The sequence below is a fragment of the Wolbachia endosymbiont (group B) of Philonthus cognatus genome (assembly GCF_947179345.1).
GTDB lineage: Bacteria > Pseudomonadota > Alphaproteobacteria > Rickettsiales > Anaplasmataceae > Wolbachia.
Genome location: NZ_CAMXBG010000002.1, coordinates 634,388 through 692,058 on the forward strand (window position 1 = coordinate 634,388; position 57,671 = coordinate 692,058).

49 protein-coding genes and 6 pseudogenes (2 of these 55 running past the window's edge) are annotated in these 57,671 nt (G+C 35.5%); 40 read left to right on the forward strand and 15 right to left on the reverse strand.

All coding sequences use genetic code 11. The features are described 5' to 3' along the window. Positions 1-883, forward strand: the 3' portion of a protein-coding gene (locus ONG78_RS04900) for a recombinase family protein (protein WP_264377819.1). 611 nt of this gene lie to the left of the window's left edge; the window shows 883 of its 1,494 coding nt (coding positions 612-1,494); its start codon lies beyond the left edge, outside the window; it ends in the stop codon at positions 881-883. Between the two features lie 64 nt (positions 884-947). Then, a complete protein-coding gene (locus ONG78_RS04905; protein WP_264377820.1) occupies positions 948-2,351 on the forward strand; it encodes a WD_0033/WD_0034 family tandem repeat-containing protein in 1,404 nt (467 codons plus the stop codon). A gap of 109 nt (positions 2,352-2,460) precedes the next feature. Here the strand turns inward: ONG78_RS04905 and ONG78_RS04910 are convergent, their stop codons facing one another. The 5 genes from ONG78_RS04910 to ONG78_RS04930 all read right to left on the reverse strand — a co-directional run bounded on the left by ONG78_RS04910 (position 2,461) and on the right by ONG78_RS04930 (position 12,830). Further along, on the reverse strand, positions 2,461-5,589 hold the full coding sequence (locus ONG78_RS04910) for a host RNA manipulator TomO (RefSeq protein WP_264377821.1): 3,129 nt from the start codon (positions 5,587-5,589) through the stop codon (positions 2,461-2,463). After that, positions 5,565-5,768, reverse strand: coding sequence for a hypothetical protein (locus ONG78_RS04915; RefSeq protein WP_264377822.1), 204 nt, complete (start codon positions 5,766-5,768; stop codon positions 5,565-5,567). Before ONG78_RS04915 ends, ONG78_RS04910 begins: the two co-directional genes overlap by 25 nt. Positions 5,769-6,740: 972 nt before the next feature. Next, the gene (locus ONG78_RS04920) at positions 6,741-10,265 is read right to left on the reverse strand and encodes a cytoplasmic incompatibility factor CifB (RefSeq protein WP_019236548.1); all 3,525 of its coding nucleotides are present in this window, start codon (positions 10,263-10,265) and stop codon (positions 6,741-6,743) included. A 53-nt stretch (positions 10,266-10,318) separates the two neighbouring features. Beyond that, complete coding sequence (locus ONG78_RS04925; RefSeq protein WP_319606848.1) at positions 10,319-11,764, reverse strand: cytoplasmic incompatibility factor CifA; 1,446 nt, start codon at positions 11,762-11,764, stop codon at positions 10,319-10,321. Positions 11,765-11,909: 145 nt separating this feature from the next. After that, positions 11,910-12,830, reverse strand: coding sequence for an Rpn family recombination-promoting nuclease/putative transposase (locus tag ONG78_RS04930; protein ID WP_264337290.1), 921 nt, complete (start codon positions 12,828-12,830; stop codon positions 11,910-11,912). Between the two features lie 120 nt (positions 12,831-12,950). On the opposite strand from ONG78_RS04930, the gene wmk (ONG78_RS04935) reads away from it, so the two are divergent. The 4 genes from wmk (ONG78_RS04935) (at position 12,951) to wmk (ONG78_RS04950) (ending at position 16,927) form a co-directional block, all read left to right on the forward strand. After that, on the forward strand, positions 12,951-13,862 hold the full coding sequence (gene wmk, locus ONG78_RS04935; protein WP_264377823.1) for a WO male-killing family protein Wmk: 912 nt from the start codon (positions 12,951-12,953) through the stop codon (positions 13,860-13,862). A 170-nt stretch (positions 13,863-14,032) separates the two neighbouring features. Continuing rightward, positions 14,033-14,689 (forward strand): JAB domain-containing protein, encoded by a 657-nt coding sequence (locus ONG78_RS04940; protein ID WP_264330402.1) that lies wholly within the window; start codon positions 14,033-14,035, stop codon positions 14,687-14,689. A 99-nt stretch (positions 14,690-14,788) separates the two neighbouring features. Further along, positions 14,789-16,000: a hypothetical protein gene (locus tag ONG78_RS04945; RefSeq protein ID WP_264330458.1), complete on the forward strand. Its 1,212-nt coding sequence runs from the start codon at positions 14,789-14,791 to the stop codon at positions 15,998-16,000. 87 nt (positions 16,001-16,087) lie between these two features. Beyond that, positions 16,088-16,927: a WO male-killing family protein Wmk gene (gene wmk, locus ONG78_RS04950; protein WP_264377824.1), complete on the forward strand. Its 840-nt coding sequence runs from the start codon at positions 16,088-16,090 to the stop codon at positions 16,925-16,927. Here the strand turns inward: wmk (ONG78_RS04950) and ONG78_RS04955 are convergent. The 6 genes from ONG78_RS04955 to ltrA (ONG78_RS04980) are packed head-to-tail and all read right to left on the reverse strand — an operon-like array spanning position 16,831 to position 22,521. Continuing rightward, complete coding sequence (locus ONG78_RS04955) at positions 16,831-17,889, reverse strand: phage tail sheath subtilisin-like domain-containing protein (RefSeq protein ID WP_264377825.1); 1,059 nt, start codon at positions 17,887-17,889, stop codon at positions 16,831-16,833. The two genes, wmk (ONG78_RS04950) and ONG78_RS04955, sit on opposite strands and share 97 nt — an antisense overlap. 9 nt (positions 17,890-17,898) lie before the next feature. After that, positions 17,899-18,456, reverse strand: a complete 558-nt coding sequence (locus ONG78_RS04960) for a hypothetical protein (protein WP_264331029.1) — start codon at positions 18,454-18,456, stop codon at positions 17,899-17,901. A 10-nt stretch (positions 18,457-18,466) separates the two neighbouring features. Next, complete coding sequence (locus ONG78_RS04965; RefSeq protein ID WP_214303305.1) at positions 18,467-19,921, reverse strand: hypothetical protein; 1,455 nt, start codon at positions 19,919-19,921, stop codon at positions 18,467-18,469. Continuing rightward, entirely contained in the window at positions 19,918-20,103 is a 186-nt protein-coding gene (locus ONG78_RS04970; protein ID WP_214303306.1) for a hypothetical protein, read from the reverse strand. Before ONG78_RS04970 ends, ONG78_RS04965 begins: the two co-directional genes overlap by 4 nt. Positions 20,104-20,107: 4 nt before the next feature. Continuing rightward, entirely contained in the window at positions 20,108-21,103 is a 996-nt protein-coding gene (locus tag ONG78_RS04975) for a hypothetical protein (protein ID WP_264377826.1), read from the reverse strand. Positions 21,104-21,111: 8 nt separating this feature from the next. Continuing rightward, positions 21,112-22,521, reverse strand: coding sequence for a group II intron reverse transcriptase/maturase (gene ltrA / locus ONG78_RS04980; RefSeq protein WP_264377598.1), 1,410 nt, complete (start codon positions 22,519-22,521; stop codon positions 21,112-21,114). A gap of 511 nt (positions 22,522-23,032) precedes the next feature. Between ltrA (ONG78_RS04980) and ONG78_RS04985 the strand changes: the two are divergent. The 6 genes and pseudogenes from ONG78_RS04985 to ONG78_RS05010 form a co-directional block, all read left to right on the forward strand. Next, positions 23,033-24,031, forward strand: a pseudogene (locus ONG78_RS04985) (DNA-methyltransferase); the annotation flags it as partial. Then, complete coding sequence (locus ONG78_RS04990) at positions 24,019-24,495, forward strand: hypothetical protein (RefSeq protein ID WP_264377802.1); 477 nt, start codon at positions 24,019-24,021, stop codon at positions 24,493-24,495. The pseudogene ONG78_RS04985 and the gene ONG78_RS04990, both read left to right, overlap by 13 nt. 2 nt (positions 24,496-24,497) lie before the next feature. Beyond that, a complete protein-coding gene (locus ONG78_RS04995) occupies positions 24,498-25,982 on the forward strand; it encodes an ankyrin repeat domain-containing protein (RefSeq protein WP_264377827.1) in 1,485 nt (494 codons plus the stop codon). Then, complete coding sequence (locus tag ONG78_RS05000) at positions 25,979-27,805, forward strand: phage terminase large subunit family protein (RefSeq protein WP_264378071.1); 1,827 nt, start codon at positions 25,979-25,981, stop codon at positions 27,803-27,805. Before ONG78_RS04995 ends, ONG78_RS05000 begins: the two co-directional genes overlap by 4 nt. Before the next feature lies 1 nt (position 27,806). Then, complete coding sequence (locus tag ONG78_RS05005; RefSeq protein ID WP_143688727.1) at positions 27,807-28,031, forward strand: gpW family head-tail joining protein; 225 nt, start codon at positions 27,807-27,809, stop codon at positions 28,029-28,031. Next, complete coding sequence (locus ONG78_RS05010; RefSeq protein ID WP_264377828.1) at positions 28,028-28,537, forward strand: glycoside hydrolase family 25 protein; 510 nt, start codon at positions 28,028-28,030, stop codon at positions 28,535-28,537. The genes ONG78_RS05005 and ONG78_RS05010 overlap by 4 nt, the downstream gene beginning before the upstream one ends. On the opposite strand, the gene ONG78_RS05015 is transcribed toward ONG78_RS05010, so the two are convergent. After that, a complete protein-coding gene (locus ONG78_RS05015; protein ID WP_019078875.1) occupies positions 28,478-29,716 on the reverse strand; it encodes an IS256 family transposase in 1,239 nt (412 codons plus the stop codon). The two genes, ONG78_RS05010 and ONG78_RS05015, sit on opposite strands and share 60 nt — an antisense overlap. A gap of 71 nt (positions 29,717-29,787) precedes the next feature. Here ONG78_RS05015 and ONG78_RS05020 point away from each other — a divergent pair. The 21 genes and pseudogenes from ONG78_RS05020 to ONG78_RS05120 form a co-directional block, all read left to right on the forward strand. Continuing rightward, positions 29,788-30,084: pseudogene (locus ONG78_RS05020) on the forward strand (GH25 family lysozyme); the annotation flags it as partial. Beyond that, a pseudogene (locus ONG78_RS05025) lies at positions 30,081-31,488 on the forward strand (phage portal protein). The pseudogenes ONG78_RS05020 and ONG78_RS05025, both read left to right, overlap by 4 nt. Further along, positions 31,488-32,525, forward strand: a complete 1,038-nt coding sequence (locus ONG78_RS05030) for a S49 family peptidase (RefSeq protein ID WP_214303452.1) — start codon at positions 31,488-31,490, stop codon at positions 32,523-32,525. Before ONG78_RS05025 ends, ONG78_RS05030 begins: the two are co-directional and overlap by 1 nt. 74 nt (positions 32,526-32,599) lie before the next feature. Further along, positions 32,600-32,971: a head decoration protein gene (locus ONG78_RS05035; protein WP_038536951.1), complete on the forward strand. Its 372-nt coding sequence runs from the start codon at positions 32,600-32,602 to the stop codon at positions 32,969-32,971. A 43-nt stretch (positions 32,972-33,014) separates the two neighbouring features. Beyond that, positions 33,015-34,016, forward strand: a complete 1,002-nt coding sequence (locus ONG78_RS05040; protein ID WP_236514954.1) for a major capsid protein — start codon at positions 33,015-33,017, stop codon at positions 34,014-34,016. A gap of 52 nt (positions 34,017-34,068) precedes the next feature. Next, entirely contained in the window at positions 34,069-34,464 is a 396-nt protein-coding gene (locus tag ONG78_RS05045) for a VOC family protein (RefSeq protein WP_007302872.1), read from the forward strand. A gap of 6 nt (positions 34,465-34,470) precedes the next feature. After that, entirely contained in the window at positions 34,471-34,773 is a 303-nt protein-coding gene (locus ONG78_RS05050) for a head-tail joining protein (protein WP_012481824.1), read from the forward strand. A gap of 1 nt (position 34,774) precedes the next feature. Continuing rightward, complete coding sequence (locus ONG78_RS05055) at positions 34,775-35,275, forward strand: phage tail protein (protein WP_264377830.1); 501 nt, start codon at positions 34,775-34,777, stop codon at positions 35,273-35,275. Beyond that, positions 35,272-35,745 (forward strand): hypothetical protein, encoded by a 474-nt coding sequence (locus ONG78_RS05060; protein WP_012481799.1) that lies wholly within the window; start codon positions 35,272-35,274, stop codon positions 35,743-35,745. The genes ONG78_RS05055 and ONG78_RS05060 overlap by 4 nt, the downstream gene beginning before the upstream one ends. Then, on the forward strand, positions 35,732-36,196 hold the full coding sequence (locus tag ONG78_RS05065; protein ID WP_012481798.1) for a phage baseplate assembly protein V: 465 nt from the start codon (positions 35,732-35,734) through the stop codon (positions 36,194-36,196). Before ONG78_RS05060 ends, ONG78_RS05065 begins: the two co-directional genes overlap by 14 nt. Then, on the forward strand, positions 36,193-36,447 hold the full coding sequence (locus ONG78_RS05070) for a PAAR domain-containing protein (protein ID WP_236514961.1): 255 nt from the start codon (positions 36,193-36,195) through the stop codon (positions 36,445-36,447). Before ONG78_RS05065 ends, ONG78_RS05070 begins: the two co-directional genes overlap by 4 nt. Positions 36,448-36,449: 2 nt before the next feature. Beyond that, complete coding sequence (locus ONG78_RS05075; RefSeq protein ID WP_264377831.1) at positions 36,450-36,785, forward strand: GPW/gp25 family protein; 336 nt, start codon at positions 36,450-36,452, stop codon at positions 36,783-36,785. Between the two features lie 2 nt (positions 36,786-36,787). After that, positions 36,788-37,579 carry a baseplate assembly protein gene (locus tag ONG78_RS05080; protein ID WP_264377832.1) on the forward strand — a complete coding sequence of 264 codons (792 nt, stop codon included), beginning with the start codon at positions 36,788-36,790 and terminating at the stop codon, positions 37,577-37,579. A 263-nt stretch (positions 37,580-37,842) separates the two neighbouring features. Beyond that, on the forward strand, positions 37,843-39,009 hold the full coding sequence (locus tag ONG78_RS05085; RefSeq protein ID WP_264377833.1) for a phage tail protein: 1,167 nt from the start codon (positions 37,843-37,845) through the stop codon (positions 39,007-39,009). A 168-nt stretch (positions 39,010-39,177) separates the two neighbouring features. Next, positions 39,178-39,879 carry an ankyrin repeat domain-containing protein gene (locus ONG78_RS05090; RefSeq protein WP_264377834.1) on the forward strand — a complete coding sequence of 234 codons (702 nt, stop codon included), beginning with the start codon at positions 39,178-39,180 and terminating at the stop codon, positions 39,877-39,879. A 38-nt stretch (positions 39,880-39,917) separates the two neighbouring features. Next, positions 39,918-40,403: an ankyrin repeat domain-containing protein gene (locus ONG78_RS05095; RefSeq protein WP_264377835.1), complete on the forward strand. Its 486-nt coding sequence runs from the start codon at positions 39,918-39,920 to the stop codon at positions 40,401-40,403. Between the two features lie 4 nt (positions 40,404-40,407). Next, positions 40,408-40,839, forward strand: a complete 432-nt coding sequence (locus ONG78_RS05100) for a DUF2924 domain-containing protein (protein ID WP_264377836.1) — start codon at positions 40,408-40,410, stop codon at positions 40,837-40,839. Positions 40,840-40,848: 9 nt separating this feature from the next. Next, positions 40,849-42,333 (forward strand): recombinase family protein, encoded by a 1,485-nt coding sequence (locus tag ONG78_RS05105; RefSeq protein WP_264377837.1) that lies wholly within the window; start codon positions 40,849-40,851, stop codon positions 42,331-42,333. Positions 42,334-42,544: 211 nt separating this feature from the next. Beyond that, positions 42,545-44,557, forward strand: coding sequence for a hypothetical protein (locus ONG78_RS05110; protein ID WP_264377838.1), 2,013 nt, complete (start codon positions 42,545-42,547; stop codon positions 44,555-44,557). Continuing rightward, entirely contained in the window at positions 44,557-46,692 is a 2,136-nt protein-coding gene (locus ONG78_RS05115) for a hypothetical protein (protein ID WP_264377839.1), read from the forward strand. Before ONG78_RS05110 ends, ONG78_RS05115 begins: the two co-directional genes overlap by 1 nt. 713 nt (positions 46,693-47,405) lie before the next feature. Beyond that, positions 47,406-49,271, forward strand: a complete 1,866-nt coding sequence (locus tag ONG78_RS05120) for an ankyrin repeat domain-containing protein (RefSeq protein ID WP_264377840.1) — start codon at positions 47,406-47,408, stop codon at positions 49,269-49,271. Between the two features lie 41 nt (positions 49,272-49,312). Here ONG78_RS05120 and ONG78_RS08020 read toward each other — a convergent pair. Both ONG78_RS08020 and ONG78_RS05130 read right to left on the reverse strand, forming a co-directional pair. After that, positions 49,313-49,909 (reverse strand): annotated as a pseudogene (locus ONG78_RS08020) (ankyrin repeat domain-containing protein); the annotation flags it as partial. Between the two features lie 283 nt (positions 49,910-50,192). Continuing rightward, the gene (locus tag ONG78_RS05130; RefSeq protein WP_264377842.1) at positions 50,193-50,888 is read right to left on the reverse strand and encodes an ankyrin repeat domain-containing protein; all 696 of its coding nucleotides are present in this window, start codon (positions 50,886-50,888) and stop codon (positions 50,193-50,195) included. Positions 50,889-51,059: 171 nt separating this feature from the next. Between ONG78_RS05130 and ONG78_RS05135 the strand changes: the two genes are divergently transcribed. The 7 genes and pseudogenes from ONG78_RS05135 to ONG78_RS08135 all read left to right on the forward strand — a co-directional run bounded on the left by ONG78_RS05135 (position 51,060) and on the right by ONG78_RS08135 (position 57,089). Beyond that, entirely contained in the window at positions 51,060-51,533 is a 474-nt protein-coding gene (locus tag ONG78_RS05135) for a hypothetical protein (RefSeq protein ID WP_264377843.1), read from the forward strand. Further along, complete coding sequence (locus tag ONG78_RS05140; protein ID WP_264377844.1) at positions 51,436-52,281, forward strand: lipase family protein; 846 nt, start codon at positions 51,436-51,438, stop codon at positions 52,279-52,281. The genes ONG78_RS05135 and ONG78_RS05140 overlap by 98 nt, the downstream gene beginning before the upstream one ends. 187 nt (positions 52,282-52,468) lie before the next feature. Then, entirely contained in the window at positions 52,469-52,954 is a 486-nt protein-coding gene (locus ONG78_RS05145; protein WP_264377845.1) for a hypothetical protein, read from the forward strand. Beyond that, positions 52,941-53,264, forward strand: a pseudogene (locus ONG78_RS05150) (phage baseplate assembly protein V); the annotation flags it as partial. The gene ONG78_RS05145 and the pseudogene ONG78_RS05150, both read left to right, overlap by 14 nt. Before the next feature lie 546 nt (positions 53,265-53,810). Next, positions 53,811-55,055 (forward strand): group II intron reverse transcriptase/maturase, encoded by a 1,245-nt coding sequence (ltrA, locus tag ONG78_RS05155; protein WP_264377174.1) that lies wholly within the window; start codon positions 53,811-53,813, stop codon positions 55,053-55,055. Positions 55,056-55,406: 351 nt separating this feature from the next. Beyond that, positions 55,407-56,099 carry an ankyrin repeat domain-containing protein gene (locus ONG78_RS05160; RefSeq protein WP_264377846.1) on the forward strand — a complete coding sequence of 231 codons (693 nt, stop codon included), beginning with the start codon at positions 55,407-55,409 and terminating at the stop codon, positions 56,097-56,099. A 74-nt stretch (positions 56,100-56,173) separates the two neighbouring features. After that, positions 56,174-57,089, forward strand: a pseudogene (locus ONG78_RS08135) (IS5 family transposase). A gap of 93 nt (positions 57,090-57,182) precedes the next feature. Here the strand turns inward: ONG78_RS08135 and odhB are convergent. After that, positions 57,183-57,671 carry the final stretch of a 2-oxoglutarate dehydrogenase complex dihydrolipoyllysine-residue succinyltransferase gene (gene odhB, locus ONG78_RS05180; RefSeq protein ID WP_264377847.1) on the reverse strand. It continues 684 nt past the right edge of the window, so only the last 489 of its 1,173 coding nucleotides appear in the window; its start codon lies beyond the right edge, outside the window; its stop codon occupies positions 57,183-57,185.

A 57,671-nucleotide genomic window follows, 5' to 3' on the forward strand; every position in this document is an offset into this window, starting at 1 on the left:
AAACAGAGAAGGATACCGAACAAAATCAGATATCTTTAAAAAGGCAACGGTGAGGAGAATAATAACAAATCCAATATATGTGGGAAAGATAAGACATTATGAGAAAGAGTATGAAGGAAAGCATGAAGCAATAATAGAGGAAGAAAAATGGCAAAAAGCACAAGAATTAATAAGGAATCAGCCATATAGAAAAGCAAAATATGAGGAAGCGCTGCTTAGAGGAATAATTAAGTGCAAGAACTGCGGTGTAAATATGACGCTGACATACTCAAAAAAGGAGAATAAAAGGTACCGATATTATGTGTGCAATAACCATTTAAGGGGGAAGGATTGTGGATCAGTGAACCGAACAATAGTAGCAGGAGAAGTAGAAAAAGAAGTAATGAAGAGAGCGGAGCAGCTATATGAAAATTGGAAAGAAAAGACCGAAGAAAAATGGAAAAATTTAAGTTTTAGAAGACAGAAAGAAGTAGTGAAAAAGTTAATAAAGGGAGTGATGGTAAAAGAAGATGAAATAGAAGTGTGTTTAGAGGATAAGGTGGAATTTATACCAATGTGGTTAAAAAAGAAAGGAAAGAAATGCACAGTAATAGAACCAGAAGGCAAAACAAACAATGCGCTACTGAAAGGAGTGGTAAGAGCCCACCTATGGAAACGGCAACTAGAAGAAGGGAAATATGCAAGTGTAGGAGAACTGAGTGCCAAAATTAATATAGGTACAAGACGTATACAGCAAATTTTAAGGTTAAATTATTTAGCACCAAAGATTAAGGAAGACATAGTGAATGGGAGACAGCCAAGAGATTTGAAGTTGGTTGACTTGAGAGAAATACCAATGCTATGGAGTGAGCAGATGGATAAGTTTTACAAATTGGTGCCTTAATTAAGCAATTAATAAGTTATTAATGTAACTAATTTATAAAATTAAATGTTGTAGAGAAAGAAATATGATGCCAAAGTTCAAAAAGACCAAGAACGAAAAAAATATAACCTATAAGCTGGCAGGTGATCAGGATAATTTTACAAATGAAGATAAAAAAAAGCTTTTCAAGCTATTAAAGAAGATAGAAAACGGTGAAAATATTAGTGAGAAATTTAATAAATCTAATTACAACACACAGAAACTTCTTACAAAAAAAATAATTTACAAGGATGAGGAAAAGGAAGGGACTCTGACGCTACTGTGCCAATCTATGTTCTATAAAAATAATCAAGCTTTTGAGGAGCTTTTACAAGAAGCAATAAATCAAGGAATTTTACAGGATGTTCTTAGTGAGAAATTGACCCAAAAATTGCCAAATGGTCTAACAATAACTTACACGGCACTGGTATCCTGCATGGAAAATAGTAAAGCTATTAGAACAGTTCTAGAAGCTTCTAAAAAGAATGGTATTTTAGAAGAAATTCTCAACCAGAAAGTGAAAGTGGAGAAAGCAGAAAACCAAGAAATAAGCTATACACTACTTGACTATGCTAATAAACACAATTGCAAAGAAAGTGCAAAGATCCTCAAGGAATTTGAAGAAATTCTAAATATAGAAGTTAAAAATGATATGCCTGTAAGTGATAATGCTGAAACTAGATGTGAAGATGTCAATAAAGACTATGAAATACATGAATCTAGGATTGTAAGCAGTGAAGAAGCTCGAAATATTTTAATAGAAAGTGAAAATCCTCTCATGTGTGAAAGCAACAAAGAAGCTGAGAACTCTTTTGATGAGCAAGAGCTAAACGCTTCTGACAACCTATTTCCCAAACTATGTTGTGACATCGATGCTGCAGGCAAAGAGAAAGAACCATTAACGATTGCAAAACAGCAAAAAGAGGCAATTACAATTGATTTAGAATCAAAAGAGAAACTTATGCGTGACTTAGTATATGAGGAAGAATGTAAAGATAATCTGAATACATCGACTATAGAGCATAAAAGTGCTGTTGACTTTGTACCTTTAATAGGAGATTATGAAGATGACAATCAATTAATATACGAAAAAAGTACCACTGCTTCAACAGAAACTGTTGCACAAGGTCTAAATGCCTCTGATAGCCTTTCTTCTTCCAAACCATATTTTTATAGTGAATTTGGCAAAGGAAATACTGCAGATGAAAAAGAAAAACTGCTAATACAACAAAGACAGGCAATCGTGGTCGGTAGTGCTGGTGTAGTGTTACTGGTAAGCAGCATTGCATTGTATATCATGAAAATGCCTGTAGTAGTAGCAGTTGTGGGAATAGCTGGATTGGCGTGTATAGGTTTTGCGCTGTATAATGCCATAAAGCCCGGCACAAAGCTAGAAAAAGTGGAAGATATAGAACAACCAATTGTTAAGTTTTCTTTAAACCAGATATAAATTCAAAAGAGTGGTAGAATATTCATGATCACCAAGCAAAAACTTTAAAAAACGAAATAAGATAATCTATTTAGAAGAATCTCTGAATTATTATGGAATCACTGAATATTTAAGTAACATCTCTCGCTATTTTTTCTTGAACATTGCTATTTTCAAGGGAACTTGAAGGCCTGCTATGGCAATATACAATTGTAGCGGCAACCAGACAACAAGCTCCAACTGCTATTCCCACTGCTAACATTTCTAAATAAACTGCAATAGCTATTCCTGTAGCAACTCCGGTTATTGCTAACATAGAAGCAGCTATCACAGGCAACTTACTTTTTGCATCTTGTGGAGCAGGGTTGTTTTTGTTTGGATAACTAGGTTGTTTGCTGTTGCCTTGAGCATTTTTTGACACAGGTTCAGTAGGCTGAACAAGAGCTTGTTTTTTCTCATCACCCTCAACACCTGTATTGCTAGGCTTGCTGTCAACAACTAAAGTTTTTGGTTGCGTGTTTTGCATAGCAGCATCATCTTGGTGCTCTTCAGGCATGACTTTATCATGTTCACCATCATTTTGGCTGCCTTGTGTAATTACTACAGACTCTTTTCCATCACTTCTAGATGTCGAAACATCCTCACTTACAGAACTTGATACTGTAGGTACTGTTAAATTTTGCTGATCATCTTGCTCGTCATTTAGGTTATCAGGCTCGGATTTAGATTCTTCAGTGGCCATTGAAGGCATTTTTGACGCTATTGCAGTAGCTACAGACCCTATTGTTTCAATTACAGATATTCCTACTTCATTAATTTCTTCAAATGGATAATTAATACTAGAACCTGAAGAATCCCCAGCAGACTTATCACTTTCAAGCTTAGAATAACCATCATCCTCAGAATTCGGTGAATCTGATTCACTTTCTTTAAGCTCTACCACAGGGACTTCTTGGCTACCTGCAGCAGCACCAATACTTTTACTTTCTACTGTAAGAAATTCTCTGATTTCTTTAATCTTATTTTTAGACTCTTGATCTTTCTTCCCAACTTGTGTCTCATCAGCTTTCTCCAAAGCCCAATTAATGATTCGTTCTGCATTATTGCCCTCTTGCTTTATCCGTTCTACTAAACATTTTACTGCTTGAGAATCAAGACTGAAGATAGCATCAGACAACTCTTTTCTTGTATTTTGGTCACTACTATGCATTCTATCCTCCTTAAAATTATCACTTATAAGCCCCATTATTGAAACCACCATGCTATCTAGTATATCACTTTCTCCCTTTTGTGTAAGAACATCTTTTGTTATAACTGGAATTTCTAATTCATCTGCAACGTTATTACTTCTTTTTCGTATTATAAAAGTTCCAGGAGTTTGGTACATTTCATCCCACAAATCTTGACGTTCATGACAGGAACATTCTTGCACATCAATGGAAAATTGTAGAATATTTCTAATTTGCATTAAACTGAATATTAGATTAATATTCTTTTGACGTTTATTGTTTTTTGGATCTTTAGTGTATTCATCATATGCTATGTAAGCAGTCTGAGCTAATCCATTTACAATACCTGGCAAATAGCTGTAATTATATTCACGTAAAGCTTCAGATTGTAATAATTTTTTTTCCTTTTCCAGGTCTTCTATGCGCTTTTCTATGCTAGATTTAAAAATCCCACACTCCTCTTGAAAAATTACGTTAATTGCACCCTCTTCTGTGTATAAGTAACATGCTTTCTTGATTAAGGAGTAATCTTCTTGGCCTGTTGAGTAGTGTGTTGCACTTCTCAGTATATTCCGTATGGCTTGCCTGACTACTTGCTTATGTGATACGTTTTGATAGATTTTTTTAGTGTAAGAAAGTGCATTGACTATAACGTTTATGTTTTCAATATTAGACAATGCAACTAGAACCGATTCATATGTTTCATCAAATTCGTTATTTTTAAGTTTATGATCAAGATAATTAATAACATCATTGACGCTTTCAGCACATTCTTTGCATATGTACTCAATAAATGTAACATTGCCAGCATCCAATGCGGTTTTCAGAATTAAATCATAAATTTCTTTTCTGCCACGAGTTCCTATGTTTTTCAGGATCTGTTGCCTTAGTATTGTAATAACTTTATCATCTGTAAATGCTTGTTTATATACATTATAAATGGCACGATCTGCACTATTAGTGTATCGTTTACACAAGTATTCAACGACAGATATGTGTTCTTGGCTTATCGCAGTTTCTAACAAAGTAACAAAACTGTTTTTTAACAGATCTTTTTTATCCGGATTATTAATATATCCTTCAAACGCACCTAGCACTATCACGATAAATTCTTCATTTTCGATCAGAGATGCTGTTTCAAGCACACCATACAAAGGATCAGGATTACTTGTTTTTAATACTTGTTCAAGATCTTTTAAGATGAATTCAACAAAAACTGTGTCTAATAAATTTCGTTCTTTTCTTAATGCTATAGCTGAGAAGAAGCCAATCTTATTAGGTTCAATAAATTGTATGGCTTGATCTTTTAATCCTCTATAAATCCAATCGGTACCATGGAATTTTCCTATAAAAGCTTCAATATATTTTTGACCACCAACAAGTAAAGGTAAAAGACTCAAATTTCCTTCAGCAAAAAGTATGCCCTGATATTGTTCTATCAGCTTATTATTAGCTGCAATTGCCATTAATACCAATTCTTTTACTAAATAATCACACTTGAAATTCTCCTGATCAAAATTATACTGTGATAGTATATTTGAGTATATATGCTGGTGATCGCTTCTACCTCGTAAATCTAAGTTAAGTTGTTGCTCACAAAAACTCTTTAAATTTACATTATCCAGAATAATAGACCTGCCTTCATAATTTTCAATATTTTGTACAACCCTGTCTAATTCTTCACAATCATCTTCCCTTATAGCTTGATTTAAGATATTTATTATTTTAGTTAAAGTTAAATTTTTAGGAATAATGTCATATGAATCTTCATCTTTCGACTCTACAGTAAATGATCTATCACAACCATCAGGAAAGTTTGTAAGTATTGCATTCTCTAGACTCAGATCTTCAGGGAGTGTATCACATAGATTAGCTTGTATCTCTTGATTTTCGCCATCTAAAACTTCAAACTCTTCCTTTTCTTCGATGCCTGAATCTCCAGAATAGCGACGATCTTTGGTTATTTCTTGATTTTCTTCTGTGCCCAAATTAACACAACTTAAATCTAGAGAGTCAGTTTGATTAACCATATCTTATCTCCTATTAATAACCAATTAAGTATAGCGCCAAACAATAATCTTGCCAAGCAAATCATTAATTCCTTGACAAATAGGCTATCATTATCATCCATCTCTCCGCCTTCCACGATACAAGCAATATTTTTTGAATGAGCATTTTTTAGGTAAAATATTGCAATAACTAGTAGCAACAACAATTTAATTATTTACTTGTCCAAAAATCTAAAAAAGTACGTATATTTGTGAGAATAAGTTGCACAAAAACAGGGTTATGAAAATAAGAGCCTGGAATTTTTGCAACAAAGTTAGGCAAGCCAGTTCGTACGCAGATTTAGAGAAAGTGAGCCAATATAGCTAATTTTAGCGTATAATAAAATCACCATATAAAAAAGTTCGCACGAATCAAGCGGTAGTCCAATCCATACCAAAAAAACTTGTTCTCACCGCACTTGGTTTTGAGCGCTGAAAATGGTTGATTTACTTGAGATATTAATAATATAGTTTACTGAATTAATAGTAATTCATTTGAGAATAAAAAGAAAAATTTATGATAATTTTACATTTCAAATCGATATTGTTCTTTTTATAAAAAATATTCCTATACTGCGCAAGGTCAAGTTTTAACCACATCAATTTTTCTTTCAAATTAAATCTTATCTTTTACAATGGGTCTTACGTTTAAATTATTTGATACCCAAAATTAAGGAAGCCATTTTAAACGGCACACAACCTCAGCATCTAAAACTAGCTGATTTGAAGGAAATATCACTCTCATGAGAGGAGCAAATGAAGGTGCTTTACGGACAAGAGTCTTAATAATAGTCTTCTATATTATTGTTAATAAACACCACCATAAAATATCTTACTATTACCCACAAATAAAAACATAGTATTGTATTTACTCAAATAATTTAATTTTATTAACCTGAAAGCTTATTGGATTAAAATTATTAAACTAAGAGTTATAATTTTAGCAACTAAAAGCTGTAAATTGCACCATATAAACAGTTATTTCAAGCAAAAGTTATGCCATTAAGAGCTACGCAACAAACATTTATATTTGTGGGTAATAGTAAGATAAAATATGCAGAAACAACCTAGAAGACCGATTACAACCAATGCGTAAATATAGAGTAAAGAAAACTTCATCCACCTATTAACTTCTACCTACTACCTCTACTATTGCTATGGTTATAAACTCTACTCACTCCATCAATTTTATCTAATGCAGACTGCGGGTTACCAAAATCAATTGATATCACTCTTTCTCCGCCTAATTGTAATGCTCCTCCACCTCCACGCTGTGGGTATTGGAGTCCTAAAAATTGTAATAGTAATGGATCAATTTCATGTTGAATTCCTGGATGATCTTGAATCAGTCTACCCCTAGGAGAAGATAGAGGATCATTTTGGAATAATTGTGAAATATTTCTTCTCCGATTTTTAAAGTATTGTTCATTTCTTTGAGATTGTCTAGTGTCATTTCCAATGCCTACACTAAGAAGACCACGTATATAACCTATAATACCCTCACCTTTCTCTCCAAAGTTATTATTTCCCTGTAAAGCTTGATCAATAGCTTGGTTAATATCCCTAGCATTTTCGTATACCCATATGCCACAATTATGGCCATCTGTTTGCTGATGAACGGAAACATTATGGACATTATCATCGTTAATATCACATTCTCTTAAAGCTCCTCGAATATTATTGTCAATACCACTATCTGGACCAAGTGAATCAGCATAATACCCATAATAATTTCCATTTTGGTGTACAATAACTAATGTAACCCAATGACGATTACCTACATTAATAATAGCAATTAATCTATCTTTTTCACCCGAATCTACTTTTTGTTTAAAGTTAGCTATGTGACTACTTAATAAGCCCCTACCTGTTGGATCATTTTGATTTCCATCGACTCCTACTGAAGTTATTGTAAAATCATGACGATTATTAGTTGGATTAGATCGATCATCATAGAAAGTATATTGTTGTGCAGCGAAAAACATGTCATGAGTTTGTAGCCAATAACGATAATTTTGATTATCTGTTGCAAAGTCTAGTGCAAGTAGATCATGCACATCTTCTATCTCACGAGCGTTGTTTCTACGAAGGATAGCATTTATTTGTTGTAATATTCCTTGTGCTGTAGGAGTACCACCTCCCCTTATTCTTGACTTTAATGTTTCTATTACCTGTGCTCTAGTACCTTGCAAGTAACTAAACGGAACATGTAGATTGTCGCCTATATCAAGCAAAAAAATCGAATTTTGTCCTGGTGCTTTTTCTTCGTAAAAACGCCTAAAGTTTTCACGAGTCTGATCTGATAATAGACCTTCTGGTGGATTCTCATCAATAACACTTTCAGGTCCCACTAATCCTCCTGGTCTTGAACCGCGAACATGACGATCAAGCTTGTGTACATACTCTTCTCTTCCTATCCCTTCTGGGAAAAGTATAAGATTACCTGCTTCGCGTGCATCTCTATTAAACACAATAGGAAACAAAACCACCTCATTTCCAGAAGTAATAGGTATAAATCCTCTGTGTTGTTTCTTAAGTCTTCCGATTTCTTGTCTCGCATCATTTTGCTGTTGTCCTACTTCTTCTGCATTATTAGCAAGTCTTAACACATATCCAATTGGGTGAGTATCTAGGTCATTCTCTCTAGGTTGTCTTAATAATAAAAGATCTAATCTCTGTTCTGTAATTCTTGTGAGTATTACCCTTTCTCCTTCTTCTTCCTGCCCCCTTTTTAAACTATATGTTTGACCAACTTTATACATAGCAAGCACTTTATAAGGATTATCACTAGCATAAAATGTACCATGTAGTATAGAACGGAACTTATCCTCACTATTAACATTTATTGTATCCACAAGCGGCATCAATGCTCCAGAGATCTCTTGAAATAATCCTCTATGCTGAGCTATATTTTTCCAGCCATCATTCACAACTTGATTTAAAGTATTATGTACATTTTCAGTATTGGGCACTTGTACAAGATCACCAGCAAGAAAATTATTTGCATTATTATTTTGGTAATCGTGATATAAACCAAGGTCATTTGGTAGATCAATATCTAGTTCAAGTTGATTATTAAGTGTGCATGAAACTTCCCACACATGAACATCATTTCCATTAACATTAAGAGTCTGTAAATTGATGGCTCCTTGTTGTTGCGCATCGTGAGCTCTAATATGAAGTATAACTATATCAGAACCTTCAGCATGAAAGACCATAGTTAAACATCTTAAACCCTCATCACCATGTCTAAATATGTACTTTGTTATAGGTGCTTCGTCTTCCTCTTCTAGTTCTAAAGGGTGCCTATCAAAAGCACTACTTCCAAAAGCAAAGCCAGTTATGCAATCAAATATTCTATTATAATTCTCTGCATTTCTTGGTATTTCAGCAGGAAGATGGTGAAGCAAGAAATCTCTAACATTTTCTCTAATGCCTTCATTCTCCAAACACTCAAATAATCTTTGTACTAAAGGAAATCTATCCTGTTGAAGTTCTACTGTATCAACACTAAAAGGATCTAGATCTAAATTAAAATTTAATCCAACACAGACAGTATTTCTTGATTCAGTATGGATAGGTATAAATGAAGAAGTGTGTAACCTTCCAGCGTAGCCTATGGCACAGTTTAATGTAACATCTGACGGTGTGTCAAATATAGCAAGATTAATAACAATAGGAATATTTTCTCTTTCTGCTTGATGACGTACAAGAAATGCAACATGTGTGTTTCTAGGAGATAAATCAAGATCGATGCCTATTGTGTAGCGATGACTAAAATTTGCTAAGAAACCTAATAAAAACCCGTGACCCTCAAATCTTTGATTGCGATTTTCAATATTATTTTCCAGTACTTGTCTGTAATTATTATAGATGTCAGTTATGTATGGCAAAATTTCTCTGCGTATTCTATCTCTTACATCTTGTCTTCTATCACTCGCTAGCATTTCCATAAAATTATCAATTCCTTGTTGACCCTGTGCTACTTGCGCAAAATTGACCAACCTACCAAGTTGTCTACGCTGATTTTGATTGAGTTGTCTTCCTTCTATTTCCTTAATTGTTAGTCTGTGATCTCCTAAGAGCCGTCTAATAAGATTGATTTCAGATGCTGAATATTTGGCAAATTTATCCCTACCTTGACGATCTTTTTCACGAATTACCTCGAATACCGTTGCAATTGCCTCTCCCTGACTCTTGCCCTTTCCGTGCATGCATACTTTGTATTGCTCAAAATTTAGGTCTTCTTCCCTTAAATTTGGATTTTGCCGTCTAATCTCTTGTACTAGAGCATTTCTCTCCCTTGTACTGAACCTCAACCCATCACTATTAGGACGATCAGAGATACTGTAGCATCTGACAACTTGCTGTCCGTCACGATAAACAGCAACTTTTAGGTTTGCCGTATTTCGATTTTCACCATTACGTGGATTAACACCATGGTTATCAAAACGAAAATAGACTCTCTCATTTGCATTTAAGATATTAGCATCATGTGCAGTAGAAAACATACTAAAAAAGAATACAGGAAGGAAACGACCTGCACTTACATGATACAAGAAAGATGGACATTGATCTAAAAAAGATTCAAATCCTTGTCTGAATCCTTCAAGATCTCCATCCACCAAACTCCTAATAAGTCCATCACCATTACTCATACAAAATACCCCTTATTTACTACGACCAGAAACACCAAGAGTTCATAAGTGGATTACTTATTACCACTAAGCGTAAAGACGCTTTTTTTCTTATAAGAAGAAACACCACTTACACTAGGAGTTCCAAGCTCAGACTGCGGACTATCATCAACTGGCAAAGTTGTTTTCTTACTACCATGAGCTTTAGATCGTGATCGCAAATTACTGCAAGGACCATCACCTACAGGACCAGGTGGTAAAATTGTTTTCTCTAACTCAGAGAATAATTCTTCTGCAAACAGACCGTAATCTACATTTACTCTTTTACCTTCCCTACCGCATAATCTAAGGTCTCTTATTATTAGTTTTTTAAAGAGCTCAAACTTTTCAGGAAAGCAATCTTTGGCAAATGACATCATATCTAATATTTCTTTTTTCTCTATTTCTTTTTCTTCATCAGTCTTATAAATGTCTTCTCGTCTCCAATTGACTATTAACTCTGCAAATACACCACTTGTAGGAACTGTATAATTAGAAGTATTAACAGCAGCTTTTCTGTATTGATACAAGCTACCACATTCCCAAAATTCCATAATAAGAGATCTAGCTTGAACATTTGATTCAGGATTTTTCAACATCACATCTGAAAGAGAGGAAAGAAAAAGCTCATAGTCTCGCTGTGAGAATATTTTGTCCGAACAGTCTCCTCTTGCTGAAACTTCTTTATAACACCAGCACTGTACCAAATCATGAACCGTATCAAAAAAACATGACTCTATTAATTCAGCAAAAAGGGAATATACTCCTTTATCTTTCTGTGATAATTTCTGTAAAAGAGTATCTTTATCGACTATCTTATTTACACAAAAATCTAAAATAGGGGCGTCTTTCTCAACAGATTGAACGCGAGAAAGAGCAAGAATAGCTTCTGTGAGCTTCTTTTCCTTATCTTCTTCTTTTAAATGATTATAAAAATACTCTACCCCTTCACTCCACTTAAGTTTTACAGCACTGTCAAAACCTTCTACTGCATCATACTTCTTTAATTCCCCAGATTCTCTATCGATCCAGAAATCAAATACAGGACCTTTCCTCTTTATGCTATCTAGTAACGAGTTTCGTACGTATTTGCCAAATTCAGTTTCAGTTTTACCATCAAATGCACCAGGAGGAAACTTGTTCCTATAAGATTCAAATCTTTTTTGAAAGAGAGGATGAATTTTATCCACTACACAGTAACTACAAGCCATCTCATATTTGCGAAGTGGATTATCTATTCCACCTATTTTTTCTTCAGTAAACCTTTGACCTAAAGCAGCATTATCCAACCTTACACCTGACCAGCAACCTTCATCTTGAAATACATTGTGCAAAAACTTCAACTTATCACCCTTAAAGTATTTTATGTGCTCCATAAAGTTATCTTGAAGGACTCCCACCCATCTCTTGATAGCTGACTTCCTCCCGGCAACAACTGCTGGATCTGGATGTTTAATAGCTTCCTGTAATTTTTTGGACATCGTAGCCCGAAGCTCTTTCTGTGTTGGCATTATCCCCCCTATTAAGTATTAACAGTGTCATGTAAAAAAGGCATTATACAGAAATTAGAATGGATTGCAATATTAAAATTACCAGAATAGAGGGTTTAATAAAAAAACGTTATGGCTAAAACTTCTTTTCTTGAATTTTCTCAATATAATCAACAGAAAGACCAGTAGTTTGAGTTATAATGTCAATAGAAACTCCTGCTTTAAGTAGATTCTTTGCAACCTCAATTTTCTCTGCTTTTCTGCCTTTTTCATGGCCGATTTGGATGCCTTCTTGTCTACCTTCTTGTCTACCTTTTTGAGTGGCATCATCGAGTTTTTGAGCGAGGACAGCCTGTTCATCACGAATACGCTTTATCTCTTGTTCATAGGCTATAAATTCTTTTTCTGACCAGTTGAACCTATTTAATTCTTCATACGCTCTTTTAATTATTAGATCACTTCCTATTATTCTCTCTAGCTCTTCTTCACTAGTTTCATCTGCATATCTAAAGAAGTAGACCCATTTTTCAACTATACTTGAAAGCTGATCTTCTTTTGTTTTTGGAAATTTAGGCAACTCAATAAATATAAAGTAAAAATCTTTTAGATCACGTTCATTAGTATCTTCATCGCGAATAGTATGCTTTGATTTGTACTCAGACTTATCAGGAAATAAAATACAATCTGCTATAGCAATAAAGATAATTTCCTTAAGGTCCTGGTATTGATCACCTTTATCGGCTTGTCTTGAATAGGCTTTAGCAGCATAGTATTGGGCACGTTTCTCGAAGCCTTTGGTTTTAGCGACCTGCATTTCAATAATCCATTGCACCCCCGTGGAATCTCTACATAATACATCAACAATGCTTTGCTTTTTAGAGGCAATATCAGGGTCTTGAATAGTACTTAAAAACTCTATATCCTTTATTTCATTTTTGCCAGTAAAACCCAGAATATCATTGAGAAAGTGAATGAGGATGTCTTTATTCTTTTCAGTGCCAAAGATACGGCGAAATGCGACATCATTCTTGGGATCCAGAAACTTCGAGAGAGCCATAGCAAGAGTACCTAAAAAGCATTAATAATTATACACAATTCTGAAGAAATATTCAACTAAAATGCAAACATAGAAGTTTTTGTATATCTTTGTTTGGTAGTATTAACATGTATAATATTTATGGCAAACATCTCAATAAGGTATCAGATAGCACAAAAAGTAAGGAACTGGAGGTTAAAGCGAGGATATACTCAAAAAGATTTAGCGAAGAAAGTCAGTGTAACGTATCAAGTAGTACTACAATATGAAAAAGGAACACGTAAAATTTCGATTGAAAAGTTGTATGCTATAGCAGAGATATTGTCGATTGGTATTGTAGACCTAATTCCTGTATCAAATGAAAAAATCTGTCTTGAAGATGAGGGAGAAGAAATACTAAATCTAGTAAGAGAATATAAAAAGATTAATGATCAGGAATTACGTAGAATGTTTTGTTTACTAACCAAATTTGTTCAAGTTAGTGAGAAAAATAGTAAAAAAACGGAGAGAGTAAAAATTGCAAAAGGTCTTATTAAAGCAGGAGTTTCTGTTGATACTGTTTCAAAAACAATTGGTCTGTCTGCTGATGAATGTGTTGAAGAAAAAACGGGTTCTATCTACTACCAAATAGGAAAAAAGATAAAGGAGTGGAGGGCAGTACGGGAGTATACTCAAAAGGATTTGGCTGAGAAAATGGATACAACACGTGATGAAATAAGCAACTATGAGCAAGGACGTGTGGCCATTCCACTGGAAAAATTATATGCAATAGCAGAAACATTATCAATTAGCATTACAGATCTGCTCATAGAGGAAGATGAGATAGTAGAAAGTGAGCTACCTGATTTAATAAAAGAATACAAAAAAATTGAGAGTCAAGAATTACGCTATGCGCTAATAAAATCTCTGTTTGAAAGCATACAAATTTGTGAGGAGAAAATTAGAGAAGAAGAAAGAATCAAAATTGCAAAAGATTTAGTAAAAGAAGGAATTTCTGTTGATATTATTTTGCAAGCGGTAGGCATCTCTTTGAACGAAATTCAACAAATTTAAAATAAAAAATCATTATATATTAATATTTTTACTTCTTAATGAAAAAATAAGTAAAAAAGATTGAAAAATTGATTTGACTTCACTCGAAAGCTATGGCTCTATGCCAATGCTGATAAAAAAACAGCAGTAAATATTTAAAAAAAGTTTGTTGTTAGTGAAGGGTAAATTATATGAATAAAAGTAAAGAAGAAATCGAATTCAGAATATTAGAAAGCAAAGGCAAAGCACTACTTGATCGTGAAATAATGGAAACGTTTTTAAGTGCAGTACATGAAAGACCACAAGCTCAAGAAATTGCTAAAAATCTGGTGAACACTTATACGGGAGTAGGAAGGATTTTAGGCCGAGAAATGGATGACCTGAAAGTTATAGAAGGAGTAACTGATTCTGCAGTAGCAATGATTATGTGTGTTAAGGAAACACTAGAAAGGGTACTGAAAGAAAAGCTTAAGAGTGAGCCAATAATGGACTTACAAGGGCTAGTAGAGTACTTAAACGTAAGTATAGGTCATGCAGAGAGGGAATGTGTAAAAATACTGTACTTGAATAAAAGGCGTCAACTAATTGGAGAAGAATCCTATATTGGTGAAATGGAAAAAGCACCAGTATACATAAAGGAAATTATAAGAAAAGCATTAATAAAGAATGCAACATTAGTAATAATGTCACACAACCATCCTGGGGGACGCTTAGAACCATCAGAAGAAGATCAAGAAGTAACGAAGAGCTTAGCAGCAGCATGTAGTACTGTAAGCGTTAGGTTATTTGATCACATTATCATCACAAGTGGTGGCTATTTTAGCTTTAGAGAAAACGGATTGTTATAGCAGAAAGTATTTGCAAATCTACTCACTATAATTTATAATAAGTAATACAGTGTATAATAACTATACACTTAGAAAGTATATTTAATAGCGGAGGCTAATATGAATAATAAAATAATTGTACCTTTTAGTGATAAAGAGGGGGGTGTTTACGAGTTAAACGTTGATCTTGATAGATTATCAAAAGGTGAGATGTTAAATGCTATTGTAGGAATTGGTCGTACTAAGGAGCAATCCACCTTTGTAAGCAAAATTAATAATGCTAAAAAGCTTGGAGATAAAGAAGTAGTACCTTTCCCTTGTAGAGAAGTTCGCGAAAACCAAATCAACTATGGGAAAGGATTTGACTATATTTATGGCACAAAACCTTTGAGTAATCAAGCAGATTATCCAGAAGGGTTAAATCCATTTGCTTCAGCTTTGCAAAAAATAAAGCCAAGTATAAGCGAAAGCGAAAAGTTGAGCTGGTTTAAAAGTGAAGTGGTAGAGGCAAAAAACGTAAATGAATTGCACAAAACTATAGACCAAGTACTAGCCTCTGGAGCAAGAATAAATGCATATAACGATGGGGAATGGAGCATTGCAGAGTATGTAGTATTGGGTACACATTTTCATAAATTTGATAAGACTGATCGAAAAAAGATAATGCGTAAATTAATGCTAAGTGGTGCAGATTTTCATGATACTTTATTGCAGAATAAACTAATAGGTGAAATCTATAATGAGCTACAGCCAGAAGTTCAGCCACAGATAGATGAGAGACTAGAAGAACTAGAGAAAGCTGGCGAAAATGCTATGCAAGAAGGAGAATTAATAGATGTTGAGATAGATAATACAACATCGTATATAGAATTTTCTGGGGATAGCAAGGTAGAGGTAGCCAAAATACTGAGAGAGTTAGGAATTAATATTTTAAAAATTGGCAATGATGCAGTTGAGGTTAAAAGTGAGAAGGGAGGTATAAGAAACTATATCGATATGTCAGATGAAAGCTCTATTATATTAGAGTTTCCTACAAGCATTGGTAAGCTAAATATTATATTGTACCACGATGTAAAAAAATATGATCAAGTACAAGTCAGAGTAGAAAACAAGGAAATGTGGGCTGAGTTACAAAAAAGAGGCGAAGAAATTGGAAAAAATTGCCTCTTTGGGGGAGTGAAGCTTAAGGAAGTGGTAGAAAGAGGTAATTTCACTAGATGTGGCATATGGAATGAAAAGTATGCTATAAAAGAGATTAGCAATGATGAAGTATTGTCTTCATGGGTAAATAGGGTATGTGGAGGTAGTAAAGAAACCTTTAGGGAACTTTAATGCGTCTACAGCAAACTTTAAGGTTCCAGAGGTTTTTTCTACCGTTATATCTGGAGCCTTTGAGCTATAGTAGAAAATATTATATGTATGGTTCTTTGCGTGGAAAAAATTCTAGACTATGAAGTAGGGGAAAAAGTGAAAAGTTGGAGGTTAGAGAGGGGGTATACTCAGAAAGATTTAGCTGAGAAAATTGGTGTAAAATACTGGGTAATACTGCAATATGAGAAAGGGAATCGTAGAATTTCAATTGAAAGGTTATATGCTATAGCTGAGGCACTATCAATCAGTATTACCGATCTTATTCCTGTATCAAATGAAAAAATCTGTCTTGAAGATGAGGAAGAAGAAATATTAAATCTAGTAAGAGAATATAAAAAGATTAATGATCAGGAGTTACGTAAGATGTTTTGTTTATTAACCCAATTTGTCCAAGTTAGTGAAAAAAGTAGTAGGAAAGCAGAGAAAGTAAAAATTGCAAAGGGTTTGGTTGAAGCAGGAGTTTCTGTTGATGTTATTGCAAAAACAATCAGTCTCTCTGCTGATGAATGTGTTGAAGAAAAAGTTGGTTCTATTTACTGCCAAATAGGAAGGAAGATAAAAGAATGGAGGCTAGTAAAAGAGTATACTCAAAAAGATTTAGGAAAGAAAATGAATACAACCCGTCACGAAATAAGCAACTATGAACAAGGACGTGTAGCTACTCCACTGGGAAAATTATATGTAATAGCAGAAACATTATCGATTAATATTACAGATCTGCTAATAGAGGAAGGTAGTAAAGTAGAAAATGAACTACCGAATTTAATTGAAGAATACAAAAAGATTGAAAGTCAAGAACTACGTAATGCACTAATAAAATCTTTGTTTGAAGGCATACGGATTTGTGAAGAAAAAGTAAGAAAAGCGGAAAGGATCAAAGTTGCATAAGTTTTGGTAATATTGCGATCAACTGCCCATAAATGAGCTCGAAGTAAACTATCATTGATTAAATCTGCAGTCCTTCTCACTGACAAAAAAGCCCATTTTGAGTCATTTGAACATGTTCTATTGCCCCAAAGCCTATAGCCATTTTGATGAATTATCGTTGTTACTTCATTTTCATTTAAGTGGTTTGCTTTACAATTTGTATTACCGAGCGTAAAATCAATAGGCCTGCTTGTTCCAACAATACCGTTTATCTCTTTATTTGAAGGTGACTGCCAGAAGCCTTGCTCGCTGTCTATCTTAGCTATTAAACCAGCTACAAATGGACTCGATGGCAAGATTTCTTCTTCAATAAGTACCTTCACCCATGGATCAACTACGTAAACTCTTGAGCTGCCTACACTTTTTCTCCACTTTATTGCTTCTTCATCATTGGTATTTGGTCCATCTGCAACAATAATTGCTCTTAATTTTTCTGCTATGGAAATTAAAGCACTCACTACTGAATTTACTCCATCTATTTCAGGTAACTGATGAGTAAACTGAGGTGCAATTAATATTCTTGGCGCAACATGGACTATACTTTCACTACTGAGAAATGCCTCAATTCCCTGATATTCTCCGGTTTCTTTATCAACTCCTCCAATTACATTTCTCAGCGTTTCTTCTTTTTTTAATTTTGGATCGCTGTTCTCACTTTCTTCAACTCGAATAACTACTACTGTTGCACCAATTTGGGAAAATATTCCATTTATTGCAGAAGGTAAACTGCCACTCTTTCCAAGCTTTGCTGTTTCCTTTAAACTTCCTGCTATCAGTACTGGTTTATTCAGTGGAAATTTTTGCTCATCTGCTTCGGATGCAGTACCAATTACACCTATCACTGATGATTTAGCTGTATGTACTGTTCTTGCCCCTGAGGTTATCTCAATAACATTTACTCCGTGTAAAAATTCTTCTGGCATTTTTTCTTTTTAACTTTCTTGCATTCTTTGTTTAAAATCATTGAGCAAAGCCTCTAGCTCTCCTTCGCTTTTGGCTTCTTTAATTTTCTTTTTGACCAAATCTTCAAGCTCTTCACATTTAATTATTGCTTTTACTGCTTTTTTCACTTTTTCCTCGATTATCCTTGCCATTTCGATAACTGTAATATCACGGACTTTTGCTAATGGCTCTATAATTTCCGCATCCTTTTCATTCATAGATTCTGGTACTGCTAAAATGTTCTCTGCGGCTTTCGCTTGAATCTCATAAGATTTAGCTTTTTGGTGAGAATGCCCTGCGTATTGGTGAGTATAGTTATCATAATAAGCACGAAGATTAGAAAGTGCAGAAAGCTTCGCATTTTCAAGTAACTCCAACTCAATATCTTCTTGATTTCGCTGAGCAATTTCTCCTCCCTCTGTTAAACAATAACTTTTTTGCCAATCAAAATCTTTTGGCGCTTCATACCAATCATTTCCAGTTGGCTTGTTTTCAAGTGTTGTTGTTTCAATCTGCTTGTGGTTTTCAAAACGTATATAAATAGTCACAAATTCCTCCTCATTGCCATATTTGATCAGTTCGTTCTAATCCTGGACATTGCCAAGCTTTTAGCGTTCTCTCTACGTCCACTTCAAGCCCTGTAGTTAGAACATTGCTACGTATGTTATAAATCCCCCACTGAATAAATTGACCATAGTTGTATACATAATTTGATGCAAGCATACCTTGACTGACTTGTGTTCTGGAACATAGGTAAGATGATGTGTAAAGTAATGTTGCAACTGTTTTTCCTGCTGGAATTTCCACATTACCAGATCCAGCTAACTTGCTATCAGAACTCGTGTATTGGTAAACATTTTTCCATACTATTTTTGAAATACTTGATTTATTAGAATTAGTGTTATCAGGAGTTCCCACAAATAATCCTGCTCCCCCATACTCCGTACTCGAATACGATGATCCAACAAATTCTATTGCTTTATTTATGTTCACATTGGTTGTATTTTTTATAAATACTACTCCAAGTGCAGCATATGGGTAATAGTATATCTCATCATAACTACCCGAGAAGCTTTTTGTGCATAACTCTCCGTAAATAAATGTTCCCTTGCTTCCCTCTATAAAACTTAGTTGTCTTGGCCGATAAAAACTAACGTAATCTGTATTGTACGTATGGCTACCTGCTAGTAGTTGTAACATATAGTCAGTTTTTGTTATATCACTACTCCACTTTCCAAGCTCTGTCGTAAAAGTTCCGTGGCCAAAGTAATTATTTTTTCTTCCAAGTACACCAAATAAGAAAGGTAATGACCCTGGTTCAACCATGTTGCGCTTTCTTATTTCATTTATAAGAGACGCTTTTAACTGTTCATCCCGAGTTTTTACCTCATTAGAGATGTTTTCAATTCGAGTTTCTATTTCTCCTATAATTGATGAGCCAGGTGGTACATTATTAACAGCACGAAAATCTTCTACTAAACCTTTAAGACCATCTTTATGACTGTTACTAATGCTATTTATTGCTGCAATATTGGCATTCTTTCTCGTATCAAGTAGCGATATGTGTGAATCTGATGATGCTTTTAAAGTGTTTAAGGAATTATCCCTAAGCTTGTTAATTTCATTGACAGAATCTGTTTTCGCTTCAGTTATTGCAGATATTGAATTTTCCTTATTGCTGTTTATGTCGCTTAAGTGCGTCCTTGCAGCGCTTAAAAGTTCATTTAACTTACCATCTGTCATCTGTACAATTTCAGAAACTGAACTTTTACCGATTATTGATTCCAGTGCTTTAGCAAGATATGCTAGTTGATCTGGCGTACTGTTTGCTGCTAAATCCTTAAGCCTTCTCTGTAGTGCATCAATTATTTCTTTTACTTCAGTCATTTGCACAACGTTGGCAATAGCTTTTTTATCTGCTATCAATTCCAGAGATTTTGCAAGATATGCCAGTTGATCAGGTGTGCTAATTACTGCTAAATCCTTTATCCTTTGGTATATCGCTTCTTTCATTCCCAAAAATTCAAAAAAGTTTCAAATCTAAATCGTTCAAAATTACTTTTAAGTTCATTTTCTCTCTCACTCATATCTTCATCTATTTTTTCTATAGCTCTTCGAATACGTACTACATCTTCCACTGCAATATTCTCTGGATGAGGCAGTGGATACCCTCTGCTTGTTTTATCATCTGACATTCTGCTAAGTGATAATGATTCGTAGATTTTTGACTTTAGGACGATAGACAACCGTTCCACTTAAAACTAATTTTACTCTTGTTTCATTGCCATTAAAGTTTGTTAGTACATGAGTTCTCTCTACCCAATTTTCCCCTATTGGTTTTCCCGAGGTTAAATTTACTAGCTGCCATTCTTCGACGCTTTTCTGCACATATGCTTTTACATCTGCAGTGCCAGGTATTAGCGCATCATACGTTATGGTGATTTTAGTGTTAGCTCCTGCTGTAATACTTCTTGTAACATAATCTCCTTTTTCCCCTATATTACCCATAACTAGCTGTAACCCAGGATATAGCACTGGACTTTTTTCTTTTGACCCTTTTAAATTTGCCTTTACTGTTAGCTCTCCAGATAATCTTTCACGCAGCGCGAGCGGCAAATTATCAGACAAAAAGTTCTCTTTTCCCTCTTCATTTGTTAAGATAAATTCCACATTGGTATCAAATGCTACTTTTTCGACGTTCATCAAAACAATTAAATCTGAAGTATTGTTTGCAGTAACTTTACCAAGATCAATAACGTGAGAATTTTCAGTAAACTTCGCTGCTAAAAGCCTAAAAGTTAGATCTAAATTTTGATGTGGTGTCCAAGTACTTGCGTTGCTAGATGAAAGTAATACTCCTACTTGATATGGCTGACTTGTTACCCAACGGCTATTTACTGCATCATATTTGCCAAGCTCTGCTATTTTTACTGCAGTATCTGCATCATCAGTGAGTAGAACTATTGCATACTCTTGTCCTGCATGGCAAAACACTGGTAACCAAGTAATACGTGTTGCTATGCCATCTATCTTTATATCTTTTGGCTCAATATAGCTTTCAGCAATGACAGTCTGCGAGGGCATTCCCACTGCTGTTTCTCTAATCTGCACAACAACACGTTTTTTGCCGCTATTTAGTAGGGTCGAGAACTGGCGCGCCTCTTTAGGGTTTGGTGGCTGATCCATTATTTTCATGTTGGTCCTCAATCCAAAATTCCCATGTTTACGTTTCCAATTCCCGCCTCATCAAACGCAGCATGCGGATTTCCCGCACTACGCTTTCCTAGTAGATTCTTACCAAAGTTTATAACATATTGTGCTGGTAAGGCTTTCGGAACGTAATATCTTATTCTATAGTCCGAATATAGACCAAGGGTCTCATATATACATTCGCTACTCCACCTTTCCCAACCAAATCCTTTTGCTTTTCTGGCTTGCATCATATTGCGTCTTGTTTTCTTCTCTACCCACTGTTTAACGTAGCTGAAGCTTCGACTTGAGTTTCCTATTCTAAAGTAGTTTACCCACCCTCTCAATATTGGATTGATGATCTGAATCACTCTCCTTATTGGTTGCGATTTATAGTTACTGAATACCTTCTTCAACTTTTGAAGTAGGCTTGTTCGTGTTTTCATCTGTGGTGTTATCTGTACTCTCCACTTTCCTTGTTTTGTAATTTTCTTTCGAAAGTCAAATCCTAGAAAGCCGAATGTTTCTCCTCTCTTTAGATTGGCAATTTTTGTCTTTTCTTCATTTACACTTACTTCTAGTTTTGCTAATTCTTCTTGTAACCTTTTGTACACTAATTTCTCGAGCCATTCCCATCTCTGGTGCCCATCTATCAGTATCACTAAATCGTCTGCCCATCTGGCGTATTCTATACGTTGATATTTTTCTTCCCTGGTCACCTCTTTTGCTCTCTCTAGCATTTTGTCTACCTCATTGAGGTATATATTGCTCAACAACGGTGAGATCGGCGACCCTTGCGCTATTCCTCGTTTTCCTCCTACCTTAAGGATTAGCTTGATCAAGTGCATGATTTCTTTATCATTTATTCTCTTGGCAATTTTCTCCATGAGAATATGATGTCGTACGTTATCAAAATAGGATTTCAGGTCTACATCAATACATTTTGTATTGCCTTTGATTGCTGCTTTCGCTACTCTGCTTACTGCTTCATGCGCTTTTCTCTTGGGTCTATATCCATATGATCCGTCCTGAAAGTCAGATTCATATATCGGTTCAATTATTAGCTTTAGTGCACTTTGCACTATTCTATCCCGGATGCAGGGTATGTTCAACGTTCTGAGTTTTCCCCCAACTTTTGGTATTTCCTTTCTCCGGTTCCTATTTGGGCTATAGGTTTTGGTTATTAGTTCATGTCTTATTTGCTGAAGATACTTTTCTAAGCCTTCTGCCTCTATCGATTTGAATGTTACCCCATCAATTCCTGGTGCCCCATTGCTTTTCTTTGTTAGCTTATATGCTTCTTCTAGTGTCTCCATCTTGCAGACGTGTACATAGATTCCCCAGAATCGCCATTCCGGTTCTGCTTTCGCTTTGATATATATCTTTCTTCTCAGGTCTTGTAATTTTATTGGCATTTTTGTCATTTTTACCTTTACCTTCCTTTTGTTAAAAGATCTCTACTAGTAGGGTGCCTTTGCTCCATGGGCGTTACCCCACTTCTTCGCTACTACACACCCATCCGCCACCCTTTCATCTTCGGTTCATTTCCTGTTTTCCAGTTATAGAACCTACCACTCCAAGGTTTTTCTCCTTGGGATGAGGAGGGTTTCTCCAGTTGCTTTATATGTCCTTATTACCATGCTGCCACTATCACCCCGCTAAAGTAGGTATGCTGTATCATTCGTGTTTCAGCCTCCTATATTGCTTTCGCCCTGGTTCAGTGGGCTCGGCCTTTAGTACTTAGAGTTTTTCCGGGGCCACCCATGTGTTCGTTTTCACTGCGGCCTGGTAATTCGCCATTATCCTACGATAACGTTGTCGGTAGGCTTCAACATTTTGGTTTCCCTCCACATTGCTACCCTAGCTACAGGACTCCGACTTTTATCCTGGTGGGTCTGACTCCCACTGAACATCTTCACCTTCTCTGGACACACTGAACCACAAACTAAAGCTTTTCGGTTACTTGCCAATCAATCAGCTAATTGGGCAAAGTGGGATGATGATCTTTTAAAGGTAGAAATTCAAGAGCTAGAAGATTTGCAGTTTGATCTTAAAATGACAGGATTTGAATTGGAAAAAGTTCAACGGTTTCTCGATGATTTTGATGGTGAAAAAGAAGATCTTTCTGACTTAGCTATTGATGACAAAAAGGTAGAAATAACAAAACCAGGTGATCTATGGATTTTAGGTGATCATCGAATCTATTGTGGTGATAGCTCTGTAGTTGAATCATATAAAGCGCTTTTAGATGGTAAAATGGCAGATATTACTGTTTGTGATCCTCCATATAACGTTGATTATGGTAATAGCCAAGACAAAAAGATATTAAATGATAATCAAGGTGAAAAGTACGAACTTTTTCTCTATGACATCTGTTCCCATATTTTAGCATATACGAAAGGTGCAATTTACATCTGCATATCATCATCAGAGTTTTCAACGTTGCAAAAAGCATTTGAGGAGGCAGGAGGAAAATGGTCAACATTTATCATTTGGGCAAAGAATCACTTTACGCTAGGTAGATCAGATTATCAAAGACAATACGAAGCAATGCTCTATGGATGGAAAAGCGGCAATAAACGTGAGTGGCATGGAGGAAGAAATCAAAGTGATCTATGGTTTTATGATAAGCCAATACATAACTCACTGCACCCAACAATGAAGCCAGTAGAGCTAATGGAGAGAGCAATAGTTAATAGTAGTAGATCTGGAGACATAGTTCTTGATCCATTTAGCGGCTCTGGAAGTACACTGATTGCATGTGAGAGAACAGGAAGAATTTGTAGGACAATAGAGCTAGATTCAAAATTTGTAGATGTAACCATAAAACGTTGGCAAATATATACCAGAAGAGATGCCATTTTAGCCGGTACTGGCAAAACTTTTGCACAAATTCAAGAAGAAATAAAGGGGCAAAAAAAGTGGAAAAGATAACGCAAACAGAATGGGCAAGAGAACAAGGATTTTCAAAGCAATATGTCTGTTATTTAGTAAAAAAAGGAATAGTTGAGTTGGAGGATGGTTTGGTAAGTAGAGAACAAGCAAATGAAGCAGTGGCAGCAATAAGAGATCCAAGTCAACCACTGAGAAGAAAAAACTATTCAGAAAACGGAGAAAAACTTTCCACGATGTTGCTTAAAACGCGAATAAAAAATGAAATGGAACGTGGCAAATTGCTTGAGGCAAAGGCAAAAGCTGAGATTGGTGAACTTGTAGCAGTAGAGGAAGTAAAGCGCGAAGCATTTAATGTAGCAAGAGTTGTCCGTAATAATTTGCTTAATATTCCAAATAGAGTTTCAGCACTGCTTGCATCACTGAGTGACACTGAAAAGATTCATATGACGCTAACTGAAGAGATTACAAACTCACTTGAAGAATTATCTAACGCTAAATTTTAATAATGTCTGCTAACTTAAGTTTAGAACTAATAAAATGCCTCATTAATCAACCTGGATTAGATGTTAATGTTAGAGGGTTAAACGGAAAAACACCACTACATTGCGCTATAGAATTTGACGAATTAAGTATGGTGGACTTGTTACTCACGAAGAAGAACATTAATCCTTTTGTGGAAGATAATGAAGGTAAAACATCTCTTGATTACGCCAAAGAAGGGAAAAAAGCAGAAATATTACAAGCACTAATTAATAACAAGTACGGGTCAGAACAAGATAGCTTACTTCATTTAGCTGCAATGATAGGTGAAATTAATGCAGTTAGATATTTGATCAGAAAAGGTATTGACGTTAATGTACGAAATGCTCTGCATCATACTCCATTACATCTAGCAGCAGGCATAGGACATGAAAATGTTGTCAAAATTTTAGTGGAAGAAGGAAGCGCTGAAATAGATGTCTTTGATGCACGAAATCAGACACCAATGCACTATGCAGTTAATAACAAGAAGTTGGAGATAGTAAAGTTATTACTGGAGCTAGGAGCAGATGTAAATAGCGCACGTGTAGGACAAAACTCGATGAAATTATCACCTGTGCATATAGCTGTAAGTAATACTAATTACGATGAAAGGGATTTATGTCTTGATATTCTCAAATGCTTAATAAAGGAGCCTAATGCTCAAGTCAATTTGCAGGACTACGAAAATAGAACACCTCTACATTACGCTGAAAGACTTAAAACAATAGAGGTCTTACTAACGCGAGAAGATATAGACCCTCTGGTAAAAGACGATAGGGGCAAGACACCATTTGATTACGCTAAACCTGAGATAAAGAAGGCTTTGATGAGTAATAAATACGGTTCTGAAAAGAATAGTCTACTCCATTTAGCTGCACAAAGAGGAGAAATTGAGCTTGTAGATGCAATCTTAAAGGAAGAAATTGATATTGATATTGTAAATAATAAAGGTTTATCACCTATTTACCTTGCTGCAGAAAAAGGACATTTACATGTAGTAAAATTACTACTGAAAAAAGGAGCAAACTATACACCTGTTTTGCACTTAGCAATCAAGTCAAATAATTTAGAGTTACTTAAAGTTTTATTTACTGAAAAAAATGGAGCGTTACTCTGCAGAGATACCGTTGTTAATTTTCCAACCCTTCATAATAAATATATAGCACAGAGAGAAATAGCAGATAAAAGGATGAAAAAACATAATAATATTATCTGCATCTGTATTACAGTTAGCGCAGTAGCAATGGCAGCATATATAGGTTTAACAGCAACAACAATAAGCAGTACAATCATTTTTGCAACAACAACAGGAATACTTGCGCTTATTATAGCAATAATGATAAGTGAGATGAGCAAAAGATACATAGAAAAGGAATTTCAGAAAAAGATGTTTATGGAACTGGAAGAGTGTAGTTCTACTGTTAATGATGTTGAGATAGAGTCAATTATGAGTAGATGCAGACAATGATATACGCTAGAGCTTTTTCTGAAGGTTTAAGACCAGATCCAGAGCTTAAAGTATCAGAGTGGGCGAATGAGTATCGAGTTCTAGCATCAACTGCAGCATCAGAGCCAGGTAAATGGAGAACAGAAAGAACTCCTTATTTAAAAGAAATAATGGATTCACTATCACCATCTTCACCTGCAGAAAAAGTAGTATTCATGAAAGGAGCGCAGATTGGGGGAACAGAAGCTGGTAACAATTGGATTGGCTACATCATAGATCAGACACCAGGTCCAATGCTGGTAGTACAGCCAACAGTTGAAATGGGAAAGCGTTGGTCAAAAGGAAGATTTGCGCCACTGATTGAAAGTACACCATGTTTAAAAAGTAAAGTAAAAGACCCAAGGTCAAGAGACTCAGGAAATACTGTGCAAAGTAAGGAGTTTCCAGGTGGAATAGTAGTAATAACCGGAGCAAATAGCAGTGTAGGACTTCGTTCTATGCCAGTAAAATATCTCTTTCTTGATGAGATAGATGCATATCCAGGAGATTCAGGAGGAGAAGGAGATCCAGTTTTACTCAGCATAGCTCGTACCAATACATTTGCACGGCGAAAGATTTTTTTAGTATCAACACCAACGATTCATGGAATAAGCAGAATTGAGAAGGAATTTGAAGCAACAGATAAGAGATATTTTTTTGTACCATGTCCGCATTGTAATTACTATCAAGTTCTAAAATGGTCACAAATAAAATGGGAAAACAACGACTCAAGAACAGCACATTATGTCTGCACTGAATGTAGCGGCAAAATAGAAAATCATCAAAAGACAGAGATGCTTGAGCGTGGAGAATGGAGAGCTACAGAGGCAAAAGAAGGGGAGAAAAAAGGATTTCATCTTTCAAGTCTTTATAGCCCAGTTGGTTGGTATAGTTGGCAACAAGCAGTAGAAGATTTTCTTCATGCAAAAGAAAGTGAACAATTACTAAAAGTATGGATAAATACTACGCTTGGAGAAACTTGGGTAGATAAAGGAGAAGTACCTGATTGGAAGCAATTATTTAACAGGAGAGAATTTTTTCAGATTGGCACAGTACCAAGGAGAGAAGTGGTACTTACTGCAGGAGTGGATGTCCAAAAAGATCGTCTAGAGGTGGAAGTTGTAGCATGGGGAAAAAGTCGTGAAAGTTGGTCAATAGACTACCGAGTATTTGAAGGAGATACAGGAGGTGGAGAAGTATGGGGAAAGCTTTCGGAGCTCCTCAATCATCATTTTATCGGTGAAAATGGGCTTGAATATATGATAAGTATGATGGCAGTAGATGCTGGATATGCAACGCAAGAAGTATACAACTGGGTAAGAGGTCATCAAGGATCTGGAAGAGTAATGGCAGTTAAAGGTGTAAATAAAGCCCTAGTGCCACTTAGCAGCCCAAGTAGAGTTGATATAACAGTTGGTGGTCAAAAGCTAAAAAGAGGAATAAAGCTCTGGCCAGTAGGAGTATCGATATTAAAGTCAGAGCTTTTTCAGCTACTTAATATTTTAAAAGAAGAAGAGAAAGTGCCAGCAGGATATTGTCATTTTCCTGAGTATGCACCCGAATATTTTAAGCAGTTAACGGCAGAGCAATTAGTCAGTAAGGTAGTAAAAGGATACACCAAACAGGAGTGGCAAAAGGTAAGAGAAAGAAATGAAGTGCTAGACTGCCGAATTTACGCAAGAGCAGCATCTATTGCGCTTGGAATCGATCGTTGGCCAGAGAGTAAATGGAATAGTTTAAGTGAAAAGCCAGAAAGCAAAAAACCTAAAAAAGTGAGACAAAGCAAATGGTTGAATGAGAAGTAAGATGTACAGCGAAGAGTATTTAATTCAAGTCGAAGAAGCGATAAAGAAACTACAAAACGGAGAGCGAGTAGTATCAATTGCATATGGTGACCATGTGGTGAGATATGCTGAAGTTCAGATAAATGACTTGCTGAATTTACGGCAACGTATTAAGGCTGAACTGAAAGTTGCAGGTATGAAGCCTAAACGAAAGATTATTTTTGCAACAAATAAAGGAGTTATATGAGGGAAAATTTTCTGAGAAAAGTTGTAAAAGAGGAATATTCTGAATTTTTAGAGCAATTAAAAACTTTCATAAAACTATGGGACAATAGAGAGAGTTCAGTAAATGGAATAATAGATTTGTCACATTGGCAAGAAAATGTGGATTTTGAGTTAGCTAAAGAGAGTGGTATAGTTGGAGTAATTCATAAGGCAACGCAAGGAACAGAGTACATAGATTCAAAATACAAAGAAAGAAGAAAAGAAGCTGAAGACTTGGGTCTATTATGGGGTTCATATCATTTCGGTGTAGGGGAAGATGGAAAGGATCAGGCAAATCACTTTTTGAATACAGTGGGTAAAGCTAAAAATACAATTGTTGCTCTTGATATTGAAGAGAACGAAAGTGGAAAAAATATAGAACCAAGACAAGCAGAGGGAGTGTTAAATAAACTGTGTCAAACCGCATTTTTAATTCAACTCAATTTTCAATCTGTTCGGAAAGAAAATATCAAGTTGAGACACGGTTAATGCCCAATTTTGTACAGACATTGTCCATTTCTCTTCCACCTTTTTTATAGCACAATATACCTGTTTGTACAAGGCACTTATGCTGGTAAATGAGCCCTTGGTTTTGGTAAATTTTCTGATTTGTCTATGCAGGCCCTCAATTGGATTTGTAGTGTAAACCAGCCTTTTCACTGGGTCAGAATACTTAAAATAGCCAGACAAATTTTCCCAATTATTCTGCCAAGACTTTATAACCATTGGATATTTCGTGCCCCATTTTTCATCCAGCTCCAGCAAATAATTTTCAGCAATTTCCTTGTTTGAAGCCTGATATATTTTCTTCAAATCGCTCATAAAACTTTTCACATCTTTGCTAGACACATATTTCAGCGAGTTCCTTATCTGATGCACTATACATAGCTGCACCTCTGCATTAGGGAACACGCTATTTATAGCCGTAGGAAAGCTTTTCAGCCCATCTACACAAGCAATTAGAATATCCTCTACACCCCTTTCTTTGAGGTCATTTAACACACCGAGCCAAAAGTTAGCTCCCTCACTTTCAGCCAAATAGAAGCCCAAAACCTCCTTTTTGCCTTCTTGATCTACACCTAATATGTTATACATGCATTTGCTTACACACCGTCCGTCTTCTTTGACTTTGAAGAACATGCCGTCCATGAAAACTATCGGATATACAGACTGCAGCGGTCGACTGCGCCATTCATTTATCACTGGCAGTAATTTGTCGGTAATGCTTGATATCTCTGCCGCTGATATTTTGTGGTCATAAATTTCTTCAACATGCGATGCTATATCTTTGTAGCCCATGCCACTTGCAAACATACTCAGGATCTTTTTTTCAAGCTCAGGATGTAGATTAGTTTGCCTTTTCTTAACCGCCTGAGGTTCAAAACTCCCATTTCTATCTCTTGGCGTGAAGAGTTCAAATGATCCTGAACTTGTATTCAAAGTCTTTGAATTTCTACCATTTCTTCGGTTGTTTTCTTCGCTTTCAGTTGACAAATGGTTTTCTATCTCACCTTCCAGGCTCACCTCTAGCAGTTTTTTTATAAATGGTGTTAATGCACCATCTCTTCCTGTCAATGGTCTTCCTTCTCGTATAGATGATAAGATATTTGTTTCTAATTCTTTATAGTCTACCAAACCGGTAGTTCTATTTGCTATTTTTTGACTCATGTCAAACCTCCATTTTTTATATCAATTTATTACTTTACTTCTCGGTTTGACACAGTTTATTTAACACTCCCCAAGCAGAAGATTTTATTAAAAAAGTTCAAGAAGAAACAGGGCGTTCACCTTTAGTGTATGGAGGTGCTAAATTTTTGAAAGATTTTGCCACACCAATTTTGACTAAATGTCCATTATGGATAGCAAGATATGGAGATCAACCTGTTTTACCGCAAGGCTGGAATAAGTGGATTTTATGGCAATACACCGACGGTAAAAATGGTCCAGAGCCACATGAAGTAAGTGGAATCGGAAAATGTGACAGAAATAAATTTAACGGCACATTAAAAGAATTAAGAGAATTTTGGTTAGTATGATGCTGAAAAATTTCAAACAACTATTTAGCAAGCCAAAAATCAAAAGTTCAGCATGGGATGCAGCAGGGTCAGGAAGAAGATTTTTTCACTTTCAACCAGAGTTAGGAAGTATAAACAATTTGCTGTCTCAAAGCCTTGAAACTTTACGTAGTAGATCACGTGATATGGTGAGAAAAAATCCATATGCAGCAAATATTATTGATACAATAGTAAGTAACTCTATTGGAACAGGAATAAAGCCGCAATCAAAAGCAAAGAATGCAGAATTTAGAAAGAAAGTGCAAGAATTATGGCTAAAATGGACAGATGAAGCAGATAGTAACGGAGTAAGTGATTTTTATGGTCTGCAGGCTCTAGTATGCAGAAGTATGATAGAGGGAGGAGAATGTTTTGTACGTTTAAGAACGAGAAAGCTGGAAGATAGATTTTCTGTACCATTACAACTGCAAGTACTTGAGTCTGAACATTTAGATAATAAAACAAATCAAACTTTAGGAAATGGTAATGTAATAAGAAACGGGATTGAGTTTAACAGGCTTGGGCAAAGAGAAGCATACTACCTATTTAAAGAACACCCTGGTGAAAATACCTTTGGAGAGTCAGTAAGAGTGCCAGCAAACGATGTTTTACATATCTATAGACCAACTAAGACCTGGGCAAATTAGGGGAGAGCCATGGCTTTCTAATATACTGCTAAAGCTTTATGAACTTGATCAATACGATGATGCAGAATTGGTAAGAAAAAAGACTGCTGCGATGTTTGCAGGGTTTATTACAAGACTCGATCCTGAAGCAAATATTTTAGGTGAGGAGCAAGCAAATGAGCAAGGAGTAGCACTATCTGGCCTAGAACCTGGAACAATGCAGCTTTTAGACCCAGGAGAAGATATAAAATTTTCAGAGCCATCAGATGTTGGAGGAAGTTATGAAGCGTTTATGAGACAGCAACTCAGAGCAATAGCGATTGGTACAGGGATAACATATGAGCAGCTAACAGGAGATTTAACCGGTGTTAATTATTCATCCATTCGAGCAGGGCTGATAGAGTTTCGCAGAAGGTGTGCAATGTTACAGCATAACGTGATAGTGTTCCAGTTTTGTAGACCTATTTGGAATAGATGGCTAGAATTAGCAGTGCTTTGTGGAGAACTAAGTATAGATGAAAAAGTAGCAAAAGCAGCGAAAGAAGAAGTGAAATGGATACCACAGGGATTTGATTGGGTGGATCCTTTAAAAGATCAACAAGCACAGCAAATGGCAGTAAGGAATGGCTTCAAAAGTCGATCGGAAGTAGTATCAGAAATGGGTTACGATGTAGAAGAAATAGATCAAGAAATAGCAGAAGATCAGAGTCGTGCAAATAGTCTCAACTTAATGTTTGACTCTGATTGTAAAGGATTATGATGCTCTTAGGAAAGCCATTAATGCTTGAACCAAGGAGTTTTGAGCTACTATCGCTATACAAAGGAAAACAGCCAATTTTCAAAAATCACTCTATCAAAAGTAACGTAGAAAGAACTGCAATTATACCAATTCATGGAATCTTGACGAAAAAACCAGGTGCGTTTGATGAAATGCTTGGGATGACATCATATGAGCAAATAGAAGAACAAATTGCACAAGCATTAGCAGATAGTAGTATAGAGACTATTTTACTGGACATAGATAGCCCAGGAGGAGAGGTAAATGGAGTATTTGACTTAGCTGATTTTATCTATAGTGCAAGAGGAAAAAAGAGGATAATAGCGATAGCAAATGATGATGCATATTCTGCAGCGTACGCTATAGCTTCTAGCACTGAGAAGGTATTTGTGAGTAGAACTTCAGGAGTAGGAAGTGTTGGAGTAATAGCAAGTCACATAGATCAAAGTAGGTTTGATGAAAAGCAAGGTATTAAGTATACCACAATCTTTGCTGGTAGTCGAAAGAATGATTTAAATCCACATGAGCCAATGACGTCTGAAAGTCTGGGAAGCTTACAAAAAGAAGTAGACCGACTATATGAAATGTTTTTGCAGCTAATAGCAAGGAACAGAGGTCTTTCAATTGAAAAGATTCGATCAACAGAGGCAGGGCTATATTTTGGGGAGAAAGCAGTAGAAATAGGCCTTGCAGACGGAATGACAATTCTTTCATCTATTAATAAAAATAGGAGTATTACTATGAATGAACAAACTACAAATGACCTAGAAACTGATAATTTAACCAAGTATCGTACTGAAGTTCTTGAATTAATACGTTTATGTAATTTATCGAAGATGCCAGAAAAGATAGGAGAATTTATTGAGCAAAGTGTAAGTGTTGAGCAAGCAAGGGAGGTTTTAATGGAATTACTTGCAGAGCGAACGAAAAAGACAGAGATACTGAGTGCAATACCACAGAATTCAGGAGAAGAGTTGATGATGCAGGTAGCGAAAAGTCGTGCGCAATCAAACATTTAAAGTATGTGTATAACCGCCGTGTATAACAACCACAAATATGGCGGTAAAAAAATAAAAAAAGGAGAGAAAAAGACATGATAAGTATAACTGAAGGAAATAATTTAGGAGATCTTCTGAAATATGAAGTGTCCAACTTATATTCAAGAGATCAGATAACAGTAGCCAAGGGACAAAATCTAAAGCTGGGAACAGTAGTTGGTTATGATACTAAAGATGGTTTTATTAAAGCTTTAAATCCAACTGCCACAGATGGTACACAAACGGCGATAGGAGTGATAGCAAGCGATGTAAACGCAAAGGAAAATAGTAAAGGAGTAATTATTGCTCGTGGTGCCATGCTAGCTGATCATGCAGTTGTGTGGCCAGCAAATATTACTGAAGAACAGAAAGCTACAGCAATAAAGCAACTTGAAGGACGAGGAATCATTATCCGTAAAGCGGCCTAAAGCTATATTAAACAATAAAAAACACAAAGGGGGAAAAGAAAAAATGCAAAATCCATTTACAAATACAGCATTTAGCATGACGGCACTAACAAATGCGATGAATATATTGCCGATAAATTATGGACGGGTTGAAAATTTAAATTTATTTCCAAATAGGTCAGTAAGATTTAGACATATTACAATAGAAGAACATAACGGAGTTTTAAGTTTACTACCAACGCAAGTTCCAGGGGCGCCAGCAACAGTAGGAAAAAGAGGAAAAAGAAAGGTAAGAACGTTTACGATTCCACATATTCCACATGATGATGTAGTACTGCCAGAGGAAGTACAAGGAATAAGGGCATTTGGATCAGAAAGTGAACTTAAAGCGCTAGCAGACGTAATAACTGACCATTTACAGCTAATGAGAAACAAACATGCAATAACATTAGAGCATTTGCGAATGGGAGCGCTGAAAGGAATAATTTTAGATGCTGATGGGTCAGAATTACTAAATCTGTACAACGAATTTGAAATAACACCAAAAGTAGTAAATTTTGCACTAGGAACAGCGACAACCGATGTCAAGCGTAAATGTCTAGAAGTATTGCGGCATATTGAAGATAATCTAAGTGGTGAATATATGACCGGGATTCATGCTTTGGTAAGCCCTGAGTTTTTTGATGCATTAACTTCGCATAGTAAAGTGAAAGAAGCATACGAAAGATGGCAAGAAGGAGCAGCACTTCGGAATGATATGAGGTCAGGATTTACGTTCTGTGGCATAACATTTGAGGAATATAGAGGGCAAGCAACTGACCCTGAAGGAACGGTTAGAAGATTTATTGAGAAAGATACAGGGCACTGTTTTCCAGTAGGAACAGCAAGCACATTTACAACATATTTTGCACCAGCAGATTTTAATGAGACAGTAAATACTCTTGGACAGCCACTATACGCAAAACAAGAGCCGAGAAGATTCGATAGAGGGACCGATTTACATACGCAGTCAAATCCTCTGCCAATGTGCCATCGTCCGGCCATTTTGGTAAAAATTACTGTGTAAATTTGTGAACGTATTGTAATCTTAGCAGTATATTTTTATTTATAGGTAAAATATGACAGAACTATTAGGAAAAATAATTCCAATATTAATTATAAAAGACGCTACGTCTGCTATTGAATTATATAAACAAGCCTTAAATGCAAAAGTATTGGAAATTCACTTTGATGAAAACAATAAGAATATGGTAATGCATGCAGCAATACAGATAGGTGATTCATTAGTATATATCGATGATGTACAAAGTAATTCTATCGCTGGCGGGAATGTTTTACAAGCTGCTAAGCTATGTGTCTATGTTGAAAATGCTGACGAGTTGTTTAATAAGGCAGTAAGTAAAGGAATGCAAGTAGAAAAGTCGTTAGAGAATATGCATTGGGGTTACAGATTTGGTGTAGTAAAGGATGAATACGGTATTCAGTGGTGTTTCTCCAGTCCATTGAAAAAGTAGCAGAAGGTGAAAAACATATCAAAATTATTTAAAGATTGCTTCGAACATCTGGGGCAGCAAGCTTTGTATGAGTCAAAGGATAAGTCATATATGGTACAAGTATTAAAGCAAGAGCCAGATAAATTATACGAGATTGGTGAAGGACAATTTGTGGGAGAGATGCTTTTTCTTGAGGTAAGCATTTTTGATATACTGAGGCCAATTGTAGGAGATATTTTTGTTATAGGTGATTGCAAATACAAAATACACACGCCACCACTTAGGGATAAGTCTGGAATGATCTGGAGAATCGAAGCATCTGGGGTGTAAAATGTCTGTGCATATAGAAGTTGAGGTAATAGAAAGTGTAAATGCTAAAAGAAAAAAAATAGAATTAGCAATAGTGAGAGCATTAAACAAAACAGCACTATGGTTAAAAGCGCAAGCAGCTAAGGAAATCAGTGAGGAAAAGCAGATAAAATTAAGTTTGATAAGAAAGAGATTAAGAATTTTTAAGGCGAAAACTAGCAGATTAGAAGTGTTAATTAGAGCAAATCTCTATGACATTAGAGCATCGGCAATTGGCAAAATACAAAAAACAAAAAGAGGATCGAAAGTAGGAAAGCATGAGTTTATAGGAGGATTTGCAGCAGTTATGCCAAAAGGAAATAGCGGTATGTTTAAACGTGAAGGAAGAGCAGCATTTCCAATAAAGGAAGTAAAACTACCACTGGAACCAGAGGCTTCAAGGATAATAGGGAATCTTGTTAATTATGAAGTTGAAGAAGTCTTTACAAAGTTTTTTGAACGTGAATTGAGCTATAAAGGATGAATTTGAAAGATTTACATGATAAAATTTGTACCACGCTGAAGAGAGAAATACCAGCAATTCAAACTTGTGAAATTTATCCATCGATAAGAAAAGAATTATTAGCGCCAGCGTTATTTGTAGAGCTTGTGAGTTTAGAATCGGGAAAAGATCCTGGAACAGAGGAATTAGCGCTGAAAGCAAGATTTGAAGCACGCATTGTGACTGATAGCACAATAGAAAATGCCCCTATTATTGTCAGAACATTAGCAGCAGAAGTAGCAAGAGTAGTAAATAAAAATACTTGGAATGTGGAAAATGTTTCACCAGGAGAATTTATCTCTACGGAAATTGACGGATTTAGACCCGAATTAGATGCGTATTTGTTGTGGTTGGTTGAGTGGAGTCATCAGCTTCATTTAGGTAAATCGATATGGACAGAAAATAAGATTAAACCACATACGATTACAATAGGAGAAAATGTTAGAGAGTAATTTTGCTATTTCAGAGCTGCAAAGAAAATTAGCAAACATTGTACGAATAGGGCTTGTAAAAGAAGTAGATTATGAAAAAGCAAAAGTAAGAATTAAAATAGGCGAATTTTTAACAGATTGGTTGCCATGGATAACAAGCAAAGCAGGAAAAGATAGAAATTGGTCTCCGCCAGGTATTGATGAGCAAGTAGTGATACTTTCCCCGCTAGGAGAATTATCTTTAGGAGTAGTACTTCCTGGAATATATCAACAAAAGTACTCTGCACCAGAAAATAAAAAAGAGGTGAGTAGCTTAACATTTCAAGATGGAACAAAGTTGTCATACGATAAAGATAAACATCATTTAGAGATTGAAGTAGTAGACAAAATAACACTGAAAGCTGGGGAATCGAGCATAGAAATGACAAAAAGTGGAATAAAACTGAAAGCAGAAAGGATCGACTTAAATTGAACAAAGGAATAGTAAGGTTAGGAGACTATTGTGGAGAAGCTATACCACATTTCTGCATTAGCGGAAGTAATAATGTTTTTGTAAACGGTAAGTCAATATGTAGACAAGGAGACAGTTTTAGTGAAGGAAAAGTAATGATTCAAGGATCAAAAATAGTGTTTGCAAATGGTCTTAGTGTAGGAAGAGTAGGAGATATAGTTTCATGTGGGTTTAAAGTAATAAAAGGCAGTGAAAGCGTCTTTGCAAAATAGAAATGAAGGGTATGGATGCTAAAACAGGAAAGACGTTAGAAGGAATAGAGCACTTAAAGCAGTCGATAATTGATATACTGACCACTCCTATTAACAGTAGAATAATGAGGAGAGATTATGGCTCAAGATTATTTGAATTGGTGGATAAGCCAATAAATCGTGATTTTACACTAGAAATTTATGCAGCAGTAGCAGGAGCACTAGAAAAATGGGAGAGAAGGTTTAAATTAGAGAAAGTGAAGATAACAGAAGTAAAAGAAGGGAGAGTAACATTGAATTTAGAAGGTGTCTATCTTTCAGAAGGTAAGTTCATAAATATTAATGGAGTAGTTGTTTAAAAATGCAGCAGCCAAATATTATCGAACCACTGAACTTTGAAGAGATTTTTGCTCGGATGAAAGAAGAATTAATAAGTCGAGATAAAAGTTTTACAGCACTAATTGAAAGTGACCCAGCGATGAAGATTTTAGAAGTAGCAGCCTGGAGAGAGCTTTTGCTGAGACAAAGAATAAATGAAGCGGTAAAAAGCAATTTACTCAAGTTTGCAAGGGGAGAAGAGCTTGATAATTTAGCTGAGTTTTATGGAGCAGAGAGGCAAGATGGAGAAGAAGATGAACGCTTCAGAAAAAGAATCAAGGCAAGAATAGTTGGCTCAAGCACAGGAGGGAGTAAAGAGCATTATCGGTTTCAAGCACTCTCAGCAGATAGAAGAGTAAAGGATGCGCTGGTTGAGTCAAAAGTGCCAGGAAGTGTAGAAATCTCAATTTTATCCACAGAGTTATCCACAGCGTCAGAAGAGCTACTAGAAATTGTAAAAAAGCAGGTTACTAGAGATGATATAAGGGTTTTAACCGATACAGTAAAAGTGATAGGTTGCAATATTATGGAAATAGATATTCACAGCAGAATGAGCATAAGTCCTGTAATATCAAAGGAGGAAATCAAGAAGCAATTTATTAAGAAGTTTGAAGCAAGCAAAAGGTTGGGATGGAACGTAACAAGATCATGGATAATAGCAAATTTGTTTGTAGAGGGTGTAGAAAACGTAGAATTAATCGAGCCAAGAGAGGATGTTGTGGTTCTGGGGAATGAGTGTGCAGTGCTTGGCTACGTCAAGTTAGATAGGATTTAAAACGTATTTTTTTTGTTTTGTGCCAGTGAGGGGATTGCGTGCAATAAGTGGTTTAAGGTTTACTGGATCCAATGTTAGGGAGACGAAAGTATTGATTTTCTTCCAGAAGTTGTAACTTGTTTTTTAAAGTATGGATAATATGGTCAAATATTATGGAGAGTGTTTTCGATATTAAGAACATCTTTATTTTTCTGCAATGATCTCTTGCTTACTCATAAGCTACCTAAATAAAGGAAGTTAAAGCAACTTGAAAGAAAAGACAAATGAAAAGTTTATTACCGCCAAACGCAACAAAGCAAGAGCAAGCACTGGTTGATGCAATAGATTATAAGGTTGATCCAAGCTGTATCAGAGGGTTTAAGTTCAACCTGAAAGAAGAAACATTACCATGGATAATAGAAGAATATGGTTTAGAAGAGATATTGCGCTGGGTAAAAAATAAAAGAAGGGCGATAGTAGAAGGAGTAAAATTTCAAAGACTGAGAGGAACACCTGCATCACTTAAAATAGCACTAAAGTGGGCAAATATAGAAGATATTACAATTATCGAAGAACCACCTGGTAAACACTTCTTTGAATTACAAATAGGAATAAAAGATGTTCCAAATGACTTTTTTGTAGATGCAGTAGTAGAACTTGCAAAACTATCATTACCAGCAAGATCAAGGCTAATGAGGATTTTTAATGACTACTATAACGTTGATAGGTTTATATTAGATGAAAGTATATTCGGCAGCTTATTATCAGACTATTCAGGTAGAAAAGTTGAAAAAGATGGACCAGTGTTATCGTTTGGAAGAATAAATTTTTTCAGTTCTAGAGGTCCGTTAGTAGAGATTGTAGACAACTATTTAAGAGAGCATTATGAACAAACATTTAGTAATGACATATATCGATTAGATGTAGCAGTACTTGGAGAAACAGAGCCTCACACAAAGAATTATAACGGTATTTATGAAAGAAATCATTTGTGGTACAACTTAAAAGCACTATATCCATTACCACAGAGTTTATTACCATCGATTAAATTTGCAAAAGCGCAGATTGTACTGTCAGATAGCTGGAAATTAGGAGAAATAAATAGCTGTTTTCCGGTTGGTAGAATAGAAGAAGAAGGAAATAAATTTGTATTGGGAAACGATAAACTTTCAGGGCAACATTGGAGTTTAAAACACAAGCCAATTTTAGAAAGATTCAGTATTATCCATCGTTACAAAGTAGAAAATTATACAGATCAGAAGGTCAGAAAATATGTTTTAGCAGAACACAACATTTACTATAAAAACGACTTATATTCAGAGCAAAAAGACTCAATACACGAATTAGAAAAGCACATTTTAGTGTTTTACCCGGGAGTACTGAAATGGCACGAACATCGACATTTGCACAGAAGTTGGAAAAATAGTCAAGCAATATGTGTAATAAGTTAAATACTTATATTTAGATCCTCATATATTATATTAATAATAGTTTAAAGTGTATGAAATAAAAAGAAAAGGACTTGCTTTCTCATGCTAAAACGGACATGACTTGAATAGCAGCAGGTAAACATAAGAAATTTATCTGGCGCTAGAAAAGCTAGTTTTGTGAGGTATGAAATGAGTTTTAGCAAGAGTAAGTTTTTTAAAGAAGTATCAAGTAACGATATTAATAAAAGAAATGAAGAAGGAGAGACGATCTTGCATCAAGCAGTAGAAATCTCTGATTACAAAACAGTGAGATTATTAATAAAAAAAGGGGCAGAGGTAAATGCAAGAGATAAAAAGGGTTATACACCACTACACTGTGCAGTATTTGCGAAAAGCTTAGAAAATGTAAAAGTGCTGCTAAGGTCGGGAGCAGAAGTAAATGCCACTCAATATGTCAGTGGATGTACGCCACTCCACTCTGCGTGCAAGATGGGAGGAGCAGGAGTTGAAATAATAAAAGAGCTAGTAAAAGCAGGAGCTGAGGTTAATCAACTGAATAAATATGGTGCAACACCAATGTATTACATATGGGAAAGTGAAAAGTATTGCCTATGTGATAGCAAAGAAAGTGAAAAGGCGAGCAAATTTCTGAGAGAAAAAGGTGGAGTAACAAAAAGTAGAGAACTGACGTGCTATGGAATAGAGAGGCTAGTGGGAGAAATAGCAGACATGTTGAATGGAAGCTACATGCCGGAGCTAAAAATAATAGAGATAGGAGAAATAAGGAAGAGAGACAAATCGCTAATAAAGAAAGAATGTAAAAATTTAGCAAGCAAGATAATCAGCCAAGTGAATGAAATGATAGATGAGGGGGTGAAAAGGAGGGCTTAAAGAAGGGGTTTAAATTCAGAGAAAAGGTGAGGTAGGTCATGAGTAAAAAAGGAAAAGAGGAGTCACTATTAGAGAACTCATTTAAAAATATTTATGCAAGAGACGAGAATGGAAGAACAGCTCTGCATTATGCGGTAGACGCAAAAACAGTGAAGTTATTAGTCGAAAAAGGAGCGAATGTGAATGCTAAAGATATAGAAGGACACACAGCACTGCACCTAGCGGTAACGGAGAAACGTCTAGAAATCGTGAGGGAATTGATAAAATCAGGAGCAGACGTAAATGCTGAGGAATATGGAAATAAATGCATACCTCTACACCTTGCGTGCATGGTAGGTGAAAAAGAAATAGTGGAGGAGCTAGTGAAAGCAGGGGCTGAAATAGAGCAAGCAGATAAATTTGGAATGACAGGGATGGATTATGCGAAAAACAGCAAAGAGATAACTGAAATATTGAAGAAAGAAACAGAAAGAATTGAAAAGTTATTTGAACAGCAAAGTGGGAAACCTTCTATGAGAGGCTAAAGATATGGAGGAAGAAATAGAAAAGAAAGTAATGAATTTAGAGAGAAAACCTTTGGGTGAGCTGAGAAAAACGTGGAAGAAGGTATTTGGGGAAGAGGCGCCTAGATACTCAAAGAAATATCTGATACCAAGATTAGCTTATAGAATGCAGGAAAAAGCGTATGGAGAAATGTCAAGAAAGGGGACAAAAAGACTAGAGTATCTGGCAGATCGGCTAGAGAAAGGAAAAAGAATAAGTAGCGATAAATTACCAGTAGAAGGGACAGAATTAATACTAGAGAGAGAGGAAGAGACGCATGCGGTAATGGTAACAGATAAGGGTTTAATCTACAGAGAAGAATTTTATACGTCATTATCAGCAGTAGCAGGAAAAATAATGGGAATGAGCTACAACGGACCTTTATTATTCGGGATGCGTGACAAAAGTGGAAATTGAGGAGAGAGAATGCTAAAAGAGGTAAGGTGTGCGATATATACGAGAAAATCAAATGAGGATGGACTAGAGCAGAAGTTTAACAGTCTTGATGCGCAGCGAGTAGCATGTGAAAAATATATAAAGATCAAAGAAGGCTGGGTAGCATTGGCAAAAAGGTACGATGATGGAGGCTATTCAGGGAAAAATTTAGAAAGGCCAGCGATAAAAGAATTATTTGAAGATGTAAAAAAAGGAGAAGTGGACTGTGTGGTAGTATATACGCTAGACAGGTTATCAAGGGAAACAAAAGACAGCATCGAAGTAACGTCATTTTTTAGAAGGCATCGAGTAAATTTTGTAGCAGTAACGCAGATATTTGATAATAATACGCCAATGGGAAAGTTCGTACAAACGGTGTTATCAGGAGCAGCACAACTAGAAAGAGAAATGATAGTGGAAAGAGTAAAAAATAAAATAGCAACATCAAAAGAACAAGGATTATGGATGGGTGGAACTTTACCGCTTGGGTATGATGTGAAAGATAAGGAATTAATAATAAATGAAAAAGAAGCAAAGTTGGTAAAACATATATTTGAGAGGTATATAGAGCTGAAGTCAATGGCAGAACTGGCAAGAGAGTTAAACAGCCAAGGGTACCGGACGAAATCAGGTATCTTTAAAAAGGCAACGGTGAGAAGAATAATAACAAATCCAATATATATGGGAAAAATTAGGCATTATGACAAACAGTATGAGGGAAAGCATGAAGCAATAATAAAAGAGGAAAAATGGCAAAAAGCGCAAGAGTTAATAAAGAATCAGCCATATAGAAAAGCAAAATATGAGGAAGCGCTGCTAAAGGGAATAATTAAGTGCAAGAGCTGTGATGTAAATATGACACTGACATACTCGAAAAAAGAGAATAAAAGGTATCGATACTATGTATGTAACAATCATCTAGGAGGGAAAAATTGTAAATCGGTAAATCGAACTATAGTAGCTGGAGAAATAGAAAAAGAAGTGATGAAAGAAGCAGAGCAATTATATGAAAAACGGGGAGAAAAAGCGGAAGAGTGGAAAAATTTAAGCTTTGGAAAGCAGAAAGAAGTAGTGAAAAAGTTAATAAAAGCAGTATTGGTGAGAGAGGATGGAATAGAGTTATGTTCTGAATCAGAGGAAAAATTTATATCAATAAAGAAGAAAGGAAATAAATGCACAGTAATCGAGCCAGAAGGAAAAACAAATAATGCATTGCTAAAAGCAGTGGTGAGGGCTCACCTATGGAAACGTCAGCTAGAGGAAGGAAAATACGCAAATATAAAAGAGCTGAGTGCTAAAGTTAATATAGGTACAAGACGTATACAACAAATTTTAAGATTAAATTATTTAGCACCAAAAATTAAAGAAGATATAGTAAATGGGAGGCAGCCAAGGGGTTTGAGGTTAGTGGATTTAAGAGAAATACCGATGCTGTGGAGCGAGCAAATAGAAAAATTTTATGGATTAGCGATGTAACGTTTATAAAAGTAACAAGAAGAGATGACAATGAAAAAAGAAAATATTTCAGTTTATTACTGAAAAATAAGAAACACTACAAAAGAGCTGCTATAGAGATTTTTATTAAAATTTAGCTCAAAATTAATTAAAAGTTTATGCAAAAAAAAAGTTGTTGATTTGTGGTTTAATGATAGTTAAGGTATGCTTATTGTATAGCTAGAGAGGTAGTATGCCGAGTTTTTTTGATAAGCAATTTAGTGAACAGGTAAAAGCAGCGATAGATAGAAATGATCCTAAGTTACTGCAGATATTATTGAGCACTAAATATTGTCAATTATGGGAAGATTGGCTTACTCACTCCATACTTTCTTATAAAGTTATTGGAATAACTCAAACTTTAAAATATCAACTGCCTATTAATATAATTGCTGCACAAAAACAAGTTTTAGACAAAAACTTCGGCCGTCTTATACACGGCAGGTTACCGACCAGAAGTAACATTGCACAGCCTGATGAACTTTTAGATGTAAGAGCAAGTAATTATGATGTAGAAAAAGTAAATAAAGAATTAGAAAATGTGGAGCGGGAAATACTAGAAAGATATAAGGGTTTTAAGCATGAAACTGTAGAAAATAAATATCAAGTATTCAACGTGCAAGACATGTTTGATCCAGCAGGAAGATTTGTTTACTCTTATGATGGCGATGATTATACAGAAGGAAATAAGTGTTTAAAGGAAATTACTGAAGCGTTTAAGAGCAATCTTGCTTTGCAGCCAGTATTAAAGTTAGATGTATCCGATCATTATAATAAAGTATATGGTGATATGTATGCAAAGATTACTCAAGAATATCAGTTGAGAATTAGAAATGGTCAGGCAATTCGTCTTTTATATGAAGGTAATGAATCACTAGTAAAAAAGCTTGATGGTTTAAGGGATGGTGATGATAAATTAAGGTCGATATTAACCAGTATTAGTAAAGAAGTAGTGAATGGAATACGTAATGGTGAATTTATTGAGGAAGTTTATGATAAACTAATTGATAACGTACTCAATGCTGCAATTGAGGAAGGACATCATCCTTTATATCAAGAATGCAACAACACGGAAGGAGATAAGGAGCAAAAGATTAGAATAATAAAAGAAAGAATAAAGGAACAGGTCAAGAAAAACAATAGGCATGAACTTTTGAAAGAGTATATGGAATATGCTGCTGATAAAGATCAACCTAGTATGCATATCATAAGTGTGTTGATAGTCAATGGTGCATCTTTATTAGCAAGTTGTGTTATAGATCCGAGCACAAATCAATCAATTACAATAAAGGAGAGGTTGCAAGGATTGGGGGGAGAATATAAAGCTCTAATAGATAAATCGATTTTTACAGTAATGAGAAAGGTTCATAAATTGCTATTTAATTTTTCGATTATAGGAAAGGAAGAAGTAGATTTACTTAAACTAGTATCAGAAACTCCTTCTGAGGACGGGTCTTTTGTAAAAAGTGGGGAGAAGGTGCCATTACTAAATGAGATAGGTGGTCAGGGTGAAAGAGAGTTTATGAGTCTATTGAAAACTTGCGTAGAAAATATTAATACTCGTAATACTTCATTTTTCGGTTCAATTGTAGAATTCTTTGTAGGCAAAGCTGAGCCATCTGAAAAAGATCGTGAAGAGGCATATGCTAAACTTTATGAGTGTATTGAGGTTGGTTACTTAGCAATAAGAACAGGATGTGATAGAGTAATAGTGGATTATATAAGTGAGATAGAAGAGGAAGCAAGAAAATCTAACAATCCATATCTGAAGAAGTTGTATAAGAACTTTCTTACGCTTTTATATGATTATAATGACCTGCCTAAATCAATGTATATTGCTAGGTTTTGTAGATATATTTCCCGTACAATAACCTGGAGTCCAGCATGGGAGGGAATATTAACAGGACCTGATTACCGTACAGATGTAGGAGAATGGTCAAAAAACAAGTTTGAAGAGGTAGAAAAAGCAGAGAGGCATGAAGAGAGTGTAAGACTAGCAGAGTCGGGAGCTAGGGAGAGAGCACTAGAGCAAAGTATTGAACAGTCAGATCAAGCGAGACAAAGGGCAGAGCAAAGGGCAGAACAAGAAGCTCAAAGGTCAGCTAAACTTGAAGAGATGTTGAGAAGAATGGGAGTCGATCCAGGCACTGCTTTGGATGATGTGAACGTAAGCCAAGGTGCAAGTGCAGGAATTGGAAGAAATTAATGGAACCAATTTTTCCTGAATATACATTTGGTAGTGTTAGTTTACCTTTATGGCAAAACAATATAGTTAGACGTTTTTCTGAACATAGAAAATATCGGGTACTTTTGTGGGAGTTTGGTCCTACTTTATTTGAGCACTTATGCAAACAAAAGGGTTTTGATTCTAAGGTACTACTACAAAAGAATAAAGATGGTGAGGTATCAAAAAACGAATGCCTGATGTTACTTGAAGCGTTTGGTGAAATGAAAGTGTATTGGTGGTGGCCATGGAGTAAGAAAATAAAAGATGTTGAGCTGACTAAAGAACAGTGGGAAAGGGCAATAAATTACGATAGTTACTCTTTTTTGCAGAGGTTAGTGCTTAGTGTATTTACAAATGTGATAGTACATCAATGGCATATTGTTCAATATGGATATATTTATAATTATCAACAGCTAACAAAGGAGGGATGTATGCTAAATGTAGGAAAAAAAGTATTAGGAGGAGTAGCTACAGCGTTAGGAGTAGAAAATACGACATTAGGGGCAGGAGTAACAATGGGTATAGCAGGGATAATAGCTGCAGGTTCTTCTTATCTTACTGGTAGACATACTGCAGAAGTAGGAACGCTAGCAATAGCAGATAAGTTTAGTAGTCTGATTAGGACAGTTATTTTAAGTAATAACATTGATAATGATTCTAATGCCACTTTAAATGAAGCACTGGAATCATTTGAATTAAAATGGTTACTAATGAATCTTGATATAAGCCTGAAAGATGTAGAAGCGGGTAAAAAGAGTAAAGAAGAACACAATAGATATGCTAAGGATAGAATTAATGATGTTAAGAGACTGTCATTAAAGTATCATCCAGATGTACAAGCAGGTATGCAAAATGCAAATAGTATGCAACAGAGAATTAATGCAATACTGAAAGCACTAAATAATGTACATGATTATGTAATGAAAGAAAAGCAAGGGTATGGTTACATATATAGATTATTTGGAGAAATTTCAGTCAATCTAATTAATAGCGGTCAAGATTTATTTAAGATAATCAATATAGCTGCATGTAATAAGTTGCATTATATAGCGTATTGGGAAGAAGGAAGGTTAATGGAATCAAGGAATCAATATTTGGAAGAAGTAAGAGAACACTATATAAAGCCATTAAAAAATAACTTAGGTTTTGTGAAAAAGATACTTAATAAGGAAATGTCTATAAGAGAAGCAAGAAACATTCTTGACTCAACAAAAGGGATAAGAAAGAAATTTGAACAACGTAATGAAGAGTATCAAAAATTCTATGAAGAGATTTGGATAGAAAATCTAAAATCGTTAAGTAAGGAATGTAAAAATTCTAAAGAGTTGGAGATAATAAAATTGGAAGTGGGTAAGTTATTAAAAGAGGGTGAAGCACAATACAAAATATTGAAGAGTCACAAAAAAGATAAAGTACAACCTGATGAAGTATTTGTAGAGCCAATATTGGAGTATTCTGATTTAATAAATTCATACTACAAATTGATAGTAAAATTGTGTGAGAATATAGAAAATTGTTTCCGTTGGGATAATAGTGATTTTTTTGAGCAACAGAAATTTGTGTTAGGAGCAGATGAAACTGAATTTACTGAAATAAGTAAGGAGTATATAAAAAAGCTCTCGTGTCAGGAATTATTCAAATTTGCAAACCTTATGGTAAATTACTATTACAATAAGGAAAATGGCAAAGGGATACAAGATGTAGTAGGTCAGTATTACAACGGTGGCAATCCAAAAAGGAGAGAAATAGGAAGTATATCAGTTTTTGCGCTAAATCAGTTAACAGATTTGCTTGAAAAAAAGTTTGAGAAAAAAGAAACCTTTTTTGAAAAAGAGAAAAAAAGAACAAAAAAAGCAATAGAAGAATCAAACGATATAAGGAGGCACATAGAAGAAATAGAAGTTAGAATTAGAGCATTAGAGCAAAGTAGAGGACAGTCAATTCAGGCAAGACAAAGGGCAGAGCAAACGGCAGAACAAGAAGCTCAAAAGGCAACAAAATTTGAAGAAATATTAAGAAGAATGGGGGTAGATCCAGAAACTGTTTTAGATGATGTGAATGTAAGCCAAGGTGCAAGTGCAGGAATTGGGAAAGGTAGTGGGGCTGGTGTATAAGTTTTTTGAGTAGTTTTTTCAAGTATGCAAGAGAGAGCGCTAGGTAGGAGATAGAAGCTTTTTTATTGGTAGCATGTTTTCAAAAAGTTCTCTCATTTAGCATCACAAAAAATTCAATTATTGACTCTTTCTAAAATTACAAAAAAGATCGTATATTTGTGAGAACAAGCCGCGTAAAAATAAGGTTATAAAAATAGAAGATTTAAATTATTTCCATAAGCTTAGGCAAAACAGTTCGTATGTGGATGTGGATAAAATCGGCTAATATGGCTAGTTTTAGCGTATAGCAAAGTCAGAATATAAAAAAGTTCGTATGGTACACATGGTAGACCATGTCATCCCAAAACGAACGATTCTCACGCTTCTTGGTTTTGAAGGCTAGAAATGGACATATTACTTAAGTTTTTAACATTATATGCTGCTAAATTAGTAGCAATTTATCTTAAGAGTTCTGAACAGACAAAATCTTTGAAACCAAAAAGAAACTTCTTTCTAAAATAATTGCATATAGCTGTAACATCTGTAACGGTTAGTTTTTTATGAGAAAAAAGTTATTGTATGCTAAAAATATCCATGCTATAGATAATGTATTTTACATAATTTAGTAGCAACTTTGGAGGGTTTATGGAGGAATTGATAGAAAATTATTCGATGCTGTAGAGCAAGGCAATCTTGATAGAGTGCAAAGATGTCTTAATTAAGGAGCTAATGTATTGGCAAGGAACAGTCATCATACAATATTACATTCAGCAGTTAGTGGTAATAATGAAGAAGTAATAAAATTAGTTTTAAATAAAATCGAAGAAACGCAGAACCAGTATATTGATGCTAAGGATACAGAAGGTGATACGTCATTGATGTGGGCTGCTGAATATGGAAGAGTAAATGCAGCAGAGGTATTATTAGATCATGGTCCAAATACTGAAGTAAAAAATAATGATGGCATGACAGCATTACATTTGGTTGCCAGAGAGAATAACCTGGGAGTTGCAGAACTTCTAATTAATAAAGGAGCTGATGTGTATGCTGAAGATAAGGATGGTAAAAAACCAATTGACCTTGCCAGAGAGAGAAATCATTCAAGTGTTGAGAAATTACTTTATGAAAATGATTATTCTTTAAATGAAGTTGCTACATATGCGGGAGAGGTGGCAGTAGGAACAGCAGAAGTTGCGGGAACGGTGGCATTAGTAACGGCAGCAGGAGTAGCAGGGCTTGCGATAGACGCGGCAGTAGCTGTGGGAGAGGTGGCAGTAGGAGCAGTGCAAGCTGTGGCAGATGCTGCAACAACAGAACCATCTGAATATGATGTAGAGCGACGGAGAAGATTAGAAACAGCAGCGGGAGGAGCACAACCTGGATCCCTTCACTACTACCAAAGAACAGAACACGTGAGAAGGGAGTACGGTTACGATGACGATTCTGGATGTTCAATACAGTCTTATCAGAAACAACAGAAAGCCTATTTACATTTATCACAATTTGTATCACATAATTTACAAAATGCATCGATTGAGCTGGTAAAACAAGGTCTTTATTTGCCTTCTTTTGAAGCAAGGAATGTGAAAATTAATGGTAAGTGTACTGCAATTACACGTGGCTTATCTCAAGCTTTACTTTTACAGAGTAGCAAGTCATTTTTGAGTAATTTAAAAACTTCAGCCAAAATTTATGAGCGTGTAGCACAGGGTAAGCAGATATCTAAAAGAGAAGAAAGAGAAGTTTTTGCTTTTAGTAATTTACTTGACAGTTTTGAACAACAGCTAGATTCTGCTAGAAATAGTCTACCTTTAAGCTTGATTCACACTAAGTGCTACAAAACACTGAGTGATTTATCAAATTATATAGCTGGTGATTTTGCTATTCATTTAGTAACAAGTAATCATGTAGTTGCCGTTTATAGAACAGGGGATAACTATGCTTATTTTGATAGTAATACGGCGTTTGTTTCTGGGTTAGAAAGCATCGATCAGCTGATAGAAGTTGTAAAAAAAGGTACTGACTATGAAATGGGAGAAAAAGGCTTTCTTGTTGAACACTTTGATATTGAGCGAGCTAATAAGCTATTATCGAATGGAGATAGACAAGTTCTGACAAAAGAAATAAAAACAGAGCATCAACTTCTAGCAGAGCAGGATAAGGAGTTTGGTCTTATTAAGATTAATGATCGAGAATTATCTAGAGTACAGCTATATGACTTTGGAACTAAAATTCATGTAGAAGGCGGCGTACCTTTACTTATCAATGCCGATATGAATTCAAGTAGCAAAAAATTCCAAGATCATCTGAATAAAAAAGAAGTGAGCATGACAGCTAGAGAATATCTTGGCAACCTTAAAAACAGCAAGAATGTAGAAGAAGTAGTACAAGCAACAAAAGTAATTCCTTTCATAGGTTCAAAACGTGAAATTGAAGAAGCGGAGTGGACACGTAATTTCAAGTTCTCTTTAGTTTTCACTAACAATAATCAACAGAAAAGTCAATTTTCAGAAGCTACTGGCGAAATAAACGGTAAACCTGAATCTTATTTGAGTGATATAAGGATAAGTAACCAATTAGAAAAAAACATTAGCTTCTAGACTAATCTGCAAAAGTTTGGATAATCAGTCTTAGTGGATTTTCACTTAGCCTTATCTTCTTGTACCACACATTCTTCCTTTATTTCTTCCATTTTAGTACTGGGTTTAAATATCTCATATGTGATACGACCAGCTGCAAGTGCTGCTACTGTAACTATGGCCGCTGCGCCTATTATGCGTGGTGCATCAGGTGTAATATTACCAGTTGTGAAAAGTGTTATTGCTGCTACAGCCCCTAGTAACAGTGTTGAATAACGAACAAAGAGATCTTTATTGTATGCTTGTTTTAACTTCATTAAGTACCCAGGAGGCTCATCGGTTCCACTTGCTCCCTCTTCCTTAGCATGCTCCAACCTATTTACGTAGCGATCTACCGGAGTTTCACCATTATCACCTATTGCCCAAGGATCTGCACCATGTTCTACCATAATGAGTGTTGACGCCTCATCAAGCATGAATGCCATATAATGTAAAGGAGTAAACCCCTCACCATTTTTTATATTAACTTTTGCTCCTCTTTCTATTAGAAGCTTTAGTGTATCTATACCAGATACTTTATGTAAAGGAGTACTTCCTTGTGCATTTTGAGCATTGACAATTGCACCATTGTCTATAAGAAACTCTGCTACCTCTTTATTACCCGCATTGGCTTTGTTGCATCACTATCTATGAAAGGCTAACTATACAAGCAGCTTATTGAAAATCTTATTTTTTGCAATCAATCTGATCAAATTTAAGAATAGTAATTTATTGTTTGTACTAGTAAATTTAATTCTACTTAAAATAGCTAAAGCATTGAAATTCTTGAATTCTAGCTAGATTAGTGAATGATAGTAAAACTTCTTTTACTTAAATTTAGATATTTACTGACTGTCCTTACTATAAATGCTAGAATAATAAGCTATTGATATTCTACATTTTTTATCTTTTATCCATCGTAGATAGCGATGCAACAAAGCCACCCGCATTCGCAGCATAGTGTAAAGGAGTAGAGCCCGTAGAATAAGGAGGGTCACTTTTACTTTTTGCATTAACATTTGCTCCGTTTGCTACTAATAACCTAGCTATCCTTATATCTCCTGCATAATGTAGAGGAGTATTCTCATTTTTATCACCTGCATTAATACCCGCCCCTTTTTCTATAAGTAGCCTTATTATTTCTGCATTTCCTTTTGCAACAGCAAGATGTAAAGGAGTCTCTCCGCTCGGTCCAGTTTTTGCATTAATATCTGCTCCGTTTTCGAACAAAAATTGTACCATTTCTTGGCGTCCATCTTCAACGGCTTCATGTAAAGGGGTATATCTGCGCCAATTGTGTATATTAATGTCTGCTTTCCTATCCTTTAGGCACTTTATTACATTGAAATAGTTACATTTAGCAGCTAAGTGAAGTAATTTACCACCTTCCTTAAAACCATGGTCTAACGAGAACCCACTTTCTTGCCATGATTCGTATTCTTTTTTACATAGCTTATATTCATGCTTGTGAGTATCCCACTTTGGGTACAATTCATTCATTTTCCCTTCAAACTCTTGTTTTATTTTTTCAACTATATTACTTGAGTTTAAATTTGGGTTATTATTTAGTGTTTCTAATATTTCGTGTAGCAGACCCATAGTATTCCCCTTAAATCTTGTGATTAAATAATATATTATGACTACCCTGTAGAATAGAGTCAACTAAGAAGCATTTGAGGCAAAACTTCTTAACAATTTATGTTAAAAAAAGCTTGCGTGCTATAATTACATCAATATAATTAATGTCGATTGTCAAAAGTGAGGTGTTCTATGCAAGCTGCAGAACAAAAAACAGAACGACCAATTTTATCAAGAGAATTAAGAGTAGATAAGAAGTTGGAGTTAAGTATTGAAAAGGTTAAAAAATATAGTAAATTAAACAGTAAAGATAAATTGAAAAAAGCAATAACTGATTTAATAAAACCAGTTGATGTTGAAAACTTGAAAGACAAACTTGATGCGTTAAAAGAGCCAATTTCTTATCCAAATAACTACGTCTTAGCATCACTTGCAAATAGAATTTACAAAGGCGAGAAGAGAAATAGCACAGGCCAATATTCACACGGAGAAGCAGTACCTGGATTAGGCAATTGGCAGCTGCTAACTGTTGCAGAAAGGTCTGGTGGACTCTTTAAAACCATTTTAAATGCCTCCCGTCAATGCAATAACTCAAGGTGCTACGAGTGGTTATTTTGGTGCAGCATATTGGAACCCAGATACTCAACAAGTTATCATTGTCCATAGTGGCACTAAAAATTTTGGTGGTGATACTGCAGATCTTAACGGTGTTTTATTAAATCAACATGTTTATCAAATTGACTCTGCAGTTACATTTACTGACAAGATCATCAGTGTTCTTAAAGAAATTAACGAGAAAAAAGGATCAAATATACAACTGTTTATCACAGGGCACTCGTTAGGTGCGTGGCTTGCACCAATTACTGCTTTTTCTGCAAAGTATCTTGTAAAAGAGGGTGATTATTTTGTTGCAAGTACTGATTTTGAAAAAACTGCTTATCATGCAAGCGCGGTAATTTTTGATCCACCAGGATGCGAAGAGATGTTAAGGCGTATTCAAAGCAGACTTATGGATCGCTATAGTCCTTCTCGTATAAATTCCCTGGATATCACTACCTACCTATCTGCACCAAATTTAATAAACGCTTGTAATCCTCAGGTAGGGGAAGTATACAAGCTGTTTGTGGATTTGTCTGGGAGGGAAAAGCAAGACTTGTTGAGTGACGTGAAAGATTGGTTTGATATAAATATAAATTATACTCGCTTTACACGTAGCATAGAGAAAATCAAAGGAATGTTTGACCCAAAAACTGGCGAAGTTCTAAAAGATGAAAGTGGTCAATTGAGAATAAAAAAAGTACGGGATTGGCCATTGCTAATTTCAGGTGATGAAGAGGCAACAACTCGGAACAAAGCTTTTTTGCTTGCAAAGTGGGCTGTAAGGTTAGTAACGAATCCATTACCTATTGCATGATTATTAACAGATATAGGTGAGGGCACATACGCAGCAGGTTCGTTTATAAAATGGCATGTTGAATTTAAAGGAGAGCTTAACAATTTTTTTAAGTTGGCAAACAAATCTAATGATTTTCACCTTAATGATGAAGATACACATTTGAAAACTGGTGGGCGTAAGATTCGCTACAGGACTGAATAGCTAAATGAAGATTATAAAAATGCCCACTGGGACGTTGTTAAGCTATTTATGGAGGATAATTAATGGTAGAGATAATTATTTCAGCCATCTTGATGGTCAACAGAAAGTAGAATTATTAGCGCCAGCGGTATTTGTAGAACTTAGCAGTCTTGAAAAAGGAAGTGATCCAGGTACAGGTGAACTAGCTCTGAGGGTAAGATTTGAGGCACGAATAGTGATTGATAGCACAATAGAAAATGCACCTATTATTGTTAGATCATTAGCTAGCGAAGTTGCAAAAGTAGTAAATAAAAATACTTGGAATGTGGAAAATGTTTCACCAGGAGAATTTATCTCTGCAGAAGTTGACGGATTTAGGCCAGAGCTTGATGCGTATTTAGTGTGGATGGTTGAATGGGTGCATACAATACACGTAGGGCGATCTATTTGGAAAGAAGGAAAATTTATGCCACACAAAATAGAAATCGGTGAAATAAATGTTAGAAAATAATTTTGCAATTTCGGAATTACAGAGGAAACTGGCAAATATTGTTCGTATAGGAGTTGTAAAAGAAATAGATTATGAAAAAGCAAAAGTAAGAGTGAAAATAGGAGATATTGTAACAGATTATCTGCCATGGATAACAAGTAAAGTAGGAAAAGATAGAGATTGGTCACCGCCAGATATAGATGAACAAGTTGTGGTATTTTCTCCTCTTGGTGAACTATCATTAGGAGTGGTGTTAGCAGGAATATATCAGGAAAAGTACCCTGCATCAGAGAATAAAAAAGAAATAAACAGTATAAAATTTCAAGATGGGGTGTGCCGTAGAGACACAAAGAATGATCAGAAATGAGCAAACTAAGTGCTTAAGCTGCACAATAGATGAGGGAAGGTCCCTCAAAGTCGGCTTGCAAGAGCAGGCTTTAAACAACCATAAGCTGCTTTGATAAAGAGTCAAGGTAGTGAGCGTTATGGAAAAGGCACAAATACGTGTCATGTACGAAATAGAGAGGCGAATGAAAATGAACCACTGATGAAGTGTCGAAAGGGCTGAGACGACGTCAAAACCAGGAGCTCCCATCTCTCCTGGGATAGATCTACAAGGAACTTGCTTACTGGGTAGGTGGCGTCCGGCATATAGGTGGCGTGAAAACTATTATAGGCTATTGTGTAGAACTGCGGGAACCTGTCGTTTCGATGACAAGGGAGAAATCCAAGAAGCTAAACTTCAAGGATGAGAGTACCGATGCGAAGAACAGGGGCGGATCAGCTTGTAGTAGTGAAGAAGTTTCTGTAATGGAAAGGGAGCGAAGGAGCTGAGTTATTCAGTTTTAATTATGTATCAACCGAAAGGGAGGAGTTAATGAATAAAACAAAGTCTTTTGATATACCAAAGCAACTTATTTGGAGGGCTTATAAACAAGTATCGAAAAATAAAGGTGCGGCTGGTGTGGATGAGGTATCGATAACAAAGTTTGAAGAGAACCTGAAGGATAATCTGTACAAACTATGGAATCGGATGTCATCAGGAAGTTATTTTCCAGAGCCTGTAAAAGCTGTAGCAATACCGAAAGATACGGGAGGGGGACAAAGAATTTTAGGTGTTCCTTCAGTATTCGACAGGATAGGGCAAACGGCTGCTTCTATGTATCTTGAGCTGCTAGTAGAGCCAAAATTCCATGAAGATTCATATGGTTATAGACCAAATAAATCAGCACTGGATGCGGTAGATACTGCAAGGAAAAGATGCTGGAGGTATGATTGGACGATAGATCTAGATATATCCGGGTTTTTCGACAATTTGGATCACGAGTTGGCATTGCAAGCTATCAAGAAGCATACAAACTGCAAATGGATCATACTGTATGTTGAAAGGTGGATGAAAGCCGCTATTCAGCTAGAAGATGGCAGTAAGGTAGTTAGGGAAAAGGGAGTTCCGCAAGGAGGTTCAGTTAGCCCAATCATTTCGAATATATTCATGCATCACGTATTTGATATATGGATGAAACAGAACTACCCTACAGTACCATTTGAGAGGTATGTAGATGATGCAATAGTGCACTGCAAGACGCAAAAACAGGCAGAATTTATGAGAGTAATGATCGAAGAAAGATTAGCCAAATATAAGCTAAAGTTACATCCTGATAAAACACAAATTGTGTATTGTAAGGATGGCAACAGGAAGAATATGTTTCCTACACAAAGCTTTGATTACCTAGGATATACTTTTAGACCTAGAAAAGCAAAGAGCAAGATAGGGAAATATTTCGTTGCATTTCTTCCAGCAATTAGCAATAAGGTTAAGAAAAAGATTACTACAACCATAAGGTCATGGAAAATACTACGAAAAACACACATAACATTAGAGGAGATATCAAAGAAAGTAAATCCAATAGTCAGAGGCTGGTATCAGTACTATGGCAGGTTTTACCAATCGGAGGTGTATAAACCTCTTAACAATGTAGAGCAACATCTAGAAAAGTGGACAAGAAAGAAATATCCGAAACTTGGAAAAAGACTAGCAAGGCAACTTCTAGGAAAAATAAAAGAAGAGAATCCAAAGACTTTCTACCACTGGACAGTAGGGTTAGGTCAAAAGGCTGAATAATGGAAGCTGTATAAATCGAGAGATTTACGTACAGTTTTGCGAGAGACTGGCTGGGGAAGTTCCGCCGGTCTACTCTCCAAGTCCGGTTTTGAAGTCGAGTGGGGAGAGGTGACTTTCTCCACTTAGATAACACAATAGCTGGTTTTGAGTTCTGGAAATGGTTATTTTATCTAAATTTTTAGTAGAATGTATTGCTAGGCTAAAGAGATATATAACTCTTTAGTCAAAAACTTAAATAAAATAGCCTGAAGATAAAATATTAAAAGACACATAAAAACTACTTGCATTGCCAATTGTATTGATTAGCATATAACAAAATTTAGGTTTTTATGTGAAATAGAGAGGGATTTTATGCAAGATATAAAGACTAACCCACAAGCAACTAGTTCAGATAGGGAAGAAAAATCTTTTCAGTTTAAAAAGAGAATAAGACGTCAATATAACCCTGATGATACTAATATTGCCAAGTTGTTTCTTATGATACGTGAACACAAAACGGGCAATCCTGCTCAAGTAGAAAATATTAATGATATAGATCTCAATGATGGTGGTAATACACCATTACATGTTGCTGTAAGCAAAGAACATCAAGACATTGTCGAACTTCTTTTGAATGTGTCTGGTATAGACCAAAACATTAAAAATAATCAAGGTAAAACTCCACTCGATATTGCTAAGCAATCCAATAAGGAAAAGATTATTGAAACTTTAGAAGAACATTTAACAGAATCTTCTAATCAAGCAGAAAGACTTTCTGCGCAAGGAAAGGAAGTGCATGAAAAGCTCAGAAAGTTTGTTGAAGATTTTGTTTTTATTTATGAACGCTCTTTATCAGAGTACTATGAGAGACTAGAAAATCAAATAGGAAAGCCAGGTAAATGGGCTGAGTTTGCTAATAAAATAATGGATATAGGAAAAAGTGGAACAGAAGACATAAAAATAAAGGCCTTTTCTCTTATTGGAATTAAAGTTCTTCAAGAAGCAATATTCAGCATTGGTAGTAGTTATAATAGAGCAGAGCTGGCTTTGTTGAATAGCGAGTAGAGATGGGAGAAAAAAAGGGAGAAAATCTAAAGAAAGTGGTTACTCTATTAAGAAATGAACATTTTGTAGAGTATATGCCACAGAAGATGAAAGTCAGTAATCATAAAGAGTATAATCAATTTTTAGAAAAAAGAGGAAATGTCTTTCATTTTATCGATGAAGCTATAGAAAACTGGTACGAAAGTTCAGAAAAAATTCCTGGAGATTTATAGCGATAAGGTTGTTATTGCAGTACATATAGTTGTGAATCTATTTAGAATAGGCTTAAGGCAAGCAGTTGGATTTATAAAAGGATATTTACAAAGTATAGTGAAGAATCTCCAAGTATTCACAAGCTTCTCGTCAAACTTAATTTGAAATTATGTGACCACAGAACAGATAAAAATGACATAGAGAATATTGAAATTGCTATAGATAGTACTGTAATCCATATTTATAGTAACAGTACTCAACATAACAAAGATAACGCCAAGATAAGGAAGTATAATGGTACAGATCAAATAAGAAAGCTACATGTTGCTTTGGACGAAAACAGCAAAAAGGCAATAGCAATTCGATATACTAATTTTCTTTCACATGATAGCATCTAAAATACTAAAGGAAATGGGTGATATCTATAAGATTAAGTCTCTTTGTGCAGATGGAGCTTATAATACAATAAGTTTATATAAATTATGCAATAAATATAATTTGAAACCAATTATAAAGCCAAGAAAGAATGCAAAAATCTGTAACAATATAGACCACTTCTCGGAAAGAAATAACAACATTAATATAAGAAAAAGATGCAATCTAACTCAATGGAAAAGGCAGACAGGGTATGGAATACGGTCACGTATTGAGAGTTTTTTCTTTAGACTCAAAAAAACATTTGGATTTAGTTTTAAGAATAAATCTGAGATAAACCGCTCTTAAGAGATGCTCTTAAAATGCTACTTGATTAACAAATTTTCTGATATCGGTATGCCTATTTTCGAACTTATCTCATAAATCTCTTCCATCACTCCTCCTCATTCCTTGCCATTCAACAAAGCCACCCACCTTGAAAACTTCAGAAAAACTTACTTGTCGCTTTTAACCTGCTTAAATTTCCAAAACCAATCTATTTGGATCTTCTATGTAATTTTTGATTTTCACAAGGAAAGTAACTGCTCCTTTGCCATCAACTATTCTGTGATCGTAAGAGAGGGCAATGTACATCATAGGTCTGATTTCAATTGAGTTACTCACAGCAACTGGCCTGTTTTGTATAGTATGCATTCCAAGTATTCCAGATTGCGGAGGGTTGATTATTGGAGTAGAAAGAAGTGAACCGTATACACCACCGTTTGAGATAGTAAATGTTGCACCTTCCATTTCCGATACTTGCAGCTTACCTTCTCGTGCTTTTTTGCCAAGGGCAACTAAAGTTAGTTCAATTTCAGCGCATGACATTTGATCAGCATCGCGAATAATCGGTACAACAAGACCTTTATCAGTGCCAACAGCAACACCTATGTCATAGTAATTTTTATATACAATTTCATCACCTGAAATCTCATCGTTAATCTCACGAATTTCTTTCAGTGCTTG

Excerpts from the sequence above, each read along its gene's own strand:
- ONG78_RS04925 (WP_319606848.1), bottom strand. The coding sequence starts at position 11,764 with ATGTCCAAAAAATTACAGGAAGCTATTAAACATCCAGATCCAGCAGTT.
- ltrA (WP_264377598.1), bottom strand. The coding sequence starts at position 22,521 with ATGACAAAAATGCCAATAAAATTACAAGACCTGAGAAGAAAGATATAT.
- ONG78_RS04940 (WP_264330402.1), top strand. The coding sequence starts at position 14,033 with ATGAATAAAAGTAAAGAAGAAATCGAATTCAGAATATTAGAAAGCAAA.
- ONG78_RS04945 (WP_264330458.1), top strand. The coding sequence starts at position 14,789 with ATGAATAATAAAATAATTGTACCTTTTAGTGATAAAGAGGGGGGTGTT.
- ONG78_RS05075 (WP_264377831.1), top strand. The coding sequence starts at position 36,450 with ATGAAGGGTATGGATGCTAAAACAGGAAAGACGTTAGAAGGAATAGAG.
- ONG78_RS05130 (WP_264377842.1), bottom strand. The coding sequence starts at position 50,888 with ATGGGTCTGCTACACGAAATATTAGAAACACTAAATAATAACCCAAAT.
- wmk (WP_264377824.1), top strand. The coding sequence starts at position 16,088 with ATGGTTCTTTGCGTGGAAAAAATTCTAGACTATGAAGTAGGGGAAAAA.
- ONG78_RS05100 (WP_264377836.1), top strand. The coding sequence starts at position 40,408 with ATGGAGGAAGAAATAGAAAAGAAAGTAATGAATTTAGAGAGAAAACCT.
- ONG78_RS04965 (WP_214303305.1), bottom strand. The coding sequence starts at position 19,921 with ATGAAAGAAGCGATATACCAAAGGATAAAGGATTTAGCAGTAATTAGC.
- ONG78_RS04910 (WP_264377821.1), bottom strand. The coding sequence starts at position 5,589 with ATGGTTAATCAAACTGACTCTCTAGATTTAAGTTGTGTTAATTTGGGC.
- ONG78_RS05080 (WP_264377832.1), top strand. The coding sequence starts at position 36,788 with ATGCAGCAGCCAAATATTATCGAACCACTGAACTTTGAAGAGATTTTT.
- ONG78_RS04955 (WP_264377825.1), bottom strand. The coding sequence starts at position 17,889 with ATGCCAGAAGAATTTTTACACGGAGTAAATGTTATTGAGATAACCTCA.
- ONG78_RS05145 (WP_264377845.1), top strand. The coding sequence starts at position 52,469 with ATGAAGATTATAAAAATGCCCACTGGGACGTTGTTAAGCTATTTATGG.
- ONG78_RS05005 (WP_143688727.1), top strand. The coding sequence starts at position 27,807 with ATGTACAGCGAAGAGTATTTAATTCAAGTCGAAGAAGCGATAAAGAAA.
- ONG78_RS05000 (WP_264378071.1), top strand. The coding sequence starts at position 25,979 with ATGATATACGCTAGAGCTTTTTCTGAAGGTTTAAGACCAGATCCAGAG.
- ONG78_RS05035 (WP_038536951.1), top strand. The coding sequence starts at position 32,600 with ATGATAAGTATAACTGAAGGAAATAATTTAGGAGATCTTCTGAAATAT.
- ONG78_RS05065 (WP_012481798.1), top strand. The coding sequence starts at position 35,732 with ATGTTAGAGAGTAATTTTGCTATTTCAGAGCTGCAAAGAAAATTAGCA.
- ONG78_RS05085 (WP_264377833.1), top strand. The coding sequence starts at position 37,843 with ATGAAAAGTTTATTACCGCCAAACGCAACAAAGCAAGAGCAAGCACTG.
- ONG78_RS05015 (WP_019078875.1), bottom strand. The coding sequence starts at position 29,716 with ATGAGTCAAAAAATAGCAAATAGAACTACCGGTTTGGTAGACTATAAA.
- wmk (WP_264377823.1), top strand. The coding sequence starts at position 12,951 with ATGGCAAACATCTCAATAAGGTATCAGATAGCACAAAAAGTAAGGAAC.
- ONG78_RS04975 (WP_264377826.1), bottom strand. The coding sequence starts at position 21,103 with ATGAAAATAATGGATCAGCCACCAAACCCTAAAGAGGCGCGCCAGTTC.
- ONG78_RS05010 (WP_264377828.1), top strand. The coding sequence starts at position 28,028 with ATGAGGGAAAATTTTCTGAGAAAAGTTGTAAAAGAGGAATATTCTGAA.
- ONG78_RS05140 (WP_264377844.1), top strand. The coding sequence starts at position 51,436 with ATGCCTCCCGTCAATGCAATAACTCAAGGTGCTACGAGTGGTTATTTT.
- ONG78_RS04905 (WP_264377820.1), top strand. The coding sequence starts at position 948 with ATGATGCCAAAGTTCAAAAAGACCAAGAACGAAAAAAATATAACCTAT.
- ONG78_RS05090 (WP_264377834.1), top strand. The coding sequence starts at position 39,178 with ATGAGTTTTAGCAAGAGTAAGTTTTTTAAAGAAGTATCAAGTAACGAT.
- ONG78_RS05060 (WP_012481799.1), top strand. The coding sequence starts at position 35,272 with ATGAATTTGAAAGATTTACATGATAAAATTTGTACCACGCTGAAGAGA.
- ONG78_RS05105 (WP_264377837.1), top strand. The coding sequence starts at position 40,849 with ATGCTAAAAGAGGTAAGGTGTGCGATATATACGAGAAAATCAAATGAG.
- ONG78_RS04920 (WP_019236548.1), bottom strand. The coding sequence starts at position 10,265 with ATGAGTAATGGTGATGGACTTATTAGGAGTTTGGTGGATGGAGATCTT.
- ONG78_RS05095 (WP_264377835.1), top strand. The coding sequence starts at position 39,918 with ATGAGTAAAAAAGGAAAAGAGGAGTCACTATTAGAGAACTCATTTAAA.
- ONG78_RS05030 (WP_214303452.1), top strand. The coding sequence starts at position 31,488 with ATGCTCTTAGGAAAGCCATTAATGCTTGAACCAAGGAGTTTTGAGCTA.
- ONG78_RS05045 (WP_007302872.1), top strand. The coding sequence starts at position 34,069 with ATGACAGAACTATTAGGAAAAATAATTCCAATATTAATTATAAAAGAC.
- ONG78_RS05115 (WP_264377839.1), top strand. The coding sequence starts at position 44,557 with ATGGAACCAATTTTTCCTGAATATACATTTGGTAGTGTTAGTTTACCT.
- ONG78_RS04930 (WP_264337290.1), bottom strand. The coding sequence starts at position 12,830 with ATGGCTCTCTCGAAGTTTCTGGATCCCAAGAATGATGTCGCATTTCGC.
- ltrA (WP_264377174.1), top strand. The coding sequence starts at position 53,811 with ATGAATAAAACAAAGTCTTTTGATATACCAAAGCAACTTATTTGGAGG.
- ONG78_RS05040 (WP_236514954.1), top strand. The coding sequence starts at position 33,015 with ATGCAAAATCCATTTACAAATACAGCATTTAGCATGACGGCACTAACA.
- ONG78_RS05110 (WP_264377838.1), top strand. The coding sequence starts at position 42,545 with ATGCCGAGTTTTTTTGATAAGCAATTTAGTGAACAGGTAAAAGCAGCG.
- ONG78_RS05055 (WP_264377830.1), top strand. The coding sequence starts at position 34,775 with ATGTCTGTGCATATAGAAGTTGAGGTAATAGAAAGTGTAAATGCTAAA.
- ONG78_RS04995 (WP_264377827.1), top strand. The coding sequence starts at position 24,498 with ATGTCTGCTAACTTAAGTTTAGAACTAATAAAATGCCTCATTAATCAA.
- ONG78_RS04970 (WP_214303306.1), bottom strand. The coding sequence starts at position 20,103 with ATGTCAGATGATAAAACAAGCAGAGGGTATCCACTGCCTCATCCAGAG.
- ONG78_RS05160 (WP_264377846.1), top strand. The coding sequence starts at position 55,407 with ATGCAAGATATAAAGACTAACCCACAAGCAACTAGTTCAGATAGGGAA.
- ONG78_RS05135 (WP_264377843.1), top strand. The coding sequence starts at position 51,060 with ATGCAAGCTGCAGAACAAAAAACAGAACGACCAATTTTATCAAGAGAA.